Source organism: Streptomyces sp. MNU76 (genome assembly GCF_020982545.1).
In the GTDB taxonomy this organism is placed as follows: Bacteria; Actinomycetota; Actinomycetes; order Streptomycetales; family Streptomycetaceae; genus Streptomyces.
In genome coordinates, this window is the sequence record NZ_JAJKLK010000005.1 from 1 (window position 1) to 56,862 (window position 56,862).

A 56,862-nucleotide genomic window follows, 5' to 3' on the forward strand; every position below is an offset into this window, starting at 1 on the left:
GTTCAAGAACGCGGACATGGAGCGCGGGCACATCCGGGGAACCCGGCAGAAGCTGCCGTTCTACCAGGAGATCGAGTTCTACCCGCCGCAGCAGTACCACGGCCTGAACCAGGTGGAGCTGAGCTTCGTCGCGGACGAGCGCGAGATGGACGTCGTGCTGGAGATGGACAAGAAGCCCGGTCTGTTCAGCGAGGGCAGTGACTCGTTCCGCTCCTTCAGGGTGGGTCTGCACGACTACCAGGGCACGGACTGGGCGGCGTACCTCAACCAGTGGCTGTCCGAGGTCGGCAGCAAGCGCAGCTGGTTCTAGGCTCGGTACCACCGGAACCACACCCACCCCGGATCCATCAGGAGGTATCCAGGTGACCGAGCCGAAGAGGCCGCCGCTCCCCCACGATTTCCACCCGGTCGTGCCGTCCTTCACGGTCGCGAGCGAGGACGTCGAGGCGGGTTCCACGCTCAAGGACGCCCAGGTCTACGCGGAGGGGAACACCTCGCCGCAGCTGCGCTGGGAGGGCTTCCCGCCGGAGACCAAGAGCTTCGCCGTGACGTGCTACGACCCGGACGCCCCCACGGGGAGCGGGTTCTGGCACTGGGTCGTGTTCGACATCCCGGCGTCGGTGACGGAGTTGCCGACGGGTGCCGGCTCGGGGAAGTTCGAGGGACTGCCCGAGGGCGCCGTCCAGGCGCGCAACGACTACGGGACGAAGGACTTCGGCGGAGCCGCGCCGCCGCCCGGCGATCCGGCGCACCGGTACGTGTTCACGGTGTACGCCGTGGACCAGGAGAAGCTCGGTCCGGATTCGGATGCTTCTCCCGCGGTGGTCGGGTTCAACCTGCGGTTCCACACCCTGGCCCGCGCCCAACTCATCGGTGAGTACTCCGCTGTGGCGGGAAAGTAACGAAGCCGGACGTTCATTGAACGTTTGCCCGTCTCTGGTCTTGGAAGTGATCAGAGACGGGCATTTTTTATTGCGTTGTCCATCTCGGCGTGCCCGGCCAGAGTTGATCCAAGCCCGCCGGGGGGTGGGCTGGCACAGGAGGTGGGCTGGAATGCGGGACACGCTGGTACTGAACGCGAGCTTCGAGCCGCTGTCGACGGTGACGCTCAACCGAGCCGTCGTGCTGGTACTGCAGGACAAGGCCGTCGTCGAGCAGACCCACCCCGAGCTGCGCATGCGCGGAGCCGCGGTCGACATACCGGCGCCCCGGGTGATCAGGCTCTGCAGGTACGTGAGGGTGCCGTTCCGAAGACAAGCGCCGTGGTCGAGGCGGGGTGTGCTGGTACGGGACAGGCACCGGTGCGCGTACTGCGGTCGTCGGGCGACGACCGTGGATCATGTGGTGCCGCGTTCGCGGGGTGGTGGGGACACCTGGCTGAACACGGTGGCTTCTTGCGCCGAGGACAATCACCGCAAGGCGGACCGGACTCCGGAGCAGGCGGGGATGCCGCTGCTGCGGCAGCCGTTCGAGCCGACGCCGGCGGATGCGATGCTGCTGTCTCTGGGCCACGATGACTTCGATGCGCTGCCCGCCTGGCTCTCGCAGGGGGCCGCGTAACGCCATTGGGGTTCGTGTAGTTCGCGGGCCGCGGGTCCGTCGTGGCTGATCGCGCAGTTCCCCGCGCCCCTCAGAAGCAAAAGACTTGGGCCCGCCTTCTGCTTCGAAGGCGGGCCCATCGTCGTGTGCTCCGGTCAGTCGATCGCCGGCTTCTCGCGGCGTTCGCTGTTGCCGTCCGCCGGCCTGGGGACGCTCGGGCCGCCGCCGAGGTTGCCGAAGTTGCCCATGGCGCCGGAGAGGCCCTTGAGGGCGTCGCCGATCTCGCTGGGGACGATCCAGAGCTTGTTGGCGTCGCCCTCGGCGATCTTCGGGAGCATCTGGAGGTACTGGTAGGACAGGAGCTTCTGGTCCGGGTCGCCGGCGTGGATGGCCTCGAAGACCGTACGTACGGCCTGGGCCTCGCCCTCGGCGCGCAGGGCGGCGGCCTTGGCCTCACCTTCCGCGCGCAGGATCTGGGACTGCTTCTCACCCTCGGCGGTGAGGATGGCCGCCTGGCGCGTACCTTCGGCGGTGAGGATCGCGGCGCGCTTGTCACGGTCGGCGCGCATCTGCTTCTCCATCGAGTCCTGGATGGAGGTGGGCGGCTCGATCGCCTTCAGCTCGACGCGGTTGACGCGGATGCCCCACTTGCCGGTGGCCTCGTCGAGGACGCCGCGCAGGGCCGCGTTGATCTCCTCGCGGGAGGTCAGGGTCCGCTCCAGGTCCATGCCACCGATGATGTTGCGCAGGGTGGTGACGGTGAGCTGCTCGATCGCCTGGATGTAGCTGGCGACCTCGTAGGTCGCGGCGCGGGCGTCGGTGACCTGGTAGTAGATGACCGTGTCGATGTTCACGACCAGGTTGTCCTGGGTGATCACCGGCTGCGGCGGGAACGGCACGACCTGTTCGCGCAGGTCGATGCGGTTGCGGATGGAGTCGATGAAGGGGACCACGATGTTGAGGCCCGCGTTGAGTGTGCGCGTGTAGCGGCCGAACCGCTCGACGATGGCCGCGCTGGCCTGTGGGATCACCTGGATGGTCTTGATCAGGGCGATGAAGACCAACACCACCAGAATGATCAGGACGATGATGATCGGTTCCATCGATTGCTCCCCGAGCCCTTCTCCGCCGTGTCACTTCCTGAAGATCTTGAAGGTCCTCAAGATCCTGAAGATCCTATGCCTGACGAGGCCGTTGAGGATCTTGTGGTCGAGTCTGGCAGAACACCGCCTGCCCGGTGGGGCGTTCACGCCATAGCGTCATCGCCTCGTGACCACGTCGTGCGAGGTCACATGACGATCGCCGTGGCTCCCTCGATCTCGACGACGTCCACTTCCTGGCCCACTTCGAAAGCCTGGCCGGTGTCGAGCGCCCGGGCGGACCAGACCTCGCCACCCAGCTTGATGCGGCCGCCCGCGCCGTCGACCCGTTCCAGGACGACGGCGTGTTTGCCCTTCAACGCGTCGATCCCGGTGGCGAGTTCTGGCCGCTGCGATCTGTGCCGGGCCGCGATGGGCCGGACGACGGCGATGAGCGCGACGGACACGATCGCGAAGACGACGACCTGGAGTACGACCCCACCGCCCAGCCCCGCGACCACGGCTCCGGCGACCGCGCCCAGGGCGAGCATTCCCAACTCGGGCATCGCGGTCACGACGAGGGCGATCCCGAGCCCGGCCGCGCCGATCAGCCACCACACCCATGCGTCGATGCTGTCCACATCGGCAATGGTAGAACCGCGATCGGGCCGCCGAACAGAGTGCGCGGTCAAAGATCGCGTACAGAGGGCTTCCAAGTCGGGTGCGCCCGGGCCGGGTTGTGGCCCCGGCGCGTCCGACCGGCGGAAGTTCGGTGGGAGTTGGAGGTCAGGTGAGCGGCAGGCCGTGGGCGGTCCAGCGCTCGCCGAGCTGGTCGACGACGAGCGGGAGGCCGAAGCAGAGGGAGAGGTTGCGGGAGGTCAGCTCCAGCTCCAGGGGGCCCGCGGCGAGGACCTTGCCCTGACGGATCATCAGGACGTGGGTGAAGCCCGGGGGGATCTCCTCGACGTGGTGGGTGACCATGATCATGGAGGGGGCGATCGGGTCGCGGGCGAGGCGGCCGAGGCGGCGTACGAGGTCCTCGCGGCCGCCGAGGTCGAGGCCGGCGGCGGGCTCGTCGAGGAGGAGCAGCTCGGGGTCGGCCATCAGGGCACGGGCGATGAGGGTGCGCTTGCGCTCGCCCTCGGAGAGGGTGCCGAACTTGCGGTCGACGTACTCGCTCATGCCGAGGCGGTCGAGGAAGGCGCGGGCGCGCAGCTCGTCGACCTCCTCGTAGTCCTCGTTCCAGGTGGCCGTCATGCCGTACGCGGCGGTCAGCACGGTCTGCAGGACGGTCTGGCGCCGGGGGAGCTTCTCCGCCATGGCGATGCCGGCCATGCCGATGCGGGGGCGCAGCTCGAAGACGTCGACCTTGCCGAGGGTGTCGCCGAGGATCGTGGCGGTGCCCTTGCTGGGGTACAGGTAGCTGGACGCGATGTTCAGGAGGGTCGTCTTGCCCGCGCCGTTCGGTCCGAGGATGGCCCAGCGCTCGCCCTCCTTGACCGACCAGGAGACCTGGTCCACCAGAGCCCGGCCCTCGCGGACCACGGATACGTCCTCCAGCTCCAGAACATCGCTCATGAGCGCGCTGTCTCCCCTTGCAGTGTCGGCCTGTCTCGGCTGTCGCGTACGCCTGTGGTTGGAGCCACCGCCGGGTGGGCGCAGCCCATAGGGAAATCTACGCCACCGGTCGGGCCACCCATCGCCTCGGTCGTCCTTAGGGTGGGGGCATGCTCTCCGAACCACGCTCAGGACGTCTCACCTCATGGGGAAATGCCCTTCTTGCCGGACTTGTCTCGCCGGATGACGCCGTGCTCGCGATCGTCGGGGAGGACGCGGTGCACCGGGTGGCGGGGCTGCCCGGCGAGTCGGGGCCCGTCGGGCTGACGCTCGGGCTGGGACGGTTGCGGGCGCTCGGGGTGACCGGGTTGCGGGTCGCGCTGCCGGCGCCGGGGCATCCGCTGGGGCTGAGCGGTCCGCCGGAGTTCAACAAGCGGGCGTTGGAGGCGGAGGAGGCAGTCGTCTGCCACGGCAGTGCGCTCGGGCTGGTGCCGGAGGTCTCCTTGGTGGGGCCCGAGGACGACGAGCACGTCGAGGTCGTCTGGCACTGCCTGGAGGTGCGGGAGGCGCCTCCGGCCGATGTGCCCTCGCTCGGGGAGGCCGAACGGGAGCTGGCGGAGGCGCTGCGGGAGGCGACGGCGGTGCTGTCGCGGCTGGACGTGGCGGCCTCGGGGCCGGTGGCGGAGGCGGCGATCGACGCGTACCGGGCTCGTGCCGAGCGGGGGCGGGAGGTGTTGGCGCCCGGGTATCCACCGCGTGCGGTACGGGTGCTGGAGCTGGCGCAGCGCGTCGGGCTGCTGATCTCCGTGGCGTTCGAGAACGGGCACGGCGGGGCGGTGAGCGCGTCGGAGATGGCCTCGCGGACGGCGGCACTGCGGCCGGTGGAGCGGACGGCTCGGCGGGCGCAGGTGGCGGCGTACAACGCGTTCGTGGAGGAGCGGGAGCGGGAGCGGGGTCGGTAGTCGGGCGCGGGTCTCGGGGGCCTCGGCTGTGTGGTGCCCGGCAGTTGCGGCTGAGCCGGGGATCGGCTGCGCAACTCGGCGCTACGAGGTGCCGCTGCGCCCACCCCACTCTCGGCTTCGCTCGAGCGGGAGGTGCCCCCATCGCCCCAGCGGCACGATTGCCCGCAGTTGAGGCGGCTGGATAGGGCCAGCGCAGCGGTGGGTCAGTGGTTGGCGCTGACGTTGCCGAACGTCGGGTTGAGCGCGGCGATGAGATTGGCGCTGAGGCCCGTGACCGTGACAGGGACGTCGAGGGGGACCTGGACGTCGAGGCCGGAGCCGACACCGGGGGAATGCACGGCGGCGCTGTCCGCGGAGGAGTCGGCGACGGCGGCACCGGACGAGGCGCCCGCGGCGAGTCCGGCGGCGGTGACGGTCAGGGCGGCCTTCTTGGCGAAGTTCATGAGCTGCGTTCCTCCTGCGTCGTAAGGGGCCGGCCCGCTCGCGGGCCGTGCGCTGATCAACGCCTGGCGCGTCCGCGGTGGTACGCGTGAAAGACGGGAAGGGCGCCTTCGGCGCATTGAGGCGATGGAACGACTGCAGGACGAGACGACCGCAGGACGAGACTGTCCCGGGAGGAAAACGACTTCGGACAGACCTGACCGGCCTTCCAGGGAGTGCCTGGAAGGCCGGTGGTCACGAGTGTTCCGGGAAGGGAACGTCAGTGGTTGACACCCAGGTTGCCGAAGGCCGGGTTCAGGATGCCGACGACGTTGACGCTGTTGCCGACCGCGTTCACGGGGATGTGGACCGGGGCCTGGATGACGTTGCCCGAGACGACGCCCGGCGAGCCGATGGCCTTGCCGTCGGCGTGCGCCCCGCCGTCGGTGGCGGAGGCCATACCGGCACCGGCGGCGACGAGGCCACCGGCCACCATCGTGACAGCGGCGGCCTTCTTCAGGTTCTTCACTTTGAGCCCTTCCTTGCGATCACTGCGGCGGTCGCACGCAGCACGCACTGAAGAACGCCGGGGGTCCCGGCAGGATGCGCCACCCGGGGGACATACACCCGACAGTATGAATCTCAGCCCGGAGCGGAACCCTCCGCGTTGCCGGACAATCCGCACATCATCCGGTCACACCACGGCGTACCGCCCACAGTGCGGCCTGGGTCCGGTCCGCCAGGTCGAGCTTCATGAGGATGTTCGAGACGTGGGTCTTCACCGTCTTCTCGGACAGCACCAGCGCACGGGCTATCTCGCGGTTGGAGCGGCCGTCGGCGATCAGGCCCAGCACCTCGCGCTCCCGCTCGGTGAGTGAACCGCCTCTTCCCTGGCCGGAGTTGGCCTCCTCCTGGGACAGCAGGGCGTCGGCGACCTCCGGTTGCAGGAGGATGTGCCCGGCGTGGACCGAGCGGATGGCGCCGGCCAGGGCGTCGGGGTCGACGTCCTTGTAGACGTACCCGGCGGCCCCGGCCCGCAGGGCGGGGACGACCGTGCGCTGCTCGGTGAAGCTGGTGACGATGAGCACGCGCGCGGGGTTGTCGAGTTCGCGGAGTCTGCGCAGCGCCTCGACGCCGTCCATGCCGGGCATCTTGACGTCCATGAGGACGACGTCGGGCCTCAGCTCCTCGGCACGGGCGACCCCCTCGGCGCCGTCGGCGGCCTCGCCCACGACCTCGATGTCGTCCTGCACCTCCAGGAAGGTGCGCAGTCCGCGGCGTACCACCTGGTGGTCGTCGACGAGGAGCACCTTGATCGCGTCAGCCACCGGGGACCTCCATCTCGATGGTCGTGCCCTTGCCGGGCGCCGATTCCACGGCCAGCCTGCCGCCGACCCCGCTCGCCCGGTCACGCATGGAGACCAGGCCGAGGTGGCGTCCCGCGCGGCGTACGGCCTGGGGGTCGAAACCGTCACCGTCGTCGGTGACCCGCAGGACGGCTCCCCCTCCGTGCCGGTCCAGCGTGACGTCGACCCGCTTCGCCGCCGAGTGCCGCAGGGCGTTGTGCAGGGCCTCCTGGGCGACGCGCAGCATGGCCTCCTCCTGGGCGGCGGGCAGCGCGCGGGCACCGCGGCCGGAGAAGGTGACGCGGGCGCTGTGGGCGCGGTCCAGGACGTGGACCTGGGTGCGCAGGGTGGCGACCAGGCCGTCCTCGTCGAGCCCGGCGGGGCGGAGTTCGACGACGGCGGCGCGCAGCTCGTCCGCGGCTTCGGCGGCGAGGGCGGCGACCTGCTGGAGTTCGCCCTTGGCGCGGGAGGGGTCGCGGTCGACCAGAGTGGCGGCGGCCTGGGCGGTCAGGCGCAGGGAGAACAGCTTCTGGCTGACGGCGTCGTGGAGTTCGTGGGCGAGCCGGGAGCGTTCCTCGGCGATGGTCAGCTCGCGGCTGCGCTCGTAGAGGCGGGCGTTGGTCAGGGCGATGGCGGCGTGTTGGGCGAGGATCGACAGCAGTTCCTCGTCCTCCTCGGTGAAGCCGCAGCCCCCCTCGGGCTTGGGGCAGCGTTTGTTGGCGAGGAAGAGGGCGGCGATGACCTCGTCGCCGTCGCGGACGGGCAGGCCCAGGAAGTCGATCAGGTCGGGGTGGGCGCTGGGCCAGCCCTCGAAGCGGGGGTCCTTGCGGACGTCGGCCAGGCGCTCGGGGGTGGCCTGGTGGAGCATCGCGGCGAGGATGCCGTGCTGGCGCGGCAGCGGGCCGATGGCCTTCCACTGGGCGTCGCTGACGCCGTCGACGACGAACTGGGCGAAGCCTCCGTGGTCGTCGGGGACGCCGAGTGCGGCGTACTCCGCGTCCAGCAGCTCACGCGCGGAGGCGACGATCGTCTTGAGGACGTCGCGCACCTCCAGGTGCCTGCTCATGGCCAGCAGGGCACTGCTCACCGCGGCGAGGCCGGACCGGGGACCTTGACTCATGACCTCACCGTACCGGCGTGGTCCGACGGCGCGGATCGGACCGCCGGTGGCCTCAGCGGGGCCCTCGGACCTAGGCCCTGGGCCTACGACCGGACCTAGGTCCGGGGATGCGGGTCCGGCGGCCTGCGACCGGGACCAGGCCCCTGGGCCCGGCCCGGTGACCTAGGGCGAAGGGCCCCGGGGCTCTGCGGCCCGCGTACGAGGCGGTGGGAGCGGTGCGGTTCCTACGTTGGGATCACCGCCACCCGGTTCGGAGGCGGGCGAGGACGAGGGGACGGTTGTCATGCCGGTAGCGATCATCACGGGGGCGTCGAAGGGGCTGGGCCGGGCACTGGGCGCGGCGCTGGCTGAGCGCGGGTGGGATCTGGTGCTCGACGCCAGGACCGCCGGGCTCTTGAAGGAGACGGCGGCGGAGCTGTCTGCGTACGGGACGCGGGTGGAGGCCCTGGCGGGGGACGTCACGGACGCCGGGCACCGGGCGGAGCTGGTGGCGGCCGCGCGGGCGCTGGGCGGGGTGGACCTGCTGGTGAACAACGCGAGCGCGCTGGGCGCCGAGCCGCTCGTACGGCTGGAGGAGCTGCCCCTGGACGGGCTGAGGCGGGCGCTGGAGGTGAATGTGGTCGCGGCGCTGGGGCTGGTCCAGGAGGCGCTGCCGCTGCTGCGGGCCTCGGGTGCGGGCACGGTGATCGACGTCAGTTCGGACGCGGCGGCCGAGGCGTACGCGACGTGGGGCGGGTACGGGGCCTCGAAGGCGGCGCTGGACCAGTTGTCGGCGGTGCTGGCGGAGGAGGAGCCGGAACTGCGGGTGTGGGCCGTCGATCCCGGGGACATGGGCACGGACCTGTACGCGGCGGCCGTACCGGACGACGACGATCCGCGGCCGTCGCCGGCCGGTGTGGTGCCGGCCTTCCTTCGGTTGCTCGACGAGCGGCCGGTCAGTGGCCGTTACGCGGCGCCGTCGCTGCTGGAGGGGCGATGACGACGGCGACGGTGCGGGTGCCCGACGAACTGCACGCGCGCGTGCCCGCCGAGCAGCGCGGGCCGGGCCTCGACCGGGACGGCGTACGCCTGCTGGTGTCGCGGGGGACTCAGGTGTCGCACCACGCGTTCGCGGCGTTGCCGCGGCTGCTGACGGCGGGCGATCTGCTGGTGGTCAACACCTCGCCGACGCTGGCGGCGGCGGTGGACGGGAGGATCGGGCACGCGCGCGTGGTGGTGCACTTCTCCACGCGGGGCGACGACGGGCGGTGGGCGGTCGAGCTGCGGGATCCGGACGGGCGCGGCACCACGCGCGCGCGTGCGGGCGGTCCGGCGGGGACGGAGGTGCGGCTGGCCCGTGGCGTTCGGCTGGTCCTGGAGGAGCCCCTGAGCGAGCGGGGGGAACGGTTGTGGTGGGCCCGGGTGTCCTCGTCGGCCGTCGCCGGGCTGCTGCGGGAGCGCGGGCGGCCCATTCGTTACGCCTACACCGAGCGGGACCAGCCGCTGTCCGTGTACCAGACGGTGTTCGCGTTGCCGTCCGAGGACGGGGCGGGCAGTGCGGAGATGCCGAGCGCCGGGCGGCCGTTCACGGCCCGGCTGGTGGCGGAGCTGGTGAGCCGGGGTGTGCAGTTCGCGCCGGTCTCGCTGCACACCGGGGTCGCGTCGGCGGAGGCGCACGAGCCGCCGTATCCGGAGCGGTTCGCGGTGCCCGAGGCCTCTGCGCGGCTGATCAACGCGGCGCGGGCGGGCGAGGGGCGGGTCCTGGCGGTGGGGACGACGGCGGTGCGGGCCGTGGAGTCGGCGACCGGGTCCGACGGTGTCGTACGGGCCCGGGATGGCTGGACGGATCTGGTGGTGACGCCGGAGCGCGGGGCGCGGGCGGTCGACGGGCTGCTGACCGGGCTGCACGAGCCGGAGGCCTCGCACCTGCTGATGCTGGAGGCGGTCGCGGGGCGGGCGGCGATCGACCACGCGTACGAGGCCGCGGTCGCGGGGCGTTATCTGTGGCACGAGTTCGGGGACGTGCATCTGATCCTGCCGGAGACGGGCCTCACAGAGCGCATTGCGCCAGCAACGGAATGTGAAGACAGCGCCCGGGCCGTGTGAGGCCCCCCATAGGGCGCACATCACGTACGAAGGTGCCTAGGAGATACATACGGGCGGTATGAGCGGGAAGGACGGTGCGGTCTGTCCCATTTTGCCGGTTCCCGTACAACTAAGCAGCATCGTACGTCACACCTTTGCCACGCGATTTTGCGGCCGCTAAGAATGGCAACCGTCGCTCGACGCCGCGGGTCATTCCGCGGCGTTTGTGCTGGAACAGCTGTGTCCCCCACCTGGCACGCAGAGCGACCTCCGCGCTATTCGAAGAGGTCCATCACTCATGCTCAAGAACGCCAAGATCCCCGGCCACAGTCTCGCGCTGACCAAGACCCACAAGCTCTCGTTCGCCGGCGTGGCCGCCTTCGGTGCCGCCGCCCTCGCGTTCTCGCTGGTGCCGGCCGAGGCTCAGACCGCCACGCAGACGGTGTCCGCGGCTCCGGCGGCGTTCAGCCAGAACCCGGCCCCCGCCGCGAAGGCCAGCGTGACGAACCAGGCCGCCGACGCCGAGAAGAAGGCCGCCGCCGCTGCCGCGAAGAAGAAGGCCGAGCAGGAGCGCGCGAAGAAGGAGGCCGCGAGCCGGTCCGCCAAGCGCGCCGCCCAGGTCAAGGCCGCCGCCGCGAAGTCGTACCCGAACAACCTCGACGGCTGGATCCGCGAGGCCCTCGACATCATGAAGAAGCACAAGATCCCGGGCACCTACCACGGCCTGCACAAGAACATCATGCGCGAGTCCTCGGGCAACCCGAACGCCATCAACGACTGGGACATCAACGCCAAGAACGGCGTCCCGTCGATCGGTCTGCTGCAGGTCATCAAGCCGACCTTCGACGCCTACCACGTGCCGGGCACGAAGAAGAGCCAGTACGACCCGGTCGCCAACCTGACGGCCGCCGCGAACTACGCCGCCGACCGCTACGGCTCGATCGACAACGTCAACAGCGCGTACTGAGGCCCGCGCGGGACCTCTGATAACGCGGAAGGGCGGCACCCGGTGCGGGTGCCGCCCTTCGTACGTCACTGCCCGTGGACTACTTCCGCATGACCTCGGGCTCGTGGCGGCGCAGGAAGCGGGCCACGAGGAAGCCGCAGATCACCCCGAGCACGATGAGGGCGATCATGTCGAGGCTGTACGCGCCGACCGTGTGGTCCCACAGCGGGTCGGTGTCGCCGGCCTCCTTCGGCGGGCTGATGTTGTTGAAGTCCAGCGTGGCACCGGCGGCGGCGACCGCCCAGCGGGACGGCATCAGGTACGAGAACTCGTTGACGCCGGGGCTGCCGTGCAGGGCGAAGAGGCAGCCGGTGAAGACGACCTGGACGATCGCGAACATGACCAGCAGTGGCATGGTCTTCTCGGCGGTCTTCACCAGCGAGGAGATGACCAGGCCGAACATCATGGACGTGAAGCCGAGCCCCATGATCGGGATGGAGAGTTCGAGCATCACGGCGACCTTGCCCTCGCCGAAGATCAGCGCCTCGTCCGGGATCGTCCGGCTGGAGAACCCGATCGCGCCGACCATCGCGCCCTGGAACACGGTCACCGCGCCGAGGACGATCACCTTGGACATCAGGTACGCCGAGCGCGACAGACCGGTGGCCCGCTCCCGCTCGTAGATCACCCGTTCCTTGATCAGCTCTCGGACGGAGTTGGCGGCGCCCGCGAAACACGCGCCGACCGCGAGGATCAGCAGCACCGTGGTGGCCGTGCCGTTCGGGATGGGCAGATTCGTCGCCGGGTTGATCTTCCGGACCAGCAGGTCCTTGTCCGGGTCGATGAGCAGGCTCACCGCGCCGAGGACGGCCGGCAGGATCACCGTCAGCGCCAGGAAGCCCTTGTCGGACGCGATGACGGAGACATAGCGCCGGACCAGGGTGCCGAGCTGGGAGAACCAGCCCTGCGGCTTCGGCGGACGCATCGACTGCGGCGGCGGCATGTGCACCGACTGCGGGGCGACGGCGTCGATGTCCGCGGCGTACATCTGGTAGTGCTGCGAGCCCTTCCAGCGGCCCGCCCAGTCGTAGTCGCGGTAGTTCTCGAAGGCGGAGAAGACGTCGGCCCAGGTCTCGTAGCCGAAGAAGTTCAGGGCCTCCTCGGGCGGACCGAAGTACGCCACCGAACCGCCCGGGGCCATCACCAGGAGCTTGTCGCAGATCGCCAGCTCGGCCACCGAGTGGGTGACCACCAGGACCGTACGGCCGTCGTCGGCGAGGCCGCGCAGCAGCTGCATGACGTCGCGGTCCATGCCCGGGTCGAGGCCGGAGGTCGGCTCGTCCAGGAAGATCAGCGACGGCTTGGTCAGCAGCTCCAGGGCGACCGAGACACGCTTGCGCTGGCCGCCGGAGAGGGAGGTGACCTTCTTGTCCTTGTGGATGTCGAGCTTCAGCTCGCGCAGCACCTCGTCGATCCGGGCGTCGCGCTCGGCGGCCGTGGTGTCGGCCGGGAAGCGCAGCTTGGCCGCGTACTTGAGGGCCTTCTTGACGGTCAGCTCCTTGTGCAGGATGTCGTCCTGCGGGACCAGACCGATGCGCTGACGCAGCTCGGCGAACTGCTTGTACAGGTTCCGGTTGTCGTAGAGGACGTCGCCCTGGTTGGCCGGGCGGTAGCCCGTGAGCGCCTTCAGCAGGGTGGACTTGCCGGAACCGGACGGGCCGATGACCGCGATGAGCGACTTCTCCGGGACACCGAAGGAGACGTCCTTCAGGATCTGCTTGCCGCCGTCGACGGTGACCGTCAGATGGCGTGCGGAGAAGGAGACGTCACCGGTGTCGACGAACTCTTCGAGTCGGTCGCCGACGATACGGAACGTCGAGTGGCCGACGCCGACGATGTCGTTCGGGCCGAGGAGGGCCGAGCCGCCCTTGGCGATCGGCATACCGTTGACGAACGTGCCGTTGTGCGAGCCGAGGTCGCGGATCTCGAAGCGTCCGTCGGGCGTCGCGTGGAACTCGGCGTGGTGGCGCGAGACCTGGAGGTCGGAGACCACCAGTTCGTTCTCCAGGGCACGACCGATCCGCATCACCCGGCCGAGGGCCAGCTGGTGGAACGTGGTCGGGCTGCGGTCGCCGTAGACCGGCGGCGCCCCCGCGCCACCACCGGGGCCCTGCTGCGGGAAGCCCTGCTGCTGCGGGACCTGTGCCGCCGGCGGCTGCTGCCAGCCCGCCTGCGGCGCCTGCGGCTGCGGGGTCTGCTGACCGGCGTATCCGGCGCTCGCGCCCTGCGCCGCGTACGGCTGCTGCTGGGGCTGCGCGACGGACGCGGCGGTGCCCGAGAGGCTGAGTCTCGGTCCGTCGGTCGCGTTGCCGAGGTGCACGGCCGAGCCGGGGCCGATCTCCAGTTGGTGGATCCGCTGCCCCTGCACGAAGGTGCCGTTGGTGCTGCCGTGGTCCTCGATCACCCAACTACGGCCGCCGAAGCTGATCGTGGCGTGACGCCAGGACACCCTGGCGTCGTCGAACACGATGTCCCCCTGCGGATCACGTCCGAGGGTATATGCCCTGGACGGATCGAGCGTCCAGGTTTGTCCGTTCAATTCCAGTACGAGTTCCGGCACTCCATGCCCCACTGAGTTGTCCCCCGAATTACCCCCAACACAGGGAGTCTAGGGATGTCGAACATCGGGGGGAACTATTTCAGGCTCGACCCCCTGACCGAAAGTCGGGCCTTGTGAAGAGAACGTACGAGGGCGTCTCCCCGCCCCGTTGACGGGGTTGAAACCGGGCCGGAGAGTGGTAATCCCCCGCGAGGGGGACATCAGCGGTGCAACTCCGCGATGCGGATCGGGGGGTCCGACCATGAGCGACCGGTATGTTGACCATGGCAGGCGCGTGCCGTGGGGGGACGTGGTGTTCTCCGCGATCGCGGCCGTGAGCTGGGCGTTGATCGGCATGGCCGGGGCGGCGGCGCTCGGTCTGCATCTGCTGGAAGCCGACGCGGCGGGCCAACTCGGGCCCATGACCGCGGCGGTTGTGGCGCTCGGGGCGGGTGGGTCGGTGACCCCGTCCGGCGATGTGTCCGTGATGGGCCTGGAAGGGGCGCAGGCGACCACCGCCGTCGAGATCACGCCACTGGGTGTCAGCCTCGTGGGTGCGCTCCTGCTGTCCTGGTTCTTCCTACGTTCCTTGCGCGGCACGGGAGTTGTCGTCCCGGCCGGCGAACTCCTCGCGCGCGCGGGCGCGGTGCTCGCGCTGTTCGCGGCCCTGATGGGCGGGCTGGCCTGGGCCGGGAACGCGGTCATCACCCTCGACGGCAGCCGCCTCGGCATCGACGAACAACTGCCGGGCGGCGGCGACCTCGACAACGTCGAGATCCCCGGGCTCGGCGACCTGAGCGACCTGGGCGGCGGTCTGCTGCCGGACCGGCTGGGCGACCTCGCCTCGACCGACGCCAAGGTCGGTTTCACGGTCGACACCGTGCCGACCGTCCTCGGCGGCCTGACCTGGTGCCTCGGCGTGCTGCTCATCGCCCTGCTGGCCTCGCGCCGCACTCCGCTGCCGCCCGGACTCGACCGGATGCACCGGGTCGTACGGCCCGCCGTGTCCGCGATGGTCACGGTGCTCCTGGTGGCGGTCCTGGCCGGGCTCGCCGCGGCGGTGTACGCGGCGGTCGGCGACCCCCACCCGAAGCGGATCGCCGGCGCGGCCCTCCTCGGCGCTCCGAACGGGGTCTGGCTGGGCGTCCCTCTCGGCCTCCTCGTCCCCTGGGACGGCGGGGCGACCGGGGCACTGGCCGACCTCCTGCCCGTCCCGCTCGGGGAACTGCTGCGCGTCGACGCGAGCGAACCCGTCACCCTCGGCCGCCTCGCCGAACTGGACGGGCGACTGTGGCTGCTCGGTCTCGCGGCGGCGCTGATGATGTTGTACGCGGGGGTGCTGACCGCCGTGCGTACGCCGTTCGTACGGGGCCCGGCTGCCACTGCTGCCGGAGGTGTGTCCGGTGCGGATGCACGGGACGGGAGCGTGCTCGGCTTCATCGGGCGCTGCGCGCTTCGGCTAGGGGTCGCGACGGCGGTGGCACTGCCGCTGCTCGTGTGGTTGACGCAGGTGTCGGTGGACGCCTCGCTGGCTCTGTTCGGCATCGACGCGTTCGACGCGGGCGTGGAGCTGCGGGGGCGGACGGCGACGGCGGTGGTGCTGGGCGCGCTGTGGGGAGCCGGGGCGGGGCCGCCGGAGCGGTGCTGGCCTGCGCGACACGGGCAGCCGGGCTGCGGGCGTCGCCGTCGGCTCGTGGGGACGGGGTGCGGGCGGGCGGGGCGACCGCCGGGCCCCGGGGCCGGCACGCCGTCCGGACCGTACACGCCGGCTACGCCGTACCGCCCGCCGAACCCGGACACCAATCCGTACCTGCGGCTGCCGGAGGAGCTGCGGGGATGCCGGGGGCTCAGGGTTCGGGGCCAGGGGAGTACGGCGAGTACGGCGAGCGTCGCCGGTCCGGGCAGGGGTCGGCTGGGCGGGGCGACGATGGGTCGGGCGGGGAGGGCCGGGGCAGGCAGGGAGGGGGCGGGCGTGGCTCCGGGGCTCCGGGGCTCCGGGGGCTCCGGGCGCAGGCTGTGCCGGAGCCCCCGATGTGTACGGGCGCCCACGGTGGCCCGGCGGTTCACACCGCCATCCCGACGGCCGGGGCCGGGGTCGGGGTCCGGCGGGGGACCGGGACCTGGGTCGAGGCCGGGACCTGGGTCGGGTCCTGGGTCGGAGGCTGGGTCCGGGTCAGGCTCGCGATCAGGGTCGGGATCAGGATCAGGATCAGGGTCGGGATCAGGCATCTGGTAAGCACCGCCGCCTCCACCGGAGGAGGGCCGCCCCGCCTCCTCCCCGCCGCGAGGCCCACGCGGGCGGTGAGAGGCCCCGTGAGAGGCGGGAGTGCCTCCGGCGGGGTCGGGCCCCGGGGGCGAGCCTCCAGGCGGCCGGGGGGCAGCCAGGCGGCCCCTACAGCGGCTCGGGGCGGTGCCGCTGTAGGGCGAGGCTCCAGCTAGCCGGGCGGGAGCTGCCAGACGGCCCCTACAGCGGCGGAGTCACGCCAGGCAGGCCCTCCGCGGCGGCGGGTCGGCAGGACGAGCCCCCGCAGCGGCTGGGCCACCCGACCGGTCCCCCACAGCCGCTGGGTCGGCCCGAGTGGTCCCCCACAGCGGCTCGGCCGACCCGAGCGGCCCCCTACGGGTGGCACGGTCAGCCGGATGGGCCCCGGCCATGAACGGGGCCGCGCAAGGCGGGGCCCGAGGCACGTACGGGACCATGTCAGGCATGCGCTCCGGCCTGCGGCGACCGCGCGGCGGCGCCCCTGGGGGCCGGCAGCCGCATTCACACGGGAGCCGGCCTCCGAGGTGTCGTGCGGGATCCCGGTGCGCTTCAGCCGCCGGTAACCCAGTGTTTTCCGTCCGCTGGGCGGACCTCAGGGGCAAAAGGCACGGGACGCCGGATACGGTTGGCCCATCATGAGCGCTTCGCAGACCTCCTCTGACATCCCCACCCTCCTCGTCAAGATCTTCGGCAAGGACCGGCCGGGGATCACCGCCGGGCTGTTCGACACCCTCGCCGCGTACTCCGTCGACGTGGTCGACATCGAGCAGGTCGTCACCCGTGGCCGGATCGTGCTGTGCGCGCTCGTGACCGAGCCGCCCGCCGGGCAGGAGGGCGACCTGCGGGCGACCGTGCACAGCTGGGCGGAGTCGATGAAGATGCAGGCGGAGATCATCTCCGGCCTGGGCGACAACCGGCCCCGCGGTCTCGGCCGCTCCCACGTCACCGTGCTGGGCCACCCCCTGACCGCCGAGTCCACCGCCCGCATCGCCGCCCGGATCACGGCCACCGGCGGCAATATCGACCGTATCTTCCGGCTCGCCAAGTACCCGGTGACGGCAGTGGAGTTCGCGGTGTCCGGCACGGAGCCCGAGACGCTGCGGACCGCGCTGGTCACCGAGTCGGTGGCACTCGGCGTGGACGTCGCCGTGGTCGCGGCGGGGCTGCACCGCCGGGCCCAGCGGCTGGTGGTGATGGACGTCGACTCCACGCTCATCCAGGACGAGGTGATCGAGCTCTTCGCGGCGCACGCCGGCTGCGAGAAGGAGGTCGCCGAGGTCACGGAGAAGGCGATGCGCGGCGAACTGGACTTCGAGCAGTCGCTGCACGCGCGGGTGGCGCTGCTGGAGGGGCTGGACGCCTCGGTCGTGGAGAAGGTGCGCAGCGAGGTCCGGCTCACACCGGGCGCGCGCACACTGATCCGTACGCTGAAGCGGCTCGGCTTCCAAGTCGGTGTCGTGTCGGGCGGATTCACCCAGGTCACGGACGACCTGAAGGAGCGGCTGGGCCTCGACTTCGCTCAGGCCAACACCTTGGAGATCGTCGACGGCAGGCTCACCGGCAAGGTCGTGGGCGAGATCGTGGACCGGGCGGGCAAGGCACGGCTGCTGCGCCGGTTCGCCGCCGAGGCGGGGGTCCCGCTGGCCCAGACCGTGGCGATCGGCGACGGCGCGAACGACCTCGACATGCTCAACGCGGCCGGTCTGGGCGTCGCCTTCAACGCCAAGCCGGTGGTGCGCGAGGCCGCCCACACCGCGGTGAACTTCCCCTTCCTCGACACCGTGCTGTATCTCCTCGGGGTGACTCGTGAAGAGGTCGAGGCGGCGGACACGCACGACGAGTAGCCGAGGCGAGGCATACGACAGGGGCCCGACACCAGATGGTGCCGAGCCCCTGTCGTGCCGGGTCCCACGTGCCGGGGGTCGGCTGCGCGGCGGCGTTACTCGGTGGGCGCCCAGTAGTCGGCCAGGGTGGTCACGCCCGGCTCCAGGCTCTTCCACGCTCCCTCGAAGGTGAGCACAGCGAAGGCGGCGGCCGGGAACCCGTGGCGGTTCATGCGCTCGCGTGCGTCGCCCTCGGAACTGCCGGCGAGGATGTCGGCGAGGCCCTGGATTCCTGGGTTGTGGCCGATCAGCACGACGTTCTGCATGTCGTCCTGGGTTTCGTTGAGCAGGGCGATCAACTCGCCGGGCGAGGCCTCGTAGATCCGCTCCTCATAGACCGTTTTCGGCCGCTCGGGCAGTTCATGAACGGCCAGCTTCCAGGTGTCGCGGGTCCTGACGGCGGTGGAGCAGAGGGCAAGGTCGAAGGGGATTCCGGAGTCGGCCAACTTGCGGCCGGCGACGGCGGCGTCCATGCGGCCCCGGTCGGCGAGCGGCCGCTCGTGGTCGGAAACCTGGGGCCAGTCGGCCTTCGCATGCCGGAAGAGGACAATCCTGCGGGATTCTGCGACGCTCATGCGTCCCAGCTTCGCACGAAACAGGCCACGGGGCGCAGGGAGTTGAAGTGCGGATACCCGCCACCGGTACATGCGCTTCCGGTGGGCCGGACGCTCGTCACGGTGTGTGGCTCGCCAGGGCGTTCCGTATGCGCTCCAGGAGGTCGGCGATCACGGGGTCTCCGCCGGCGGCCTGGGCCTGCGCGGGGTCCGAGATCAGCAGCAGGAGCGTGACGAAGGCGAGGGCGGGCAGGGCGACCGCCCACCAGGGGAGCCGGACGCCGACGCCGCTCGTGGTCGCCGGGTGGGGCCGGGGGTGCGTACGGGCCGACATGCCGCCTCCGTGGTCTGCGAGTCCTCGTGGCCGGGTCCTCCGTGGGCCCTCGCGGGTCCCCTGCGGCCACATCTCGACGTTACGGAACGGGGGCGGTCCGCCCCATCCGGTGATCCACCCACTTCACCCTGAGACTCACCCCCTAGGGGATGGGGGGGTATCCCCACCACCGGACGACTTCCGAGCGGTCAGGGTGACGCGATGGCCGCGATGATCCCGATGACGACGAAGATGGCGAGGAACGAGCCGAAGACCAGGAGCATCTTCTTCTGGCCGTTCTGGGGGTTCGGGTCGAGCACTGGCATGCGCCCAGTCTCGCACCCCTGTCCCCGGGTGGGGCCGCCGGGTCGGCCTCAGCGGGCCGCCTCGTCCTCCACCACCCGGTCGCGGCCCGCCAGGACGCCCACGGCGATCTGCGGGAGCATCAGGGCGGCCATGAGGGCGAGGGGCAGGCCCCAGCCGCCGCTGTGCTGGTAGAGGACGCCGACGAGGAGCGGGCCGGGGATGGAGATCAGGTAGCCCGTGCTCTGCGCGAAGGCGGACAGCTGGGCGACGCCCGCGCCGGTCCTGGCCCGCATGCCGACCATGGTGAGCGCGAGCGGGAAGGAGCAGTTGGCGATGCCGATCAGCACCGCCCACGCCCAGGCGCCCTCCGCCGGGGCAAGGTGCAGGCCGCCGTACCCGAGGAGGCCGCAGACGCCCAGGGCGACCACGATCGGCCCCTGGTGGGGCAGGCGGGTGGCGAGCCGGGGGATCACGAAGGCCAGTGGCACGCCCATCACCATGGTGACGGCCAGCAGCAGCCCCGCCGTGCCGGCCGGGACCCCGGCGTCGCGGAAGATCTGCGCCATCCACCCCATCGCGATGTAGGCGGCGGTGGCCTGGAGGCCGAAGAAGACGGCGAGCGCCCAGGCGGTACGGCTCCGGGTGATCCGCAGGGCGGGCGCCGCTTCGCGCGCGGTGCGCGGTGCTCCCCCGGGGTGTTCCGCGGGGCGCGCGCCCCGGTGGCGGTCCCGGAGCGACGGGAGCCACGGCACCACGGCCGCTGTCGCGAGCAGCGCCCACACCGCCAGCCCGGTCCGCCAACTCCCGCCCAGCGCCTCGGTCATGGGCACGGTGATCGCGGCGGCGGCGGAGGTGCCGAGGGCCAGGGCCATGGAGTAGAGGCCCGTCATGGAGCCGACCCGGTCCGGGAACCAGCGCTTGACGATGACCGGCATCAGGACGTTGCTGACGGCGATGCCCATCAGGGCGAGGGCGCTCGCGGCCACGAATCCGGCCGTGCCGCCGGCGTACGGCCGTATCAGCAGGCCGGCGGCGATGGCGGCCATGCCCGCGCAGACGACGGTGGCCGGACCGAACCGGCGGGCGAGCCGGGGCGCCATGACGCCGAACAGGGCGAAGCAGAGCGGGGGCACGGAGGTGAGGAGCCCGGCGACGCTGCCGCTCATGCCGAGCCCGGCGCGCACCTCTTCGAGGAGGGCGCCGAGGCTGGTGATGGCGGGGCGGAGGTTGAGGGCCGTCAGGACGATGCCGACGACCACGAGGCGGGTCGTCCACGCGCGCGTGGGGGGCACCGGAGGTTCGGCCGGCTCCCGGTCGGACACGGGTGTTCCGGGCAGTGTCCGTTCCGGTGTGAAGGTCGTCGTCGAAGTCTCCTCGCTCACCATGCCGCCCATCATAGAATCATAGGATGATTGGTTGTCCATGGGTCGGCTGCTCCCCGCCGGTCACTTCGTGCGAAGGTGTGCCATGCCGCTGAGCCATCCCCGCCGATCGGTGCTGTCCGAGCAGGTCATCGCCGCGCTGCGGAACCAGATCACCTCGGGCGAGTGGCCGGTCGGCTCACGCATCCCCACCGAGCCCGAGCTGGTCGAGGAGTTGGGCGTCGCCCGGAACACCGTCCGTGAGGCCGTCCGGGCGCTCGCGCACAACGGCCTGCTGGACATCCGCCAGGGCTCCGGCACCTACGTCGTCGCGACCAGCGAGCTCGCGGGCGTGATGCACCGCCGCTTCGCGGACGCCGACCCGAGCCACATCGCCGAGCTGCGCTCCGCCCTGGAGTCGAGCGCGGCGAAGCTGGCGGCCGAGCGGCGCACCGACAAGGACCTCAGGCAGCTGGACGCGCTCCTGGCGCGCCGCGAGCAGGCATGGGCCTCGGGCGACGCGGAGGCCTTCGTGACCGCCGACGCGACCTTCCACATGGCGGTCGTGGCCGCGTCCCACAACGACGTCGTGACGACGGTCTACGCGGACCTGGGCGAGGTCCTGCGGGACTGGCTGCGCGGTGACGTGGGCGAGGAGCTGACGCCGGAGACGTACATGGACCACGCCCGGCTGGTGGACGCGATCCGCGCGGGTGACGCGCGGACCGCCGCGGCGGAGGCGGCCGGCTATCCGTTCCACTGCCGTCCCGGCCGGGTCGGCCCTCCGCCCCCTGTCAGCCCTCCCCCCGCTGGTGGCTGAACCACACCGAGCGGACCTCCTTCCAGCAGCGGCCGGTGAGCCGTACCGTCCGCGCGGGAGTGGTCTCGACCGCGGCGCTGTCGCTGTCGATGTCCCACCACCGCGCGCACTCGATGTGCAGACGGACGTGGTCGACGACCGAGTGGGGGTTGAAGCAGTACCCGACCACCTGGGAACCGGTGACGGTGCTGTAGCAGGCCGCCCCGAACGAATCGTGCTCTTCGGGCTTGTCGTCCGCCATTACGCGCGCGTGCCGCTGCCCGGCCTCCTCGCGCGCGTTCGGTGCCGATTCGGACGGGAGGGTGAGGACGAGAACCAGGGCGACGACAGCTGGGGCGATGCTGTGGGAGATGCGCACAAGGGTGACCTCCTCGGCCGAGTGGCTGAGCGGTGCACGTCCAGCGTGCGCGGTACCCGGCCCCGGGGGCCCGCCGGATGAGCCGAACGAGTGATGATCCCGGCGGACAGGAGTACGGCGAGGGCGCGCACCCGAATGGATGCGCGCCCTCGAACGGTGGTGGAGCCTGGAGCGGTGGTGGAGCCTGGAGCAGCGGTGTCGCTCAGGCGCCGATCGCGTGCAGCCCGCCGTCCACGTGGATGATCTCGCCGGTGGTCTTGGGGAACCAGTCGCTGAGCAGGGCGACCACACCGCGGCCGGCCGGCTCGGGGTCCTTGAGGTCCCACTCCAGCGGCGAACGGTCGTCCCACACGGCGGCCAGCTCGCCGAAGCCCGGGATGGACTTGGCGGCCATGGAACCGATGGGACCGGCGGAGATGAGGTTGCAGCGGATGTTCTGCTTGCCCAGGTCACGGGCCATGTAGCGGCTGGTGGCCTCCAGGGCGGCCTTGGCCGGGCCCATCCAGTCGTACTGCGGCCAGGCGTACTGCGCGTCGAAGGTGAGGCCGACGACCGAGCCGCCGTTCTGCATCAGCGGCAGGCAGGCCATGGTCAGCGACTTCAGGGAGTACGCCGAGACGTGCATCGCGGTGGCGACGGACTCGAAGGGCGTGTTCAGGAAGTTGCCGCCAAGGGCGTCCTGCGGGGCGAAGCCGATGGAGTGGACGACACCGTCGAGACCGCCCAGCTCCTCACCGACGATGTCGGCCAGGCGCCCGAGGTGCTCGTCGTTGGTGACATCGAGCTCGATGACCTTGGTGGGCTTGGGGAGCTTCTTGGCGATGCGCTCGGTCAGCGTGGGCCGGGGGAAGGCCGTGAGGATGATCTCGGCGCCCTGCTCCTGGGCCAGCTTGGCGGTGTGGAAGGCGATGGAGGACTCCATCAGCACACCGGTGATCAGGACGCGCTTGCCCTCGAGGATTCCGCTCATGGTGATCAGTGACCCATTCCCAGTCCGCCGTCTACGGGGATGACGGCTCCAGTGATGTACGAGGCGTCGTCCGAGGCGAGGAACCGCACCGTCGCGGCGATCTCCTCGGGCTGCGCGTACCGGCCGAGCGGCACCTGCTGCACGATGCCCGCCCGCTGCTCGTCGGTGAGCACCTTGGTCATGTCGGTGTCGACGAAGCCGGGGGCGACGACGTTGAAGGTGATGTTGCGCGAGCCCAGCTCACGGGCGAGGGAGCGCGCGAAGCCGACCAGGGCCGCCTTGGAGGCGGCGTAGTTGGCCTGACCGGGCGAGCCGTAGAGGCCCACGACCGAGGAAATGAGGACGACCCGGCCCTTCTTGGCGCGCAGCATGCCGCGGTTGGCGCGCTTGACGACGCGGAAGGTGCCGGTGAGGTTGGTGTCGATGACCGAGGTGAAGTCCTCCTCGGACATACGCATCAGGAGCTGGTCCTTGGTTACGCCGGCGTTGGCGATCAGGACCTCGACCGGGCCGTGTTCGGCCTCGATCTCCTTGTAGGCCTGCTCCACCTGCTCGGGGTCGGTGATGTCGCACTTGACGGCCAGGAAGCCGGCCGGCGGCTCCCCCGAGCGGTAGGTGACGGCGACCTTGTCGCCGGCGTCGGCGAACGCGCGGGCGATGGCGAGGCCGATGCCCCGGTTGCCTCCGGTGACGAGAACCGAGCGGCTCAACGGATCACCCTTTCCATAGGGGTCTGACACACCCGCCCGAAAACCTCGATGACAGGCGGCTTCTCCGAAAACCTATCGGTCCGTCCTCCGCGGAGGGCATTCGGGCACCGACAGTGGGAGACAGCCAGTGCTGTGGGATTCCTACAGGCCTGCCTTTAGCGGCGACCGGTGACGCGGTGCCACCCGTTTCTCACATGTCCCCGGTCCAGCGCTGATCCGCCCAGGCCAGTTCGTCGCACAGGATGTGCAGAGTGCGGTCGAACAACACCCCTCGGTGCGACAGCACGTTCCGGGCCAGGACGAGCTGCTCCAGCAGCCGTCGGTCCTCGACGGGGAGGTTGAGGTGGCCCTGGCGGCAGGCACGGAGCAAGGGTCCGACCTCGATGGTGCGGAACACCTCCTGCGCGCGGGTGCGGTATCCGGCCGGAGGCCGCTCGACATAGAGGTCGATCAGCTCGGCCACGGGTCTGGTCGCCGCGGACAGGGCGTGCAATGCCATACGCTGGCGAGCCTCCTCGATCCAGGGCAGCAGTACCCGCGCCTGGGCTTGGCTGACCAGGATCTTCAAGTGGTCCGAGCGACTCCGGTCGCCGCACCAGACCACCGGGTGGACGCGTGAGCGGCCGTCCCAGGCCTGCAGCAGCCCGCGCGCCCAGGCCGGGCGCAGCCCGGTCGCCGGCCGGTGCCCGGAGCCGACACCCGAAGGAACGGTCAAGGGCTCCTCCGGCGGGACCGCCCGCACGCCGTCCAGGCACGCCCGCAGGCTGTCCTCCAGCGTGGCTTGGCTGCCGTCCCAACGCCGGGCCAGTCGCCAGCCGAGCACGGGATCGGGCCCGCACACCTCGCTCACCACCTCGTCGCGGACAGCGCGCAGGATGCGGTCGCGAGGGATTTCGCCGCGCCGATGGGTGTCGCGGGAGACGTCGGCGGCCACAGCTGAGACGACCGTCGCGCTGTCGAGCCGGTCGACGGTCCCCCACCACCAGTGCACGGCCGAGGTGGCCAGGTCGAGTTCGAGTTCGTCGGGAAACCGGGGCGGAAGGTCGTCGACTCGGGCCGTCACCAGCAGCCGGGGACGGTTCTCGGGCTGCAGACCTGCCTGTTTCGCCGCCGCGTTGAGCGAGCGGATGAGACGGGCCACCTCCCGGCCGCGCTCCTGCTCCGGATCGCCGGAGGCCCCACTTGCCTCCGACTCCTCCCATGCCCGGACGCCGATCACCGGCCGCCATCGCCGGTCGGGGTCCACGAGGGTGTCGACGGCCTCCCTCGGGGGCACGGACAGTTCCTTGGCCAGCCGGGCGAGGAGTCCGGACTCCGGCGCTTCCGGTGCATCAGTGAGTCGCGGCACGCTGCGCTGGCGCGGGAAGACCGGCTCCCGTCCGAGGTCGAACCCGTCGTCGTAGTCCTCCAGGAGGGGCAGATCGTCGAGGGCCCAGCCTGTCTGCTCAGGAAGGATTCCCAGGGGCGGGACCGAGGACGTCTCCGACTCGGAGCGTGCCGGTATGGCGAGGCGATCGGGTGCGGCGCAGAGCGCCACATGGTGCAGTTCGTCGGCGTAGCCTCCCTCGACCAGGTCGTCCGGGAGCAGCCAGAGGCAATGTATGCCTGCCGCCAGATCGGCCGCGATCCTGTTGATCTGGCGCCGCACACCGGGCAGTTCGGACAGCGCTCGGGCGCTGAGCTCCACGCGTCACCCTCCGGCCGTACGAGCGCGGGCCGCGCGGAAGGTGACGGCGTCCACAGCGTGTCCTCCGGACAGGGAGTCCAGCACCCCGAGCAGATCGAGACGGCCCAGCCAGAGCCTGGCCTCCTCCAGGGGCTGCTCGATCGCCGCCGCTACGTCGTCCAGGGGCACCCCTTGCCCCTCGTCGACGTACGACGTCCACATGCCGAGGAGTTGCTCATCGCGAGTGTCGAGTCCGGTCTGCTTCCAGTGCGCGGCGAGGTTCCCCGGTTTGTGGATGGCGTGGCGCACGGCGTCCAGTGAGCTGTCCAGGGTCGCGCCGTTGACCGAGACCTCGGTGATGGCCAGCTCGACCCAGGGAGCCCATCCACCGGTCACCCGGATCAGACTGCTTCGCTCGGTCCTCGACACGAACGGACATTCGGGCCAGGCGCGGAGGCTGTCCACGGTCCACCGCTCGGGGTGCAGGAACCGTACCGGCAGTCGCGTCCCCTCGCGGGCCTCGTCCGCCAGTGCGCCCGTCGCGAGCGCGTCACCCAGCAGGAACACCGAGCGGTTGCCTGTGTGCTTGCGGACAGCCGAGCGCACCGGAACGTCGGCCGCGGGTCCAGCGTGTTCCGCACACAGGTGCACCGCGGTGGCCAGTTCCTGTTTGCTCAGGCTGGACAGGTCGGCCACGAGGACGTAGTTGCGTCGCAGCCGCGCGGCGTCCCGAAGCGCCAAGCGCAGGTCATCGGGTGCCTTGACCTTGCGCACCTCCACTCCGCGCGCCTCGGCGAAGGCCTCGGCCGCCCTGATCATCAAAGGCGGCCGATAGGACTCGGTCACTCCGATGAGGGTCACGCCGGGCTGGGCCGCCTCGTGCAGTTGTCCCTCGGTCAGAGGGCTGTATCGCTGGATACGGTCCTTGGGGTCCCGTCCCAGGAGTCGGCGCGCGGCGCGCGGGTCGTAGTCGTAGGGAAGGCTGAACTCCGTCTCCTTGAGCTCCAGTTCCAGTTCCTCGCGGGTTCCCAGCATGTTGACCACATTGGGGCTGCGCACCGCGAACCGGGACCGGTCGCCGAGTTGGACGAGCAGACCCAGGCCCACCATTTCGGTGAGGTAGATCTCGACACGCTTCACCCCCAGGCCGTCGAAGCCCTGCGGCCAGGCCTCCCGAGCCAGGTCGAGCAGTTGCTCGGCGGTGTAGTCGCCCCGGTACTTGTCGGCGAGGCTGCGCAGGGCGATCACCAGGGTGAGGACCCGGTAGCGGTCCTCCAGGTTGATGGTGAAGCGCAGCCGCTCCGCCAGACGCCGCCGGACCGTCTCGGAAGCGGCGACGCCCTGGACGTCCTCCTCCGTGATCCGCATGGGCCGCTCGGGCTCCGGGTGCGCGCGCCCCTGGAGGGTCCGGATGAGCTCGCTGCAGAAGATCTGCACCAGATTGGCCTGGTAGTTGGTGATGGCGAGGATCCGCCACACCAGCTCGGGCCGGTCGAAGACGAAGCCCAGGGCGGCCATCGGCTCGGTCACCAGCCTGACCGCGGCGTGCGGCTTGAGTGGCCCCACCAGGACGTCGGGGCCACCGTGGGCGGTGGAGACGTTCGACAGGTCGCCGAACCGCTGCACCTGGTGGAGGCCGGCGAACACCACCTTCAGGCGCCGGTTGGTCTGTTCCATGAGCTGCTGGAACCGCTTGACGTTCTGGAACGTCGACTCGCCGCCGCTGCGGAAGACACGGCGCGAGTCAGCGGTGAGGAAGGCGTCGGCCTCGTCCGCGAGGATCAGCAGTCGTCGGGACTCGTCCGCGTCCAGCCAGTCACGGATCCGCTTGGCCACCACGTCGGGGCCGCCACGTTCGGACATCTTCGCGTCGAAGACCCCACGCCTCTTGAGCCCTTCGGCCAGCAGCGACCAGATCTGCTCCGGCGGCTCGGCCTGGCCGATCTCGGCCTTGAGCAGGTCGAGATAGACGGCGACATTGGATTCCGACCGGCTGGGGAACAGCTCGGCCACCCGCTGGAGCAGTGCGGACTTGCCCAACTGCCGCCCGCCGTAGAGAAAGAGCCCCCCGTTGGGGTCCATGACCTCCCGGAGCTCGTCGTCGCGCCCGTAGAAGACCTCCGGCGGTACCAATCCGGCGACGAAGGGGGTGTACGGGTTGAACGACGTCCACGGCAGGGTGATCCGCTGCAGGGATCGGAACGAGCGGGGAGCCCGGGCCACCATCCAGCCGAAGACGGCCGGGTCGATGACCAGTGCCTGCTGAGCACGTCCGGAGGCCGCCTCGACGAGCGCCTGCCGGCCGGCCAGGCCCAGCGGATGGAGGTACAGCACGATGTTCGCGTCGACATCGGCGTCCTCCAGGTGCGTCAGCGGACCGCCCGCACGCTGTTCCTCCCACACGAGCAGAATCGTGTACGACGTGGCACGGGATCCGAGGGCCGCGACGTAACCGGCGTCCTCCGCGACGGTCGCGCGGACCTTGAGCCGGCGGACGCCCTGGCCAGGGCGGTCGGAGTGGAGCTGCCCGGCGGGTTCCAGACCCAGCAGGCGCAGTACGCGCGGAATGTGCTGCTGCCATTCACTGCTGCGGCCCTTCTTGGTGCACAGCGCCTGCCAGGATTCGAGTGCCTGCGCCGCCGCGGCCGTGAGCCGCTCGCCGGAATCATAGTTGTGGACCCACCACGAGGCATGGACGCCCTCGCCGCCGGGCCGGGGCATGCCGGGGCCTGTGAGCCCCGACACGAAATCGACGAGTTCGGTCGCATCGTGCTCGGGACGATCGGGGAGGCTGTGCCCCCCGATCGCCAGGGCCAGGAACTCCTGGGCGGTGACCGTGTCCCCCTCGTCGATGAGCGCCCGGATGCGGTCGTGGTCGTTCTCCGTCAGAACACGTTCCCGATCGAGGCGCAGGCGCTCCAGGTCCTGGCGCAGTCGCCCGGTCGAGTCCTTGACCAGACCCGCGAGTTCCTGCACCAACCGGGCCAGCTGTTCGCGTGCGTACCGGTAGCGTCCGGCCTCGTCCCCGTCGGCGAACTCCTGGAGCCGGCCGGTCAGGTCACGTTCGACGTCCGGTGCCATCAGGTTGAGGGTGCGGATCTGGGCAAGGTGTCCGGCGGCCCGGCGGTGGTACTCGGCGGTGCGGTCGCGCCAGCCCTTCTCCGCCTCACGGCAGCGACGGGTCGCCTCATCGGCCCAGTCCTCCGGCAAGGACGCCAGGAGGGACGGGTTGCGCTCCACCCACGCGATCAGCCCTTTGGCGAGGTGCAGGTCTCCGGTTTCCACGTAGGTGCTCAGGGCGGCATCCGGTGACGCGGGCGCGAGGAGCGCGGCCATCGCCCGCGGGGTGCGCGGGTCGGCGAGGTCGGGTCGTCCCTCGATGTCCCTGGGAAGGTCCGGGGCGAGCAGCAGGCAGTCCGCGGACAGGGCGTGGTGGGACGGGGTGCGTTCCGCCGACGCCCCGGTGTCAGCGACGTACTGACCGACGAGCCACTCTCGCAGCAGGCCCAGCGTGGCTCCGCCCACGCCGGGCGGCGGACCGTACGACTCCAGCTGGTTGATGGCAGTGGCCAGCTGGGGCAGGTCGCTCCCGTGCGCGGCGCCACGGCTACGCATTGCTGTGGCCACCGCGTCGGCCTTGGCCAGCAGTTCACTCACGGACCGCACTGCGGCGTGGAGCTGACGCAGTGCACCGGAATGGATGGCCTCCTTCGACTGCTTCGGCGTACGGAAGCGGCTGTCGGCCTCCTCGATGAGCCGATCCACGTACTCCGGTCGCCGCATGTTCTCGCTCAGTACCGCCAGCGGGGCAGCGTCGCCGCCCTGGGACCAGTCGACCACCGCCTTGAGCGCCTTGTGGGGCGCGCCCGACGGGCCAGTCAGGTACTGCAGCACCCGGGAGGCCCGCTGGTACTTGATCTTCCGGCGGGGCAGGTCCTCCAGCAGAACGCGCGCCTCCTCACCAAGATCGCCCAGGGTGACGGTGTCCCCTGGGCCCGCCAGGTCACCGATGGCGCCGGGGACGAAGGTCCGGCAGTCCCGCACCGCCGTGACCAGCACGGTGAGCAGTTGCTGCCAAGGCTCGGACAGTCCGGAAGGCGTAGCGAAGTCGCTGACCAGGACATGCGGCCAGCCTGCGGTGAGGCCGGCCCTCAGCGCGGCGACCGTGGCCACGATCGCCGCCTCCCTGTCCTCGGCGACGCGCTCCGGCGTGATGTCGTAGTCGATCTGCACCTGGGTGGCCTCGTCGCTGCCGACACAGCCGAAGGCCGCGGCGGCGAAGGCCAGCGCCTGGGCGCGTGGTTCCGGCTCCTGGGACGCGGCCGTCATCCAGTACGCGTGCGACAGCTGCCCTGTACTGATCAACCGCGCCACCGGCGAGTCCTGGCTGGTCTCCCAGGGAGCCGCAGGATCCCAGTCCGCGTGGTCCATGCCGACAGGCCACGGCACATCCGCGGTCTGCGGGCCGGGCGGAGCGACGTCCGCAGCCGTCGACGGGGCGTCCTCCGGGGCCGCAGGCGGCTGCGGGGAGGTGTCCTCCGCGGCAGTCTCCGGTGAGGACGGGACGGCGGGGGCTGCCGCGGAGGACACCTGCGGCACGGCCTCCGGCGTGGCCGCGGGCTCCACGGCCACAGTCGGGCTCGCGTCGGTCGGGCCGGTGTCGGTCTCCCCGGCGACGGTCACCTCGTCCGGACCGAGGGCATCGGGCTCCTCGGCGGCGGCTTCATCGCTGGGCGCCTCACCGGATTCAGCGGCCGGAGCGCCGGGCCCGTCGGGCGCGGAGATCTGGGAGGGAGCTGCCACAAGGACTGCGTCCGCCGACGTGTCCGGTCTCGTCACCGGGCGGGCTTCGGCCTCCCCATCAGCCGGCTCCGCGACCGAGGCTTTCTCCTCGCCCCGACCGCTCTCCAAGTCGGCGATCTGCACCGCGAGTTGCTCCAGCGCCTGCTCCAGATGCGCGGCGACAGCGGCGTCCGACACGGCGACCATCGTCTGCAGCTGGGCCTCTCGCTGACGCAGTTCGTCCAGCCGACGCTCGCGCGCCTGCGAGGCCTCGACCTGCAGACGGTCGAACTCGGCCTCCAGCTCTTCATGTCCGGAGTCCGAGCCCCAGGCCCCACCCACCTCAGCCACACTCCCTGCCAGCAGCGCGCGCAACCGCCGCCAGTCGGCCACCGCGTCGGCCGTCCACGCCTGCGTCGCCAGGTGGCGCCCCTCGCTCATCAGCTGGGCCGTCTCGCGCAGCGCTCGCGCCAACTCTGTACCGAGGGAGCGCAGTTGGGCGGCGGAGTCCCGAAGCGCACGCAACTGCCCGTCATCAGGGATCCGGGAGTCCTGTTGCTCTGGCGACGTCATCGTGGCAGTTTCCGCTTTCTGGTCGGACTCGGCGGGCGGGGCGGGAACGCTCAGCGCGGGACCGATGTCCCGGGCATCGGGCGGCGGCTCACTGTCCGCCGCTCTGAAGTACACCTGCGGACGGCGCGTGACGAGAACGGCGGCAGGCAGGTTCTTGAACACCGGGTTCGACAGGCCGAGCACGACGCAGTGCGCGAACTCCGGTTCAAGCACGGTCAGCATCGTGAACAGTTGTTCCTCGGACGGCTCGGCCACCACCTCTTCAGGGAAGCCGTACTCCGCCCGCAGCGCCCTGGCCGCGGTGACCAGCGCACACTGTGCGGTGTCAGTCAGCTGGGATTCCCGCGCCCTGGTCAGCCACACTCGCGCCGACTGGGCCTCCTTGCGTGTGACCGGCGGCCCCGCCCCCACGGTCTTTCCGTGCACACACCTTCGCTGGCGCAGGCACGCGTGTCGCGTCAGTAATCGCCGCATGCGGACGTCGTCCAGGGACAACGACCACGTGCGGAACCCAAGTCCCCACCCCTCCATGCCCAGATATTGCCATGAGCATCTGACAGTCCGTGAGGCAACCGCGCATCAGATATGACCGACGCGCGCCAGAGGGCGCGAGATCACCGGCCGATCGGGAAACAGACGCGGTCATCCGCCGAAGTGGCGCATCATTGCACTTCGGTGCGCCCGCTTCGGCGCGGGTGTGCCTGCCCAACGGGGTCGAAGAGGAGGAGGGCCATCGTGCCCCATGAGATTGACGCGACGTTTCTCGCACTGCCCCTGCGCGCCCTCGCCGACGCCGCGCTCGCCCGCGCCCGTGCCCTCGGCGCCGATCACGCCGACTTCCGGTTCGAGCGGGTGCGCAGCGCGTCCTGGCGGCTCAGGGACGCGAAGCCGGCCGGGTCGTCGGACACGACCGACCTCGGGTACGCGGTGCGGGTGGTGCACGGCGGGACCTGGGGGTTCGCGTCCGGGGTGGACCTGACGATGGACGCCGCCGCCAAGGTCGCCTCGCAGGCCGTGGCCATGGCCAAGCTCTCCGCGCAGGTCATCAAGGCCGCCGGGTCCGACGAGCGGGTGGAACTCGCCGACGAGCCGGTGCACGCGGACAAGACCTGGATCTCCTCCTACGAGATCGACCCGTTCACCGTCCCCGACGAGGAGAAGACCGCGCTGCTCACGCAGTGGAGCACGCGGCTGCTGGCGGCCGACGGGGTCAACCACGTCGACGCCTCGCTGCTCACCGTCCACGAGAACAAGTTCTACGCGGACACCGCCGGGACCGTCACCACCCAGCAGCGGGTACGGCTGCACCCGTCGCTGACCGCCGTGTCGGTGGACGAGTCCAGCGGTGAGTTCGACTCGATGCGGACGCTGGCACCGCCGGTCGGGCGCGGCTGGGAGTACCTCACGGGCACCGGCTGGGACTGGGACGACGAGCTGGCGCGCATCCCGGAGCTGCTGGCCGAGAAGATGCGGGCACCGAGCGTCGAGGCGGGCGTGTACGACCTGGTCGTCGATCCGTCGAACCTGTGGCTGACCATCCACGAGTCCATCGGCCACGCCACCGAGCTGGACCGCGCGCTCGGCTACGAGGCCGCGTACGCCGGCACGTCCTTCGCCACCTTCGACAAGCTCGACAAGCTCCGGTACGGCTCCGAGCTGATGAACGTCACCGGTGACCGCACCGCCGAGCACGGTCTGGCGACCATCGGGTACGACGACGAGGGCGTGGCGGGCCAGAGCTGGGACCTCGTCCGCGACGGCACCCTGGTCGGCTACCAACTCGACCGCCGCATCGCGAAGTTGACGGGCCTCGGCCGCTCCAACGGCTGTGCGTACGCCGACTCCCCCGGGCACGTTCCGGTGCAGCGCATGGCCAATGTGTCGCTGAAGCCCGATCCGGCCGGGATGTCGACGGAGGATCTGATCGGCGGGGTCGACCGGGGCGTGTACGTCGTCGGGGACCGGTCGTGGTCCATCGACATGCAGCGGTACAACTTCCAGTTCACCGGGCAGCGGTTCTTCAAGATCGAGAACGGGCGGATCACCGGGCAGCTGCGGGACGTCGCCTACCAGGCGACGACGACCGACTTCTGGGGATCCATGGCGGCCGTCGGCGGGCCGGGGACCTATGTCCTGGGCGGCGCGTTCAACTGCGGGAAGGCCCAGCCGGGTCAGGTCGCCGCGGTGTCCCACGGCTGCCCGTCGGCCCTCTTCAAGGGCGTCAACATTCTGAACACCACGCAGGAGGCCGGTCGATGAGCGCGCACCACGGGATCTGCCGGGGGTCCGGGGGTCGTCCCCCGGGCGAGCACAGCCTGAACACCACGCAGGAGGCCGGTCGATGAGCGCGCGCAACGGCAAGGCGCACAAGCCGCACGAGATCGTCGAGCGGGCCCTGGGCCTCTCCCGGGCCGACGGCTGTGTGGTGATCGCCGACGAGTACTCGACGGCGAACCTCCGCTGGGCCGGCAACGCGCTGACCACGAACGGGGTCACCCGGGGCCGGTCGGTGACCGTCGTCGCCACCGTCGACGGCAAGGAGGGCACCGCCTCCGGCGTCGTGTCGCGGGCCGCCGTCACCGCCGAGGAGCTGGAGCCGCTGGTGCGGGCCGCCGAGGCCGCCGCACGCGGCGCCGGTCCGGCCGAGGACGCCCAGCCGCTGGTCACGGGGGTGCCGCACTCCCCCGACTTCACCGACGCGCCCGCCGAGACCTCCTCCGCCGTGTTCGCCGACTTCGCGCCGGCCCTCGGCGAGTCCTTCGCACGCGCGCGGGCGGGCGGGCGTGAGCTGTACGGCTTCGCCAACCACGAGCTGGTGTCGAGCTATCTCGGCACGTCCACCGGGCTGCGGCTGCGCCACGACCAGCCGAACGGGACGCTGGAGCTGAACGCCAAGTCCCCGGACCGCAAGCGTTCCGCCTGGGCGGGGCGTTCCACCCGGGACTTCAAGGACGTCGACCCGGCGGCCCTGGACGCGGAGCTGGCCGTACGCCTGGGCTGGGCCGAGCGGCGGGTGCCGCTGCCCGCCGGACGGTACGAGACGCTGCTGCCGCCGACCGCCGTGGCCGACCTGCTGATCTACCAGATGTGGTCGGCGTCGGCGCGGGACGCGGCGGAGGGCCGGACGGTGTTCAGCAAGCACGGCGGCGGCACCCGGATCGGCGAGCGGCTGACCGAACTGCCGCTGACCCTGCGCAGCGACCCCGACGAGCCGGGCCTGGAGACCGCGCCCTTCGTACTGGCCCACTCCTCCGGCGGCGACAGCTCGGTGTTCGACAACGGGCTGCCGCTGAAGGCGACCGAGTGGATCAGCGGCGGCGAGATCGCGCACCTGCCGACGACCCGGCACAGCGCGGGTCTGACGGGGCTGCCGGTGGTGCCGACGATCGGCAACCTGATCCTGGACGGCGGCGCGGACCGCTCCCTGGAGGAGATGGTCGCGGACACCGAGCGCGGGCTGCTGCTGACCTGCCTCTGGTACATCCGCGAGGTCGACCCGGCCACGCTGCTGCTGACCGGGCTGACCCGGGACGGCGTCTACCTCGTGGAGAACGGCGAGGTCACGGGCGAGGTCAACAACTTCCGGTTCAACGAGTCGCCGGTGGACCTGCTCGGCCGGGCCACGGAGGCCGGGCGCACGGAGAAGACGCTGCCGCGCGAGTGGAGCGACTACTTCACCAGGGCCGCGATGCCCGCCCTGCGGGTGCCGGATTTCAATATGAGTTCTGTCAGCCAGGGCGTATAACCTCGTACCTGATCCACCTGGTGCGACCCACTCGAGGAGACACGAGAACCGTGACGGACATCGTCGACGAGCTGAAGTGGCGGGGCCTGTTCGCCCTGTCCACCGACGAGGACGCCTTGCGCAAGGCGCTCGCGGACGGTCCCGTCACGTTCTATTGCGGTTTCGACCCGACCGCGCCGTCCCTGCACGTCGGACATCTGGTGCAGGTGCTCACCGTGCGTCGGCTCCAGCAGGCCGGTCACCGGCCGCTGGCGCTGGTCGGCGGTGCGACGGGCCTGATCGGCGACCCCCGCCCGACGGCGGAGCGCACGCTGAACGACCCGGAGACCGTCGCCGGCTGGGTCGGAAAGCTGCGCGGCCAGATCGAACCGTTCCTGTCCTTCGAGGGCGAGAACGCGGCCGTCATGGTCAACAACCTCGACTGGACCGAGGGCCTGTCCGCCATCGAGTTCCTGCGGGACATCGGCAAGCACTTCCGCGTCAACAAGATGCTGACGAAGGACTCCGTCGCCCGTCGTCTGGAGTCCGACCAGGGCATCAGCTACACCGAGTTCAGCTACCAGATCCTCCAGGGCATGGACTTCCTCCAGCTCTACCGGAGGTACGGCTGCACCCTCCAGCAGGGCGGCAGCGACCAGTGGGGCAACCTCACGGCCGGTCTGGACCTGATCCACCGGCTGGAGCCCGGCGTGGAGGCGCACGCGCTGGCCACCCCGCTGATGACCAAGGCGGACGGCACCAAGTTCGGCAAGACCGAGGGCGGCGCCGTCTGGCTCGACCCGGAGATGACCACGCCGTACGCGTTCTACCAGTTCTGGCTGAACGTGGACGACCGGGACATCAGCCGGTACATGCGGATCCTGTCCTTCAAGTCCCGTGCGGAGCTTGAGGAGTTGGAGAAGCAGACGGAGGAGCGGCCGCAGGCGCGGGCCGCGCAGCGGGCGCTGGCTGAGGAGCTGACGACGCTGGTGCACGGGGAGCGACAGACGGCCGCCGTGATCGCCGCGTCCCGGGCCCTGTTCGGTCAGGGCGAGCTGGCGGAGCTGGACGAGAAGACGCTGGCCGCGGCGCTCTCCGAGCTGCCGCACGCGAGGGTGACCGAGCTGGCGCCGGTCGTGGACCTCTTCGCGGAGGTCGGGCTGGTGCCGAGCAAGTCCGCGGGGCGGCGGACCGTGAAGGAGGGCGGGGCGTACGTGAACAACGTGAAGGTCACCGCCGAAGACGCGGTGCCCTCCCGGGAAGAGCTGATCCATGGGCGGTGGCTGGTGCTGCGGCGGGGGAAGAAGAACCTGGCCGCGGTCGAGGTGACTGGGGCCTAGGGGCGTGGGTGAGCTGCCGAGTGCCGCTTCGTTGTGGTCGCTCGCGCAGTTGCCCGCGCCCCTTACGGGGCTCAGACCCGTCGTTGTTTTCTCTTGCCCAGGGTCGCCATGTACGCCATGTCGCCCAGGGCCACGATGGCGATCGCTGCGACGAGCTGGAAGATGTGGCGGCTCCAGTCGATGCCGGCGGTCTCCTCGACGCCGAAACCGCGTGCGATCGCGTTGCCGAGGACGGCGCCCAGCATGCCGAAGATCGTCGTCAGCCAGAGCGGGCTGTGCTGCTTGCCCGGGAGGATCGCCTTGGCCAGCAGGCCCAGTACGAATCCCACGATGATCGCCCACAACCAGCCCATGGCTGCCTCCTCGTACGGCTCGACGCGAGCATTACGCCCAGTGTCGGCCCGGCTGCGGTACGCCGCATGTCGGGCACCGCTGTACGCGCTACGGCGCATGTCCCGCACTCTCCGTGGAAGGTGACCCGGTCTCGTGGGCGGCGCAGACGCGGCGTAACGTTGAGCTCGTCCGGACCGCGTTCCCTGGAGCGGACACGGGCGGGAACGGGCCGGGTGCCTCCGATACAGGCAGGTGGTGGAACGCGATGCGGAAGCATGGCAACGTCGAGGTCTTCCGGATCACGGGTGCCCGGCAGGGCCTCGCCGACGACGTCCGCGGCCGACAGCGTCGCTACATCATCTCGATGTCCGTGCGCACCCTCGCGGTGATCGCCGCCGCGGTCCTCTGGAACGTCGAACGGCACGTCGCGGTCGTGGCGCTGGTGCTCGGCGCGGTGCTGCCGTACATCGCCGTGGTGATCGCCAACGCGGGCCGGGAGAACGCGCCCTCGCTGCCGTCCACGTTCGTGCGGGCGCCCATGCGACCGATGATCACGCCGCCCGCGGAATCCGTCCCGGAGGACTCCGCGGCCGACCCTGCGGCCGACAGCGCGGCGGGCCGGCGGAGCGAGCCGCGCGAGCGGGCCTGAGCTCCGGCCCCGAGACCGTCCGTACGAAGCGGAATCCGGCCACCCGCCAAGCTCAAGAAGAGCTCAGATCAATCATGTAGTTCCTGTGCCGGGCAGAGGCCTACCCGTGACATACTTCGTACGCGCTCCGCATCCCCCGTCGGAGCGACAGACCGACGCCGGGCAGCTCCCCCCGTGGCTGCTCGGCGTCGCCTTTTCTACGGCCGGATCCCTGCGGCTAGGGTCGACGTGTGAACATCCTCAACGTCCCCGGCTCCGATCCGTCCTCCCCCATCTGTTCGGCCAAGGGCTGCCGGGCCGACGCGGTCTGGGTGCTCGCCTGGAACAACCCCAAGCTGCACACGCCTGAGCGGCGCAAGACGTGGCTCGCGTGCGACGAGCATCGGGAGCATCTGTCGCAGTTCCTGGGCGTGCGGGGCTTCTTGAAGGATGTCGTCGAGCTGGAGAAGTGGGAAGCGCCCGAGGGGTAGGGGCCTGGGGCGCGGCTGTCAGCCCCCGATCGCCGACATCGGGCGGTCGGGCTGGACGAACGACGGGTCGTCGAGGCCCGCGCCCGCCTTCTTGCCCCACATCGCCAGGCGCCAGATGCGGGCTATCTCCTCGTCCGGGGCGCCGGAGCGCAGCGCGGCGCGCAGATCGGTCTCCTCGCGGGCGAAGAGGCAGGTGCGGACCTGGCCGTCGGCGGTGAGGCGGGTGCGGTCGCAGGCGGAGCAGAAGGGGCGGGTGACGGAGGCGATGACGCCCACGCGGTGGGGGCCGCCGTCGACCAGCCAGCGTTCCGCCGGGGCCGAGCCGCGTTCGTCCTGGCCCTCGGGGGTGAGGTCGAAGCGGGCACGCAGGGAGGTCAGGATGTCGCCGGCGGTCACCATGCCGTCGCGCTTCCAGCCGTGCTGGGCGTCCAGGGGCATCTGCTCGATGAAGCGCAGCTCGTACTCGTGCTCCACGGCCCAGGCCAGGAGGTCGGGGGCCTCGTTGTCGTTCAGGCCCGGCATCAGGACCGAGTTGACCTTGACGGGGGTCAGGCCGGCGTCGCGGGCGGCCTGCAGGCCCTCCAGGACGTCCTTGAGGCGGTCGCGGCGGGTGAGGGTCTTGAAGACGTCCGGGCGGAGGGTGTCCAGGGAGACGTTCACCCGGTCCAGGCCCGCCGCCTTCAGGGCCGTCGCCGTGCGCCTGAGGCCGATGCCGTTGGTGGTCAGGGACATCTGGGGGCGGGGGGCGAGGGCCGCCACGCGCTCCACGATGCCGACCAGGCCGGGGCGCAGGAGCGGCTCACCGCCGGTGAAGCGGACCTCCTCGACGCCCAGGACGCGGACGGCTATGTCGATGAGACGGACGATCTCGTCGTCGTCGAGCAGGTCGGGCTTGGCCAGCCACTGCAGGCCCTCCTCGGGCATGCAGTACGTACAGCGCAGATTGCACCGGTCGGTCAGCGAAACCCTCAGGTCGGTGGCCACTCGGCCGTAGGTGTCGATGAGCACGTGGGCCCCCTCCCTCGCGGCGGATCACAATCGTTCGACATCTGCGAGCCTACGTGACCGCGCTGACAACATCACCGGCCCGATCGCACGAGACGCGGCGAGTAATCGCCGTAGGTCCCTACGACCCGGGCAGCACGCGGGGCCGCCGTAGGGATCTACGGCGGCCCCGTGCGCGGTGGGCCGGATCAGTGCGCGCCGGTACCCGTGAGGGAGCGGACCTCCAGCTCGGCGTACTTGGCCTCGTCCGGCTTCTCCTTGGACAGGACGGTGCCGAGGAAGCCCATGAGGAAGCCGAACGGGATGGAGATGATGCCCGGGTTCTTCAGCGGGAACCAGGCGAAGTCGACGTCCGGGAACATCGCCTTCGGGTCGCCGGAGACCACCGGCGAGAACAGCACCAGGCCGACGGCGACGATCAGACCGCCGTAGATCGACCACAGCGCGCCCTGGGTGGTGAACTTCTTCCAGAAGAGGCTGTAGAGGATGGTCGGCAGGTTGGCGGAGGCCGCGACCGCGAAGGCGAGCGCGACCAGACCGGCCACGTTCAGGTCGCGGGCGAGGGCGCCCAGGCCGATGGAGACGATGCCGATGAAGACGGTCGCCCAGCGGGCGGCGCGGACCTCCTCGGCACCGGAGGCCTTCCCCTTGCGGATGACGTTGGCGTAGATGTCGTGCGCGAAGGAGGACGACGAGGCGAGGGTGAGGCCGGCGACCACGGCGAGGATGGTCGCGAAGGCCACCGCCGAGATCGTGGCGAGCAGGATCGCGCCCCAGGCCGAGTCGACACCGCCGAGGTGCAGGGCGAGCAGCGGGGCCGCCGTGTTCCCCGATGGGTTGGAGGCGATGATCTCGTCCTGGGAGATCAGCGCGGCGGCGCCGAAGCCGAGGGCGATGGTCATCAGGTAGAAGCCGCCGATGATGCCGATGGCCCAGTTCACGGACTTACGGGCGGCCTTGGCGTTGGGCACCGTGTAGAAGCGGATCAGGATGTGCGGCAGACCGGCGGTGCCGAGGACCAGGGCGATGCCGAGGGAGATGAAGTCCAGCTTGGATGTGCCGGTGGCGCCGTACTGGAGGCCGGGCTCCAGGAAGGCGGCGCCCTTGCCGCTGTTCTCGGCGGCGGTGCCGAGCAGATCGGAGATGTTGAAGTTGAACTTCAGCAGCACCAGGAACGTAATGAGGAGCGTGCCGCCGATGAGCAGCACGGCCTTCACCATCTGGACCCAGGTGGTGCCCTTCATACCGCCGATGGAGACATAGACGATCATCAGGATGCCGACGAGGGCGACGATGAGGATCTTGCCCGCGTCGGAGGTGATGCCGAGGAGCAGCGAGACGAGGACGCCCGCGCCCGCCATCTGGGCCAGCAGGTAGAAGATCGACACGACGATCGTGGAAGTGCCGGCGGCGGTGCGCACGGGGCGCTGGCGCATGCGGTACGCGAGCACGTCGCCCATGGTGTAGCGGCCGGAGTTCCGCAGCGGTTCGGCGACCAGGAGCAGGGCGACCAGCCAGGCGACCAGGAAGCCGATGGAGTAGAGGAAGCCGTCGTAGCCGAAGAGCGCGATCGCGCCGGCGATGCCGAGGAACGACGCGGCGGACATGTAGTCGCCGGAGACGGCGAGGCCGTTCTGGAAGGCGCTGAACTGGCGGCCGCCCGCGTAGAAGTCGGCGGCGTCCTTGGTCTGGCGGCCGGCCCAGACGGTGATGCCGAGGGTCGCCAGGACGAACAGCGCGAACAGGGTGATGATGAGCGGCCGGTGCTCGCTGGCCTCGTTGGCCGCGAGGAACGTCTGCTGTACGGGGCTCATGCGCCGCCCTCCATCCGGGACTTGATCGCCTCGGCCTTGGGGTCGAGCTTCGCGGCGGCGTGCTTCGAGTACCACCAGGCGATGAGGAATGTGGTGACGAACTGTGCGACGCCGAGGATGAAGGCGACGTTGATGTTGCCGAAGAGCTTGGTGCCCATGAAGTCGCCCGCGTAGTTGGAGAGCAGGACGTACAGCAGGTACCAGGCGATGAAGCCCACGGTCAGCGGGAAGGCGAACGAGCGGTAGGAGTGGCGCAGTTCGGCGAACTCGGCGCTCTCATGGACCGCGGCGAACTCCTCAGGTGAGGGGAGGTGATGCTCTGCCTTCGCTGGGGGCGGTGCGTCGGTTGCCACGGAGTCTCCTCGCGTCTGAGCCGCCTTCTCGACGGTGGGCGGTGACGTTTTCGCCGTCGGATCGGGGGACGGACTGGGTTCGGACATGGGGTCGGCTCTGTTCCTTCGGTGACGGGTGCGCGATCGTGCTCGCGCTCCCTGCTCAACGTCACGGCGGCACACGAGGACCGGTTCAACCGTGCGTGTTTCTTTCGAAAACCGATTCGGAAAGCGCCGCGGGAGCCGTACACGTTCGACACGCGGCCGTGGGGAAACGGCCGGGAGGTGCGGTGACTTCGAGGGTTACCCCTCTACTTCGGCCTCCCGCCCGTGAAGTCATTGCTGGCCGGCGACGACCAGGGATAGCTTCGGGCTGCACCACCAACGTCATGTACCTGCCCGGGCACCCGTGTGTCTCGGGCCGGTTTCTTTGAGGATGATGTGGAGATCCCATGGCTCATCTGCGCTCCAGACGACAGCTCGCACTCGCCGTGCCGGTCGTCCTGTCGCTGACCGCCTCGCTCGGTTTCCTGCCGGGTGTCGCCTCGGCGGCCCCGGTCACGGAGTCCACCGCCGCGACCGCGGAGGGCCCGAACCTGTCGTACGTCGTGAACACGAAGACGGACAAGCGCACGATCGCCTCCGTGCAGAAGGCGATAACCAAGGCCGGCGGCAAGATAGTGGTCACCTACGCCAAGATCGGCGTGATCGTGGTCCACTCGACCGACCCCGCGTTCGGTGCGACGATCCGCGCGGCGCGTGGGGTGCAGTCCGCCGGTGCCACCCGGACCTCGCCGCTGACCCCTGCCGGCACGACGGACGTGGGTGCCGTCGACATGCTGACGGACGCGGAGGCCGCGAAGGTGAAGGCCGCCTCGGCGGACATCCCCGACGCCGAGCCCCTCGAGGCCGACCAGTGGGACCTGCGCTCGATCGGCGCCGACCAGGCCGCGAAGATCGACGACGGCAGCAAGAAGGTCACCGTCGCGGTCATCGACACGGGCGTCGACGACACCCACCCGGACCTCGCGCCGAACTTCTCCAAGTCCCAGTCCGCCAACTGCAACGGCGGTGTCGCGGACACCAGCGAGGGCTCCTGGCGGCCGTACACCCCGCAGGACTACCACGGCACCCATGTGGCCGGTGAGATAGCCGCGGCCCGCAACGGCGTCGGTGTCGCCGGTGTCGCGCCGGGTGTGAAGGTCTCCAGCATCAACGTGACCGACCGCGCCAGCGGCCTCTTCTACGCGGAGTCCGTCGTCTGCGCGTTCGTCTTCGCCGCCGACCGCGGCGTGGAGATCACGAACAACAGCTACTACGTGGACCCGTGGCTCTACAACTGCGTGGACGACCCGGACCAGGAAGCCATAGTCGACGCGGTGAACCGGGCGCAGAAGTACGCCACCCGGAAGGGCACCCTGCACCTGGCCTCGGCCGGCAACTCCAACCACGACCTGGCCTCCGACGCGATCCTGGACGCGTCCAGCCCGAACGACACCACACCGGTCGAGCGCACCATCGACCCGAGCGAGTGCTTCGACGTGCCGACCCAGCTGCCGGGCATCGTCACGGTCAGCGCGACGGGTGTGAAGAACGAGAAGTCGTTCTACTCCACGTACGGCAACGGCGTCGTCGACATCGCGGCCCCGGGTGGTGACAGCCGCTACCAGATCCCGGACACGCCGTCGAAGAACGGCCGCATCCTGTCCACGATGCCGAACGGCGAGTACGGCTACCTCCAGGGCACCTCGATGGCGTCGCCGCACGCCGCCGGTGTCGCCGCGCTGCTGAAGTCCACGCACCCGTGGGCCTCCCCGAAGCAGCTGCAGTGGCTGCTGAAGGCCCAGGCGGACGAGCAGGCCTGCCCGACGTCGTACGACCAGAACGGCGACGGCGTCCAGGACGCGGTTTGCGAAGGCAGCCCCAGCGTGAACGGTTTCTACGGGTTCGGCATCGTCAACGCCCTGAAGGCCGTCAAGTAACCACAGCGGCGAGCAGCCACGGCGAACTGGAGACAGCATGGCAGCGCCTCTCAAGCGCTCCCGTCGTCCGACCGCGATCCCGCTGGGGACGGCCATGGCGACCGCGCTGCTCGTCGTACCTGACATCACGGCCTCGGCGGCCGAGTCGGCCGGATCGGCCGCCTCGGCCGGTCAGTCCGACGCGCCCGGGCTCAGCCATGTCGTCAACGTGCGCGCCGGGCACGGGCCTCCGCGCACGTGAAGAAGGCGATCGCGGAGGCCGGCGGCACGATCGTGACGTCGTACGACCGGACCGGGGTCGTGGTCGTCCACTCCGCGAACCCCGGCTTCGCCGCGGAGATCCGTGAGGTGCGGGGGGTCCAGTCGGCCGGTGCCACCCGCACCGCGCCGCTGCCCGCCCAGTCGACCACCGACGTGGGCACCCCGAAGGTGCTGACCGCCGAGGAGGTCGCCGACGTCGAGGCGGCGGACGGGCAGGACCCGCTGGAGCCGTTGCAGTGGGACCTGCCGGCCATCAAGGCCGACAAGGCCCACGAGGTGTCGCTCGGCAGCCGGGACGTCACGGTCGCCGTCATCGACACCGGTGTCGACGACACGCACCCGGACATCGCGCCGAACTTCGACCGCGACGCCTCCGTCAACTGTGTGACGGGCAAGCCCGACACCAGCGACGGGGCCTGGCGGCCGGGGCCCACGGAGAGCGCGCACGGCACCCATGTGGCCGGTGAGATCGCCGCCGCGAAGAACGGCGTCGGTGTCACGGGTGTGGCGCCCGGGGTGAAGGTGTCCGGCATCAAGGTGTCGACCACCGCCGGCTACTTCTACACGGAGGCCGTTGTCTGCGGCTTCATGTGGGCGGCCGAGCACGGTGTGGACGTCACCAACAACAGCTATTACACCGATCCCTGGTACTTCAACTGCAAGAACGACCCGGACCAGAAGGCACTGGTGGAGGCCCTCGGCCGGGCGACGAAGTACGCGGAGAAGAGGGGCGCGGTCAATGTCGCCGCGGCCGGCAACGAGAACTACGACCTCGCGGCCGACGAGATCACCGACCCGGTCTCCCCCAACGACTCGACGCCGTCGGACCGGGTGATCGACCCGTCCGAGTGCCTCGACATCCCGACCCAGCTGCCGGGTGTCGTCACGGTCGCCTCGACCGGCGCCAAGGGCATCAAGTCGTCCTTCTCCAACCACGGTCTGGGCGTGATCGACATCGCCGCACCCGGCGGCGACTCGACCCGCTTCCAGACCCCGGCCCCGCCCGCCACCAGCGGACTGATCCTGGGTCCGCTGCCCGGCGGCAGGTGGGGCTACATGGCCGGTACGTCGATGGCGTCGCCGCACGTCGCGGGCGTCGCGGCCCTGATCAAGTCGACCCATCCGCACGCTCCGGCCGCCCTGGTCAAGGCCCTGCTGTACGCCCAGGCCGACGCCACGCCCTGCACCGACCCGTACGACATCGACGAGGACGGCAAGGTCGACGCGGTCTGCGAGGGGCCGAGGAACTACAACGGCTTCTACGGTTTCGGCACCACGGACGCGCTGGACGCGGTGACCAGGTAGGGATCTCTCCACGGACGTCGGGCCGGGCGGTGGTACACCGCCCGGCCCTTCCGTTGCGTAGGTTCGGATCATGACTGACATGGATGGTGTGTGGGCGGCCCTGGGCGGCGATCCCGCTGTGCTGCCGAGGGTCTCGACCGTCGTACGGAGCGGGGTGCTCGACGCCCGGCTGCCCGTACGGGAGCTGGCGCGGACCTGCGTCGGGGTGTGCGCGCTGGCGGCGGCCGAGTTGGGCGCGCGCCGGGCCGGGCTCGCCGAGGTCCCCCGGGTGCGGGTGGACGACGGGGCGGTCGGTACGGCCTTCGTGAGTGAACGTCATCTGCTGATCGACGGGCGGGCGCCGGTCAACTTCGCGCCACTGTCGCGGTTCTGGCGGACGGCGGACGGGTGGGTGCGGACGCACGCGAACTATCCGCATCACCGGGAGCGGCTGCTGTCCGCGCTGGGCGTGCCTGTCGGTGAGCTGCCTGATGAGGGAGTGCCCGCCGTCGGCTCGGCGCTCGCCGAACGGTCGTCCCTGGAGGTCGAGGAGGCCGTGTGCGCGGCCGGGGGTCTGGCGTTCGCCCTGCGGACGCCGAAGGAGTGGGCGGCGCACGAGCAGGCGGCGGCCGTGCGGGAGCGTCCGCTGGTCGAGTGGCGGCGGTGGGACGGCGCCGGCGCCTCACGCGCGCGTGTGTTCGGTACCGGGGCGGAGGTGTCCGCACCGGCCGCCGGGGTGCGTGTCCTGGACCTGACCCGGGTCATAGCGGGACCGGTGGCCACGCGGACGCTCGCGCTGCTGGGCGCGGACGTGCTGCGGATCGACCCGCCGGGGATGCCCGAGATCCTCGACCAGCACGCCGACACGGGTTTCGGGAAGCGGTCGGCGACGCTCGATCTGGCCGCGGACCCCAAGGCCTTCGAAGCACTGCTCGCGCAGGCGGACGTCGTCGTCACCGGATACCGGCCCGGCGCGCTGGACCGCCTCGGACTGTCGCCCGAGGCGCTGGTCGAGCGGCGGCCCGGGCTGGTCGTGGCCCAGCTCTCGGCGTGGGGCACGTACGGGCCGTGGGCGGGGCGGCGGGGCTTCGACAGCCTGGTGCAGGTGCCCACGGGCATCGCGGCGGTCGAGGGTTCCCTGGAGCGGCCGGGCGCGCTGCCCGCGCAGGCGCTGGACCACGGGACGGGGTATCTGCTGGCGGCGGCCGTACTGCGGGCGCTCACCGAGCGGGTCGACGGGGGCGGCGGTCGCGTCGTCCGGCTGGCGCTCGCGCGTACGGCGGCCTGGTTGACGGACGGCGTCGAGCCCGACCCGGACAGCCCCGGAAGCGGTGACGGGCGCGCGGACTACGACGGCCCGGAGGCGTGGCTCGCCGAGCGGGACAGCCCGCTGGGACGGCTCCGGTACGCACGGTCACCGGTCTCCTTCGAGGGCGGGCCGGAGGACTGGACACGGCCGCCCGGGGTCTGGGGAGCGGACGAGGCGCGCTGGGGTCGCGTCGAGTCGAGTCGGCATTGAGTCACCCGCAGCCCGGAACCGCACACATGGGCGAAATATCGAACTGACGATTGTTTTCCGGCACTTGCCCGGTTCTGGTACGGCTGGTGAACTTTCCGGGGTGAACCTGACGAGACGCACGGCGGCGGCGACGGAAGCGGAGACGGCGGGGCCTGAGCGGCGGACCGGCCTGACCGGGAGAGGGATCCGGCGGGCCGTCGTCATGCTCCTCCTGGTCACCGTGGGGGCGCTGATACCCCTGTTGGGGCCCCGGATGGCGCTGGACGGCACCGGTGAGGCCGGGGCACCCGGGGCCGGTGGGATCGCCCTGCTGCGGACCGTACTGCTGGTGGCGTTGTGCGTGCCGGCGGGTGAGCTGTTCGTGGCGCTGCTGGTGCGGCGGGTGCCCGGCGCGCCCGGGCAGGCGCCGCGCAGTTGGGCACCCTGGGCCGCCGGGGCCGGTCTCCTGGCCTCGCTGGGGCTCGCCTCGGTCGTGGCCACCGGCAATCTGGTACCGGACTCCCCCGCCGACATCGACGTGGGCGGCCTCTACGAGACCCGGGACGGCAAGCTCGCCCTCCTGGAGGTCAACGCCTTCGCGGCGGCCGGTCTGCTGGCGCTGTCCCGTCGGCCGGCCGCCCAGGCACTCCCCCTGGCCGCCGTCGTCGTCGCGGAGGCACTGCGCGCCCACCCGACCACGGACTACCACGACCCGCTGGTCGGCACCGCCCTGACCGTGGTTCACCTGACGTGCGCGGCGCTGTGGGCCGGCGGACTGCCGCACGTGCTGCGGACTCTGCGCACGCGCACGTGGCGCTCGTCGGGGCCGGGCACCGCGCTGCTGGGGCTCTACGCGCGCGCGGCCGCCGTTCTGCTCGCCGCGGTCACCGCCACCGGGGTGTGGAGCACGCTGCGCCGGATGCCGCCGGGCACGGTCCTCGACCAGATGACGGAGACGGCGTACGGGCGCGCCCTGTTCGCCAAGGTCCTGCTCGTGGCCGGCGTCGCCGTGCTGGCCCTCTGGGCGCGGCTGCGGCTGCGCCGCACGACCGACGATCCCCTCGACGCCTGCGCTCCCGCACGCGCGGAGGTGGTGGTGCTGGGCGCGGTCGTCGCGGTGTCGGCGCTGTTGACGGCGTTGCCGCTGCCGATCCGCTGGTGAGGGCGACGTGCGGCGGGGGTGCGCCGCGCGGGCCGGTCACACGGCGGGCCGGGCCACCTCCCCCTCCGCCGGGGTGCCCTCGGGGCGCGCGCCGGGGGTGCCCAGGACGCCCCGGGTCAGCAGGTACTGCGCCGCCAGATAGGTGAGCATGATCCACAGGTCGGGGCGGGGCGGCTGCGGCCACTCGGCGACGCCGGTCGCGATGAGCATGTCCGACACCACGAAGAGAGCGCCGCCGAGCCCCGCGACGAGCCCGAGCCGGGTGGCGGCCCACGCCATCGTGGTCAGCAGGGCGCTGTACCCGGCGACGGGGAGACGTAGCTCGGCCGGCAGAACGGGCCACAGACTCGCGACGGCGACGACCAGGGCGAGGCCGTACGCGACACCGAAGGCCGCACCGTACGCGCGCCGCCCGGGCTTGCCGAGTCCGGCGAACAGCACGAGGTAACAGACGTGCCCCGCCGCGAAGGAGGCCATCCCGGCGAGGAAGGCCGGTTCGGCGTCGGAGAGGAGCAGTACGTCGCCGCCCCAGCCGAACAGCAGGGCGACGATCAGCGGGCGGGGCGCGCCGCGCGTGTACGCGTACACCGCGAGCAGGGGCATCAGCAGGGATTTGGCGACGAGGTGCCCCACGTCGAAGCCGGCGGCCAGGGACCCGAGGTCGACGCCGACGACGACCCCGAAGGCGATGAGGAGGACGGACTCCCTGCCCCGCCTCACGCGACGGTCTTCGAGGACGAAGATGACGGCGTCGGGGTCGGGGTCGTGGCCTGGGCCGGGCTCGGGGACGGTGTGAGGGCCGGGATCGGCTGTGCGGGCTTCCAGCCGGGCCCCCCGAAGACCCGGCCCGCCCGCTCACCCCAACCGCTCGCCCGTCTCAGGTCCTTGGCGATGGCGACGTACTCGTGCGTGGCGACCCGCAGCGGGTTGTACGTGTCGATGTTCTTCGTCAGGCCGTACACCGGCCGCTCGGTCTCCTCGACGAACGAGCCGAAGAGCCGGTCCCAGACGATGAGGATGCCGCCGAAGTTGCGGTCCAGATAGCCGCCCTGGGAGGCGTGGTGGACCCGGTGGTGCGAGGGCGTGTTGAAGACGAACTCGAAGGCGCGGGGCAGCTTCCCGATGCGCTCGGTGTGGATCCAGAACTGGTAGACGAGGTTGACGGAGGAGCAGAAGGCGAGCGCGGCCGGGTGCACACCGAGGGCGATGAGCGGGACGTAGAAGGGCCAGACCGTCCAGGTCGTCCAGGGCTGCCGGAGGGCGGTGGTGAGGTTGAACTTCCGACTGGAGTGGTGGACGACGTGACAGGCCCAGAGGATCCGGATCACGTGGTGGCCGCGGTGGGACCAGTAGTAGAAGAAGTCCTGCGCGAGCAGCATCAGCGGGATGGTCCACCACAGGACCGGGACGCGCAGCGGGGTCAGTTCGTGGATCACGGTGTAGATCGCGACGATCGGGATCTTCCAGAGGAAGTCGAAGGCGAGGCTCCCGAGCCCCATACCCACGCTCGTCGCGGCGTCCTTCGCCTCGTACCCCGCGGCGTCCTCGTCCGGATGGATCCGGACGCTGATCACCTCGATCACGGTGAGCAGCACGAAGGCGGGTATCGACCAGAGCACGACATCGGGCAGGTTCGGCATGGGGGCACGGTAGAACCGCTGGTGGACGGGGGCTAGACGTTGTTACTGACAAGTATTTCCGGCGGTACGCGCTTGCTTCTTGGTGCTCTCCACCAAACCGGGGGACGGTGCGGCAGCTGTCACTCCGTCACTTGGGCCGCTCCGGCGCCGGGTAACGAGCTGTCAGTCGGGGCCCGTATCCTCAGGGACCATGCTCGAAGACCACACGACCGCAGCGTCGCAAGCGCCTTGGCCGACCGCGTACCCACAGGGGTACGCGGTCGTGGACGTGGAGACGACCGGGCTGGCCCGGGACGACCGGATAATTTCCGCGGCTGTGTACAGACTGGACGCGCGGGGCGAGGTCGAGGACCACTGGTACACGTTGGTGAACCCGGAGCGGGACCCGGGGCCGGTGTGGATCCACGGGCTGACGAGCGATGTGCTCGAAGGGGCACCGCTGTTCAAGGAGATCGCGGAGGAGTTCTCCGCGCGGCTCGCGGACCGTGTGCTCGTCGCGCACAACGCGGTGTTCGACTGGTCGATGATCGCCCGGGAGTACGCGCGCGCGGAGACCGAGGCACCGGTGCGCCAACGGCTGTGCACCATCGCGCTGTCGAAGGAGCTGGGGCTGCCGCTGCCCAACCACAAGCTGGAGTCGCTGGCGGCACACTTCGGGGTCGTGCAGCAGCGGGCGCACCACGCGCTGGACGACGCCCGGGTGCTGGCGGAGGCGTTCCGGCCGAGTCTGCGGGTCGCCGCCGCGAGCGGTGTACGGCTGCCGCTGCACGAGTGCCGGCCGCTGACCGAGTGGCGAGACAGCCCCGCCGCGCCCCGCATCGGACAGCAGGCGGGCCCCGGAGGCGGCTACGGCGGTTACCGGCCCACCAGTTGGCGGCCCGCGCGGAAGCGACCCGCGTGCCCCTACCCCAACCCCGGGCGTTTCGAGGACGGCAAACCGCTCAAACAGGGCATGCGGGTCGCCTTCTCCGGGGACACCTCGGTCGAACGCGATCTGCTGGAGGACCGTGCGATCGAGGCGGGGCTGCATGTGGCGACGAGCCTGTCCCGGGTGACCAGTCTGCTCGTGACCAACGACCCCGATTCGAACACGTCGAAGGTGGTCAAGGCCCGGCAGTACGGGACGCCGGTGGTGGACGAGGCCGCGTTCGGGCAGTTGCTCCGCGACGTCGCGCCCGCCGACGAGTGACCCGTACGGACGGGTGATTGCCGGGCGACTCGCCCGGCATCCGCTCGCCCACGCGGTGACGACGGCTCACCCTGTGGCGCATGGCGAGATGCGAAGTTTGCGGCAATGACTACGGAATGACCTTCGAGGTCCACGCCCAGGGCGCGGTGCACGTCTTCGACTGCTTCTCCTGCGCGATCCACCGCATGGCCCCCATCTGCGAGCACTGCCGGGTGCAGATCATCGGCCAGGGCGTCGACGTCGACGGCCACTGGTACTGCGGCGCCCACTGCGCGCGGGCCGAGGGGAAGGCGGGCATCGTCGACAAAGTCTGAGCACCTGCGAGTGCGCACCCGCCCGAACACGCCCCACGACCGAGTTGTACGGTCGTGGGGTGTACCGCTTCCTGTTGTCCCGGCAGTGGGTGATCCTCGCGCTGGTCGCCCTCGTCCTGATCCCGACCATGGTCAGGCTGGGTTTCTGGCAGATGGATCGCTACGAGGAGCGCAGCGCGCGCAACCAGCTCGTCGCCGACGCGCTGGCCGCGAAGCCGGTGCCCGTGGAACGGCTGACCTCACCCGGGCACACCGTCACCAGCGCCGAGCGCTACCGCACGGTGACCGCGAAGGGCCGGTTCGACACCGATGACGAGGTCGTCGTCCGCCGCCGGGTCAACGCCGACGACGAGGTCGGCTTCCACGTCCTGACCCCGTTCGTGCTCGACGACGGCAAGGTGCTGCTCGTCAACCGGGGCTGGATCCCCGCGAACGGTCCGAGCCAGACCGCGTTCCCCGAGATCCCCGCACCGCCCGCCGGCGAGGTCACCGTCACCGGGCGCCTGATGCCCGACGAGACGACCGAGGCGAGCGGCATCAAGGACCTCAAGGGCCTGCCGGACCGGCAGATCATGCTGATCGACAGCGAGCGGGAGGCGAAGCGCCTCGGGGTCCAGGTGCTCGGCGGCTATCTCGCGCAGACCGAGCCCGAGCCCAAGGGCGACACCCCGCAACAGCTGGGCAGCCCCGGTGACGAGAACGCCGCGCTGAACTACGCCTACGCCCTGCAGTGGTGGCTCTTCGCCCTCGGCGTTCCCGTCGGCTACGTCGTCCTCGCCCGCCGGGAGCGCCGCGACCGCGCGGAGGCGGCGGCCGCGGCGGAGGCCGAGGCCGAGAAGGAGAGCGCGCCGACCCCGGTGTAGGTGTGGTTGCCCACGCCGGTGCCGGCGCCCGTGCCGGTCAGGCGTGGGTCGAGCGCTCCCGCCAGTACGTGAACGCGCGTTGCGGCTCGGGGAGCAGGTCCCACGGGTGGCGGGTCATATGGCGGCCCAGGCGTACGAAGACGGGGGCGGCCTCGGCCGGGCGGTGGGCGCGGGTGAGGGCGAAGGCGAGGGTGTTGAGGTCGGTGACGGCCTCGGCGTGGGGGGCGATGCCGACGTCGAACCAGCCCTTGAGGGCCAGGTCGATCTCGTGGACGGACCGGGGCTCGTTCCAGTTGCCGCCGCCCGAGCCGAGGGCGTCGACGGGTGTCGATCCCTGACGGTGGGCCATGAGTTCGACGCGGGCCGCCACCGGGAGCAGGGCCAGCGGTGAGCCGTGGGGTGCGCGGGCGGCGGCCTGCCAGGCGAAGTCCATCATGTCGGGGACCGTGCCGTGTGCGCGCGGGGACAGATAGCGCAGCAGCCGGTGGTAGGACGTCCGGAGCCAAGGGGCCCGGTCGACGGCTTCCGTCCATACGGGCACGGCGTCCTTGACCGGTACGGCGCAGGTGTCCATCAGGGACAGCAGCGCCAGCCAGGGGGTGGGGTCCTCGGGGCAGGCCTCGGCGGCGCGGAGGCAGGCGTGTTCGGCGCGGCGGACGGCGGCCCGGTCGGTGGCGGCGGTGCGGTGCGACTCGACGAAGGCGCGCAGGGTGAGGGCGTCGCCGTCGTCCGGGCGGTCGGCCGTCCAGCGCTGGGGACGGCGGCGGGGAGGCGTCGGGCCAGTACGGCGAGGCGGTGGGCTCGGCGGTCCCAGTCCCGGCCGGTGGTGCGGAGGAGGTCGGCCACGGGTTCCCACGGGGCGGGCGGGCCGGCGCCGAGGCCGTGGAGTTGAGGGGTGGGGCGAAGTTCGGTCAGGGTCCTGTGCAGGGGTCGTCGTCGAGTTCGGGGCGGATCAGGAGGGAGGGTCGGCGTCTCAGCATCTCTGGATCCGGGGGTCGGAGGGGGTGGGTTCGGGTGGGTTCGGGTGGGTTCGGGTGGGTTGTCGAAGGTGCGGGTGCGTGGGGCTGGTCGCGCGCGCCCCTGAAAAGCAGGGGCTACGCCCGTGCTTTTCAGGCCCGCAGGGCCTGGCCTTTTGGGGGCGCGGGGAACTGCGCGACCAGCCCCCACGCACCCGCACCCGACAACGCGCCGCCACGCACCCGCACGCACCCTGGGCCGGCTCAGCAGGCCGTCGCTCTCAGCAGCAGCGGCCCTCCGGGTGTTCCTCTCTCCGCCGGGTCCGCAGGACGTCGTACTCCCTGCGGGTCGGAAGCGGCGCCTTCGGGTGGTGTCGGCGGTGCCGCTCGCAGTAGCGGTCGTACTCGGCCTCGCCGGTCAGCTCCCGCAGGTACCAGCGGACTCCGCGCACCCAGCTCCGGGCGGTCACCGGCCCGCCCCCACCAACTCCTTCTCGGAGCCCTCCTCGTCGATGCGGGACTCGACGTACGGGGCCTCGGTCGACGGCAGGGGCACCGGCGACCGTACGGCGCGGACGCAGACCACGGCGCAGTTGACCAGGACCGTGAGGACCAGCAGCAGGAAGATCGCCATGATCACGCCGTCGACCGTGTTGTTGGTGACGATCGTGTGCATGTCGTCCATGGTCGTGGCACCCGGCAGGAGTTCACCCTTGTCGATGGCCGCCGCGTACTTGTCGCGGAGGGCGAAGAAGCCGATGGCCGGGTTGTCGGAGAAGATCTTCTGCCAGCCCGCCGTGAACGTGACGGCCACGTCCCAGGCCAGCGGGATGCCGGTGACCCAGGCCCAGCGCAGCTTGCCGGACTTGATGAGGACGGTCGTGGTCACGGCCAGCGCGACCGCGGCGAGCAACTGGTTGGCGATGCCGAAGAGCGGGAAGAGCTGCTTGATTCCGCCGAGGGGGTCGGTGACCCCGGCGTAGAGGAAGTACCCCCAGGCGCCGACGACCAGGGCGCTGGTGATCCAGATGCCCGGCTTCCAGGTCACGCGGCCGATCGGCTTCCAGACGTTGCCGAGCATGTCCTGGAGCATGAAGCGCCCGACGCGGGTGCCGGCGTCCACCGTGGTGAGGATGAACAGCGCCTCGAACATGATCGCGAAGTGGTACCAGAAGGCCTTCATCCCGGCGCCGCCGAAGACCGCGGCGAAGATCTCCGACATACCCACGGCCAGGGTGGGCGCGCCGCCGGTGCGGCCGACCAGGGTCTCCTCCTCGACGGCCTTGGCCGCCGCGGTGAGCTGCTCGGGTGTGATGGTGAAGCCGAGGTTCTTGACCGCCTCGGCGGCCGTGTCGACGGTCGGGCCGAGCAGCGCGGCCGGGGAGTTCATGGCGTAGAAGAGGCCCGGCTCCAGGACGCACGCGGCGATCAGGGCCATCACGGCGACGAAGGACTCCGTGAGCATGGAGCCGTAGCCGATCATGCGGACCTGGGACTCCTTCTGGATCAGCTTCGGCGTGGTGCCGGAGGAGACCAGAGCGTGGAATCCGGACAGGGCGCCGCAGGCGATCGTGATGAAGAGGAAGGGGAAGAGGGAGCCGGCGAAGACCGGTCCGGCGCCCGTGTGCGCGAACTCGGTGACCGACTCGGCGCGGAGGTTCGGGGCGGCGACCACGACACCGACGGCCATCAGGGCGATGGTGCCGACCTTCATGAAGGTGGAGAGGTAGTCGCGCGGGGCCAGCAGCATCCACACGGGGAGCACGGAGGCGACGAAACCGTAGCCGACCAGGCAGAAGACCAGGGTCTCGGGGCTCCAGACGAAGTACTCGGCGAGCGAGGAGTCCTGGATCCAGCCGCCGCCGAGGATGGCGAGCAGGAGGAGGGCGACGCCGATGAAGCTGGTCTCCACGACCCGGCCCGGGCGCAGATAGCGCAGGTAGAAGCCCATGAAGAGGGCGATCGGGATGGTCATGGTGACCGAGAAGGTGCCCCAGGCGGACTCGGCGAGGGCGTTGACGACGACCATCGCCAGCACCGCGAGCAGGATGATCATGATGGCGAAGACACCGATCAGCGCGGCGGCGCCGCCGACCCTGCCGATCTCGTCCCGGGCCATCTGTCCGAGGCTCTTGCCGTCCCGGCGCATGGACAGGAACAGGACGATCATGTCCTGGACCGCGCCGGCGAAGATCACGCCCGCGATGATCCAGATGGTACCCGGCAAATAGCCCATCTGGGCCGCGAGCACCGGTCCGACCAGCGGGCCCGCGCCGGCGATGGCCGCGAAGTGGTGGCCGAACAGCACCCGCTTGTCGGTCGGGTGGTAGTCGACGCCGTCCTCCAGCCGCTCGGCCGGGGTGGCCCGGGTGTCGTCGACCTGGAGGACCCGGCGGGCGATGAACCGGGAGTAGAAGCGGTAGCCGATCGCATACGAACCGAGGGCCGCCATGAGCAGCCAGACGGCCGAGATCTCCTCGCCCCGGGAGAGGGCGAGCACGGCCCAGCCGACCGCCCCGACGAGAGCGACGGCTATCCAGAGCGCGATCGATTTCGGCGACATTCGGGATCTTTCCGGCGCCCCGGGACCGGATTCGGGCATGGCTGACGTAGACATGGCGGCTCCTAACTTCAACGGATGTGCTGCGAGAGAGGCAGAACGAAGGAAGGAAGAGGGGGTGGTGCGCGTGTGCGGCTCAGCGATGTCGGTCCGGACGCGGCCCGTCCGGGTGGCGGCGGTCCGGGCGATGGCGGTCCGTCAGCGCGTACGCGGCGAGCAGGCAGAGGCCGCATCCCGGGACCCAGGCGAGCTGGTACCAGTAGAAGAACGGCGTTCCCGCGAGCCGTGGCTGCGCACCGGCGTACCAGGGGACCCACAGCAGTCCCGCGGCGGGGGCGAGCAGCAGGACGGCGGTCGCGACGCGCCGTAGTCGCTGGTGAGCGTGGTGTGCCATGGGCAATGCTCCTCTCCCGATCGCTGTGGGTCTGTGCAAGAGTTGCCCACCCGGCGGATCCGGTTGACAGCGAGTTTCAGAAAGAATCCCCGAAGATTTCCCGCCGATTCGTGTCATCCGAACCCGCCGTCCACGCAACCAACACGCGAGGGCCGAGGTACAGCCGGGGCCCAGGCACACCAAGGACGGTGACCCATGGCGGACGCTGCCATGACCGCGACGTTCCTCGCCGTGATCGGCGGAGCGTCGCTGCTCACCGTCACCGCGCGCCGGCTGCGCCCCACCGACCGGCTGCCCTCGCTGGAGGGCTGGGCGCTGGCCGACCGGGGCCTCGGCCCCGTGTGGACCTGGCTGCTGCTCGGCGGCACGATCTTCACCGCGTACACCTTCACCGCCGTACCGGGGCTGGCGTACGGCAACGGGGCGCCCGCGTTCTTCGCGGTGCCGTACACGGTGATCGTCTGCCCGCTGGCCTTCGTCCTGCTGACCCGGCTGTGGGAGGTGGCCCGGCGGCACGGGTACGTGACCGCCGGGGACTTCGTGCGCGGCCGGTACGGGTCGGCGCCGCTCGCCCTGGTGGTGGCGCTGACGGGGATCCTGGCGACGATGCCGTACCTGGCCTTGCAGTTGCTCGGTATAAGGGCGGTGCTGACGGCCGGGGGGCTGTATCCGAAGGGCGCGGCCGGTGATCTGGTGATGGTCGCGCTGTTCGCGGGGCTCGCCATGGCCACGTACCGGCACGGACTGCGGGCGCCCGCCGTGATCTCGGCGCTGAAGGCGGTGGCCGTGTTCGTGTCGCTGACCGCCGTGTGCTGGCTGGTGCTGGAACGGTTCGGCGGTCCGGGCGCGGTCTTCGAGGGTGCGGCACGACGGCTCGGTGGCACGAGCGTCGAGGACTCCGCGCTCCTGCTGTCCCCCGGACAGCAGCCCGCCTACGCCACCCTCGCGCTCGGCTCGGCGCTGGCCCTGCTGATGTACCCGCACGTGCTGACCGCCGGGTTCGCCGCCGACAGCCCGCGCACGGTCCGCAAGGTCGCCGTGGCGCTGCCCGCCTGGACGGGGCTGCTGGCCCTCTTCGGCTTCCTCGGGGTCGCGGCGCTCGCGTCGGGGGTCCGGGCGCCCGAGGGCGGTGCCGAGGCGGCCGTACCGATGCTGGTGGACCGGTTGATGCCGGGCCCGCTGGCCGGACTGGTGTTCGGCGCGATCGCCGTGGGCGCGCTGGTCCCGGCGGCGGTGATGTCGATCGCGGCGGCCACCGGCTTCGTCCGCAACGTGTACGTCGAGTACTTCCAGCCCACCGCCACACCCAAGCGTCAGGTGCGCATCGCCAAGGTGGTGTCGCTGACCGCGAAGGTGGGGGCGGTGGCGTTCGTGTTCGGACTGCGCGACCAGGACGCCATCAACCTCCAGCTGCTGGGCGGGGTGTGGATCCTGCAGATCTTCCCGGCGGTGGCGGTCGGCCTGTTCACCGGGCGACTGCACCCCCGGGCGCTGCTCGCGGGGTGGGGCGTCGGCATGGTGACCGGCACCTTCCTGGTGGTGCGCGAGGGATTCTCCTCCATCGTCCTGCTGGGCGGCGGCTCGCTGGAGATCTACGCCGGCCTGCTCGCCCTCCTCCTCAATCTGACCGTGTCCGTGCTCGGCACCACGGTCCTCGAACGGCTCGGTGTCCCGCGTGGCGCCGACGCGACCGACCTACCGTCCCGCCTGACCGTCAGGCGGCGCCCCGAGACGGGAGCGAGCAACCCGTGAGACGCAGACCGCACATGCGTATGCCGGTCACCCCGGCGGCCTCCGCACCGCTGACCTCCGCCGAGCCGCTGGGGCAGGTACCGGCTCCGGCCGCCGCCGAACCCCCGGCCCCCCGTGCCGAGGCCCTGTTCCCCCGTCCGGCGCCGGGCCCGGACTCGCCGGTCGCGAACCCCGCGCTGCCACCGGGTGCGCTCGGGGACCCCTCCGACGTGGAGCGCGAGGCAGGTGTCGCCCGGCTGTTCGAGCTGCACTACTCCTCGATGCTGCGGCTCGCGGTGCTGCTGGGCGCCGACGACCCCGAGAACGTGGTGGCCGAGGCGTACTACCAGATCTACCGCAAGTGGCGGCGCCTGCGGGACGCCGAGGCTGCGGAGGCCTACCTCCGCTCCACGGTCTGCAACCTGACCCGGATGCGGATACGGCACCTCCAGGTCGCCCGCAGACATGTGGAGACGCCGACGGTGGAGGAGCCGGTCGCCTCCGCCGAGAGCACCGCGCTGCTCCACGACGACCAGCGGGTGCTGATCGGCGCGCTCCAGCAGCTGCCCGCCCGGCAGCGGGAGGCGCTGGTGCTGCGCCACTGGCTCGGGCTGAAGGAGAGCGAGATCGCGGCCGCGATGGGTATCTCCTGCGGCTCGGTCAAGACCCACACCGCACGCGGCCTCGCCGCCCTCACCCAGGCGATGGAGGCCCGGCGATGAACGACACCACCGGCAATGACACCACCGGTCACGACACCGGTCAGGACCGCACCGAGCGGGAACTGGCCGCGGCGCTCGCCGCGCTGGCGGGCGGGGTGCACGCCGCGCCCGACGCCTACCGCACGGCCCGCGGGGACTGGCTCCGGCGGGAGCGCCGCCGGCGGCTGATCCTGGCCGTCCTCGTCCTGGTCGTCTTCGCCCTGGCCACGCTGCTCGGCCTCTGGGTGCTCAACCAGGCCCCTTCCGGCTCCGGGGTGATCTTTTCGGGGTGGGAGGGACGACGGCGGGCACCGGGCCCGGGTGACAGGGGCGCGTCATCGCAGGGGGTGCCATCACCGTGCGCGTCCGCGGGTCGTGTGTGGCTGGTCGCGCCCACGCGGCGGAGCCGCATATCGACACAGCCCCGCGCCCCTGGAAGTCGGGCTTCGCCCTCTTTCCTGCGGGACTG

50 protein-coding genes and 2 pseudogenes are annotated in these 56,862 nt (G+C 71.0%); 25 read left to right on the forward strand and 27 right to left on the reverse strand.

Going from position 1 to position 56,862, the window contains the following annotated elements; genetic code table 11:
* From E4N62_RS13335 to E4N62_RS13345, 3 genes are all read left to right on the forward strand, one after another.
* On the forward strand, positions 1–310 hold a 310-nt coding region (locus tag E4N62_RS13335; protein WP_230214193.1), incomplete at its 5' end, for a sporulation protein.
* 52 nt (positions 311–362) lie between these two features.
* On the forward strand, positions 363–902 hold the full coding sequence (locus tag E4N62_RS13340) for a YbhB/YbcL family Raf kinase inhibitor-like protein (protein WP_230214195.1): 540 nt from the start codon (positions 363–365) through the stop codon (positions 900–902).
* Between the two features lie 151 nt (positions 903–1,053).
* A complete protein-coding gene (locus tag E4N62_RS13345) occupies positions 1,054–1,560 on the forward strand; it encodes an HNH endonuclease (protein WP_033529234.1) in 507 nt (168 codons plus the stop codon).
* 134 nt (positions 1,561–1,694) lie between these two features.
* On the opposite strand, the gene E4N62_RS13350 is transcribed toward E4N62_RS13345, so the two are convergent.
* The 3 genes from E4N62_RS13350 to E4N62_RS13360 form a co-directional block, all read right to left on the reverse strand.
* Positions 1,695–2,642 (reverse strand): SPFH domain-containing protein, encoded by a 948-nt coding sequence (locus tag E4N62_RS13350; RefSeq protein WP_230214197.1) that lies wholly within the window; start codon positions 2,640–2,642, stop codon positions 1,695–1,697.
* 185 nt (positions 2,643–2,827) lie between these two features.
* Positions 2,828–3,259 (reverse strand): NfeD family protein, encoded by a 432-nt coding sequence (locus tag E4N62_RS13355; protein ID WP_230214200.1) that lies wholly within the window; start codon positions 3,257–3,259, stop codon positions 2,828–2,830.
* Between the two features lie 145 nt (positions 3,260–3,404).
* Positions 3,405–4,196, reverse strand: a complete 792-nt coding sequence (locus tag E4N62_RS13360) for an ABC transporter ATP-binding protein (RefSeq protein ID WP_230214202.1) — start codon at positions 4,194–4,196, stop codon at positions 3,405–3,407.
* 149 nt (positions 4,197–4,345) lie between these two features.
* Here E4N62_RS13360 and E4N62_RS13365 point away from each other — a divergent pair, with 149 nt between their 5' ends.
* Positions 4,346–5,137 carry a hypothetical protein gene (locus tag E4N62_RS13365; RefSeq protein ID WP_230214205.1) on the forward strand — a complete coding sequence of 264 codons (792 nt, stop codon included), beginning with the start codon at positions 4,346–4,348 and terminating at the stop codon, positions 5,135–5,137.
* A 203-nt stretch (positions 5,138–5,340) separates the two neighbouring features.
* Here E4N62_RS13365 and E4N62_RS13370 read toward each other — a convergent pair whose 3' ends face one another.
* The 4 genes from E4N62_RS13370 to E4N62_RS13385 all read right to left on the reverse strand — a co-directional run bounded on the left by E4N62_RS13370 (position 5,341) and on the right by E4N62_RS13385 (position 8,023).
* Entirely contained in the window at positions 5,341–5,580 is a 240-nt protein-coding gene (locus E4N62_RS13370) for a chaplin (protein WP_230214206.1), read from the reverse strand.
* Between the two features lie 257 nt (positions 5,581–5,837).
* A complete protein-coding gene (gene chpE / locus E4N62_RS13375; protein WP_033529228.1) occupies positions 5,838–6,086 on the reverse strand; it encodes a chaplin ChpE in 249 nt (82 codons plus the stop codon).
* Between the two features lie 157 nt (positions 6,087–6,243).
* The gene (locus E4N62_RS13380) at positions 6,244–6,885 is read right to left on the reverse strand and encodes a response regulator transcription factor (protein ID WP_184895820.1); all 642 of its coding nucleotides are present in this window, start codon (positions 6,883–6,885) and stop codon (positions 6,244–6,246) included.
* Complete coding sequence (locus tag E4N62_RS13385; protein WP_230214208.1) at positions 6,878–8,023, reverse strand: GAF domain-containing sensor histidine kinase; 1,146 nt, start codon at positions 8,021–8,023, stop codon at positions 6,878–6,880. The genes E4N62_RS13380 and E4N62_RS13385 overlap by 8 nt, the downstream gene beginning before the upstream one ends.
* 283 nt (positions 8,024–8,306) lie before the next feature.
* Here E4N62_RS13385 and E4N62_RS13390 point away from each other — a divergent pair, with 283 nt between their 5' ends.
* The 3 genes from E4N62_RS13390 (at position 8,307) to E4N62_RS13400 (ending at position 11,054) form a co-directional block, all read left to right on the forward strand.
* Positions 8,307–9,002: an SDR family oxidoreductase gene (locus E4N62_RS13390; RefSeq protein ID WP_230214210.1), complete on the forward strand. Its 696-nt coding sequence runs from the start codon at positions 8,307–8,309 to the stop codon at positions 9,000–9,002.
* Entirely contained in the window at positions 8,999–10,108 is a 1,110-nt protein-coding gene (locus E4N62_RS13395; RefSeq protein WP_230214212.1) for an S-adenosylmethionine:tRNA ribosyltransferase-isomerase, read from the forward strand. The genes E4N62_RS13390 and E4N62_RS13395 overlap by 4 nt, the downstream gene beginning before the upstream one ends.
* Before the next feature lie 277 nt (positions 10,109–10,385).
* Positions 10,386–11,054 (forward strand): transglycosylase SLT domain-containing protein, encoded by a 669-nt coding sequence (locus E4N62_RS13400; RefSeq protein WP_230214227.1) that lies wholly within the window; start codon positions 10,386–10,388, stop codon positions 11,052–11,054.
* Positions 11,055–11,133: 79 nt separating this feature from the next.
* On the opposite strand, the gene E4N62_RS13405 is transcribed toward E4N62_RS13400, so the two are convergent.
* The gene (locus tag E4N62_RS13405; protein ID WP_230214235.1) at positions 11,134–13,653 is read right to left on the reverse strand and encodes an FHA domain-containing protein; all 2,520 of its coding nucleotides are present in this window, start codon (positions 13,651–13,653) and stop codon (positions 11,134–11,136) included.
* 274 nt (positions 13,654–13,927) lie between these two features.
* On the opposite strand from E4N62_RS13405, the gene E4N62_RS13410 reads away from it, so the two are divergent.
* Complete coding sequence (locus E4N62_RS13410) at positions 13,928–15,868, forward strand: streptophobe family protein (protein ID WP_230214241.1); 1,941 nt, start codon at positions 13,928–13,930, stop codon at positions 15,866–15,868.
* Between the two features lie 662 nt (positions 15,869–16,530).
* Positions 16,531–17,739: a phosphoserine phosphatase SerB gene (serB, locus tag E4N62_RS13415; RefSeq protein WP_184895806.1), complete on the forward strand. Its 1,209-nt coding sequence runs from the start codon at positions 16,531–16,533 to the stop codon at positions 17,737–17,739.
* Between the two features lie 95 nt (positions 17,740–17,834).
* Here the strand turns inward: serB and E4N62_RS13420 are convergent, their stop codons facing one another.
* From E4N62_RS13420 to E4N62_RS13430, 4 genes are all read right to left on the reverse strand, one after another.
* Positions 17,835–18,353 (reverse strand): histidine phosphatase family protein, encoded by a 519-nt coding sequence (locus E4N62_RS13420; protein WP_230214243.1) that lies wholly within the window; start codon positions 18,351–18,353, stop codon positions 17,835–17,837.
* 97 nt (positions 18,354–18,450) lie between these two features.
* On the reverse strand, positions 18,451–18,666 hold the full coding sequence (locus tag E4N62_RS13425; RefSeq protein ID WP_184895803.1) for a hypothetical protein: 216 nt from the start codon (positions 18,664–18,666) through the stop codon (positions 18,451–18,453).
* Between the two features lie 188 nt (positions 18,667–18,854).
* On the reverse strand, positions 18,855–18,971 hold the full coding sequence (locus tag E4N62_RS47955; protein ID WP_005477623.1) for an SGM_5486 family transporter-associated protein: 117 nt from the start codon (positions 18,969–18,971) through the stop codon (positions 18,855–18,857).
* 48 nt (positions 18,972–19,019) lie between these two features.
* Positions 19,020–20,348, reverse strand: a complete 1,329-nt coding sequence (locus E4N62_RS13430; protein WP_230214245.1) for an MFS transporter — start codon at positions 20,346–20,348, stop codon at positions 19,020–19,022.
* 70 nt (positions 20,349–20,418) lie between these two features.
* Between E4N62_RS13430 and E4N62_RS13435 the strand changes: the two genes are divergently transcribed.
* Complete coding sequence (locus tag E4N62_RS13435; RefSeq protein WP_230214247.1) at positions 20,419–21,132, forward strand: FadR/GntR family transcriptional regulator; 714 nt, start codon at positions 20,419–20,421, stop codon at positions 21,130–21,132.
* On the opposite strand, the gene E4N62_RS13440 is transcribed toward E4N62_RS13435, so the two are convergent.
* From E4N62_RS13440 to E4N62_RS13460, 5 genes are all read right to left on the reverse strand, one after another.
* Entirely contained in the window at positions 21,107–21,490 is a 384-nt protein-coding gene (locus tag E4N62_RS13440; protein ID WP_230214250.1) for a hypothetical protein, read from the reverse strand. The genes E4N62_RS13435 and E4N62_RS13440 overlap by 26 nt on opposite strands.
* Before the next feature lie 202 nt (positions 21,491–21,692).
* Entirely contained in the window at positions 21,693–22,460 is a 768-nt protein-coding gene (gene fabI / locus E4N62_RS13445) for an enoyl-ACP reductase FabI (RefSeq protein WP_059079452.1), read from the reverse strand.
* A 5-nt stretch (positions 22,461–22,465) separates the two neighbouring features.
* The gene (gene fabG / locus E4N62_RS13450; RefSeq protein WP_230214253.1) at positions 22,466–23,170 is read right to left on the reverse strand and encodes a 3-oxoacyl-[acyl-carrier-protein] reductase; all 705 of its coding nucleotides are present in this window, start codon (positions 23,168–23,170) and stop codon (positions 22,466–22,468) included.
* 190 nt (positions 23,171–23,360) lie between these two features.
* The gene (locus tag E4N62_RS13455) at positions 23,361–24,857 is read right to left on the reverse strand and encodes a hypothetical protein (RefSeq protein ID WP_230214255.1); all 1,497 of its coding nucleotides are present in this window, start codon (positions 24,855–24,857) and stop codon (positions 23,361–23,363) included.
* Between the two features lie 3 nt (positions 24,858–24,860).
* Complete coding sequence (locus E4N62_RS13460) at positions 24,861–30,617, reverse strand: hypothetical protein (protein WP_230214257.1); 5,757 nt, start codon at positions 30,615–30,617, stop codon at positions 24,861–24,863.
* Positions 30,618–30,926: 309 nt separating this feature from the next.
* Here E4N62_RS13460 and E4N62_RS13465 point away from each other — a divergent pair, with 309 nt between their 5' ends.
* The 3 genes from E4N62_RS13465 (at position 30,927) to tyrS (ending at position 35,255) form a co-directional block, all read left to right on the forward strand.
* Complete coding sequence (locus E4N62_RS13465) at positions 30,927–32,450, forward strand: TldD/PmbA family protein (protein ID WP_230214259.1); 1,524 nt, start codon at positions 30,927–30,929, stop codon at positions 32,448–32,450.
* A gap of 82 nt (positions 32,451–32,532) precedes the next feature.
* Positions 32,533–33,936 carry a metallopeptidase TldD-related protein gene (locus E4N62_RS13470; RefSeq protein ID WP_230214266.1) on the forward strand — a complete coding sequence of 468 codons (1,404 nt, stop codon included), beginning with the start codon at positions 32,533–32,535 and terminating at the stop codon, positions 33,934–33,936.
* Between the two features lie 50 nt (positions 33,937–33,986).
* Entirely contained in the window at positions 33,987–35,255 is a 1,269-nt protein-coding gene (gene tyrS / locus E4N62_RS13475) for a tyrosine--tRNA ligase (RefSeq protein ID WP_230214268.1), read from the forward strand.
* 71 nt (positions 35,256–35,326) lie between these two features.
* Here tyrS and E4N62_RS13480 read toward each other — a convergent pair whose 3' ends face one another.
* Positions 35,327–35,608: a GlsB/YeaQ/YmgE family stress response membrane protein gene (locus E4N62_RS13480; RefSeq protein ID WP_184895760.1), complete on the reverse strand. Its 282-nt coding sequence runs from the start codon at positions 35,606–35,608 to the stop codon at positions 35,327–35,329.
* A 245-nt stretch (positions 35,609–35,853) separates the two neighbouring features.
* Between E4N62_RS13480 and E4N62_RS13485 the strand changes: the two genes are divergently transcribed.
* Both E4N62_RS13485 and E4N62_RS13490 read left to right on the forward strand, forming a co-directional pair.
* Positions 35,854–36,237, forward strand: a complete 384-nt coding sequence (locus E4N62_RS13485) for a DUF3099 domain-containing protein (protein WP_230214271.1) — start codon at positions 35,854–35,856, stop codon at positions 36,235–36,237.
* A gap of 230 nt (positions 36,238–36,467) precedes the next feature.
* Complete coding sequence (locus tag E4N62_RS13490) at positions 36,468–36,707, forward strand: hypothetical protein (protein ID WP_230214273.1); 240 nt, start codon at positions 36,468–36,470, stop codon at positions 36,705–36,707.
* An 18-nt stretch (positions 36,708–36,725) separates the two neighbouring features.
* On the opposite strand, the gene moaA is transcribed toward E4N62_RS13490, so the two are convergent.
* The 3 genes from moaA to E4N62_RS13505 form a co-directional block, all read right to left on the reverse strand.
* Positions 36,726–37,715: a GTP 3',8-cyclase MoaA gene (gene moaA / locus E4N62_RS13495; RefSeq protein WP_230214274.1), complete on the reverse strand. Its 990-nt coding sequence runs from the start codon at positions 37,713–37,715 to the stop codon at positions 36,726–36,728.
* Positions 37,716–37,900: 185 nt separating this feature from the next.
* On the reverse strand, positions 37,901–39,526 hold the full coding sequence (locus tag E4N62_RS13500) for a cation acetate symporter (RefSeq protein WP_230214275.1): 1,626 nt from the start codon (positions 39,524–39,526) through the stop codon (positions 37,901–37,903).
* Positions 39,523–39,879 carry a DUF485 domain-containing protein gene (locus tag E4N62_RS13505; protein WP_230214276.1) on the reverse strand — a complete coding sequence of 119 codons (357 nt, stop codon included), beginning with the start codon at positions 39,877–39,879 and terminating at the stop codon, positions 39,523–39,525. The genes E4N62_RS13500 and E4N62_RS13505 overlap by 4 nt, the downstream gene beginning before the upstream one ends.
* Before the next feature lie 431 nt (positions 39,880–40,310).
* Between E4N62_RS13505 and E4N62_RS13510 the strand changes: the two genes are divergently transcribed.
* The 4 genes and pseudogenes from E4N62_RS13510 to E4N62_RS13525 all read left to right on the forward strand — a co-directional run bounded on the left by E4N62_RS13510 (position 40,311) and on the right by E4N62_RS13525 (position 46,045).
* A complete protein-coding gene (locus tag E4N62_RS13510; protein ID WP_230214277.1) occupies positions 40,311–41,840 on the forward strand; it encodes a S8 family serine peptidase in 1,530 nt (509 codons plus the stop codon).
* A gap of 37 nt (positions 41,841–41,877) precedes the next feature.
* A pseudogene (locus tag E4N62_RS13515) lies at positions 41,878–43,406 on the forward strand (S8 family serine peptidase).
* A gap of 70 nt (positions 43,407–43,476) precedes the next feature.
* Positions 43,477–44,904, forward strand: a complete 1,428-nt coding sequence (locus tag E4N62_RS13520) for a CoA transferase (protein WP_230214278.1) — start codon at positions 43,477–43,479, stop codon at positions 44,902–44,904.
* Positions 44,905–45,004: 100 nt separating this feature from the next.
* Positions 45,005–46,045 (forward strand): CopD family protein, encoded by a 1,041-nt coding sequence (locus tag E4N62_RS13525; RefSeq protein WP_230214279.1) that lies wholly within the window; start codon positions 45,005–45,007, stop codon positions 46,043–46,045.
* 36 nt (positions 46,046–46,081) lie between these two features.
* Here the strand turns inward: E4N62_RS13525 and E4N62_RS13530 are convergent, their stop codons facing one another.
* Both E4N62_RS13530 and E4N62_RS13535 read right to left on the reverse strand, forming a co-directional pair.
* A complete protein-coding gene (locus E4N62_RS13530; RefSeq protein WP_230214280.1) occupies positions 46,082–46,765 on the reverse strand; it encodes a lysoplasmalogenase in 684 nt (227 codons plus the stop codon).
* Entirely contained in the window at positions 46,762–47,685 is a 924-nt protein-coding gene (locus E4N62_RS13535; protein ID WP_230214281.1) for a sterol desaturase family protein, read from the reverse strand. The genes E4N62_RS13530 and E4N62_RS13535 overlap by 4 nt, the downstream gene beginning before the upstream one ends.
* Before the next feature lie 190 nt (positions 47,686–47,875).
* Here E4N62_RS13535 and E4N62_RS13540 point away from each other — a divergent pair, with 190 nt between their 5' ends.
* The 3 genes from E4N62_RS13540 (at position 47,876) to E4N62_RS13550 (ending at position 50,051) form a co-directional block, all read left to right on the forward strand.
* Positions 47,876–48,874 carry a DEDDh family exonuclease gene (locus tag E4N62_RS13540; RefSeq protein ID WP_230214282.1) on the forward strand — a complete coding sequence of 333 codons (999 nt, stop codon included), beginning with the start codon at positions 47,876–47,878 and terminating at the stop codon, positions 48,872–48,874.
* An 80-nt stretch (positions 48,875–48,954) separates the two neighbouring features.
* Complete coding sequence (locus E4N62_RS13545) at positions 48,955–49,188, forward strand: hypothetical protein (RefSeq protein WP_078853751.1); 234 nt, start codon at positions 48,955–48,957, stop codon at positions 49,186–49,188.
* A 59-nt stretch (positions 49,189–49,247) separates the two neighbouring features.
* The gene (locus tag E4N62_RS13550) at positions 49,248–50,051 is read left to right on the forward strand and encodes an SURF1 family protein (RefSeq protein ID WP_230214283.1); all 804 of its coding nucleotides are present in this window, start codon (positions 49,248–49,250) and stop codon (positions 50,049–50,051) included.
* 37 nt (positions 50,052–50,088) lie between these two features.
* On the opposite strand, the gene E4N62_RS13555 is transcribed toward E4N62_RS13550, so the two are convergent.
* The 4 genes from E4N62_RS13555 to E4N62_RS13570 all read right to left on the reverse strand — a co-directional run bounded on the left by E4N62_RS13555 (position 50,089) and on the right by E4N62_RS13570 (position 53,961).
* Positions 50,089–50,907, reverse strand: coding sequence for a hypothetical protein (locus E4N62_RS13555; RefSeq protein WP_230214284.1), 819 nt, complete (start codon positions 50,905–50,907; stop codon positions 50,089–50,091).
* Between the two features lie 381 nt (positions 50,908–51,288).
* On the reverse strand, positions 51,289–51,477 hold the full coding sequence (locus E4N62_RS13560) for a YbdD/YjiX family protein (RefSeq protein ID WP_184895736.1): 189 nt from the start codon (positions 51,475–51,477) through the stop codon (positions 51,289–51,291).
* Positions 51,474–53,624: a carbon starvation CstA family protein gene (locus E4N62_RS13565; protein ID WP_230214286.1), complete on the reverse strand. Its 2,151-nt coding sequence runs from the start codon at positions 53,622–53,624 to the stop codon at positions 51,474–51,476. Before E4N62_RS13565 ends, E4N62_RS13560 begins: the two co-directional genes overlap by 4 nt.
* Positions 53,625–53,703: 79 nt before the next feature.
* A complete protein-coding gene (locus E4N62_RS13570) occupies positions 53,704–53,961 on the reverse strand; it encodes a DUF3311 domain-containing protein (protein WP_230214288.1) in 258 nt (85 codons plus the stop codon).
* A gap of 195 nt (positions 53,962–54,156) precedes the next feature.
* On the opposite strand from E4N62_RS13570, the gene E4N62_RS13575 reads away from it, so the two are divergent.
* The 3 genes and pseudogenes from E4N62_RS13575 to E4N62_RS13585 all read left to right on the forward strand — a co-directional run.
* Positions 54,157–55,713, forward strand: coding sequence for a sodium:solute symporter (locus E4N62_RS13575; RefSeq protein ID WP_230214290.1), 1,557 nt, complete (start codon positions 54,157–54,159; stop codon positions 55,711–55,713).
* Positions 55,710–56,414 carry a SigE family RNA polymerase sigma factor gene (locus E4N62_RS13580; RefSeq protein WP_184895732.1) on the forward strand — a complete coding sequence of 235 codons (705 nt, stop codon included), beginning with the start codon at positions 55,710–55,712 and terminating at the stop codon, positions 56,412–56,414. The genes E4N62_RS13575 and E4N62_RS13580 overlap by 4 nt, the downstream gene beginning before the upstream one ends.
* Positions 56,411–56,683: pseudogene (locus E4N62_RS13585) on the forward strand (hypothetical protein); the annotation flags it as partial. The gene E4N62_RS13580 and the pseudogene E4N62_RS13585, both read left to right, overlap by 4 nt.
* Between the last annotated feature and the right edge of the window lie 179 nt (positions 56,684–56,862).

Coding starts and splice junctions, on each gene's coding strand:
- E4N62_RS13565 (WP_230214286.1), bottom strand. CDS start 53,624: ATGTCTACGTCAGCCATGCCCGAATCCGGTCCCGGGGCGCCGGAAAGA.
- E4N62_RS13430 (WP_230214245.1), bottom strand. CDS start 20,348: ATGATGGGCGGCATGGTGAGCGAGGAGACTTCGACGACGACCTTCACA.
- E4N62_RS13350 (WP_230214197.1), bottom strand. CDS start 2,642: ATGGAACCGATCATCATCGTCCTGATCATTCTGGTGGTGTTGGTCTTC.
- E4N62_RS13485 (WP_230214271.1), top strand. CDS start 35,854: ATGCGGAAGCATGGCAACGTCGAGGTCTTCCGGATCACGGGTGCCCGG.
- E4N62_RS13470 (WP_230214266.1), top strand. CDS start 32,533: ATGAGCGCGCGCAACGGCAAGGCGCACAAGCCGCACGAGATCGTCGAG.
- E4N62_RS13370 (WP_230214206.1), bottom strand. CDS start 5,580: ATGAACTTCGCCAAGAAGGCCGCCCTGACCGTCACCGCCGCCGGACTC.
- E4N62_RS13480 (WP_184895760.1), bottom strand. CDS start 35,608: ATGGGCTGGTTGTGGGCGATCATCGTGGGATTCGTACTGGGCCTGCTG.
- E4N62_RS13400 (WP_230214227.1), top strand. CDS start 10,386: ATGCTCAAGAACGCCAAGATCCCCGGCCACAGTCTCGCGCTGACCAAG.
- E4N62_RS13345 (WP_033529234.1), top strand. CDS start 1,054: ATGCGGGACACGCTGGTACTGAACGCGAGCTTCGAGCCGCTGTCGACG.
- E4N62_RS47955 (WP_005477623.1), bottom strand. CDS start 18,971: ATGCCAGTGCTCGACCCGAACCCCCAGAACGGCCAGAAGAAGATGCTC.
- E4N62_RS13360 (WP_230214202.1), bottom strand. CDS start 4,196: ATGAGCGATGTTCTGGAGCTGGAGGACGTATCCGTGGTCCGCGAGGGC.
- E4N62_RS13575 (WP_230214290.1), top strand. CDS start 54,157: ATGGCGGACGCTGCCATGACCGCGACGTTCCTCGCCGTGATCGGCGGA.
- E4N62_RS13420 (WP_230214243.1), bottom strand. CDS start 18,353: ATGAGCGTCGCAGAATCCCGCAGGATTGTCCTCTTCCGGCATGCGAAG.
- serB (WP_184895806.1), top strand. CDS start 16,531: ATGAGCGCTTCGCAGACCTCCTCTGACATCCCCACCCTCCTCGTCAAG.
- E4N62_RS13425 (WP_184895803.1), bottom strand. CDS start 18,666: ATGTCGGCCCGTACGCACCCCCGGCCCCACCCGGCGACCACGAGCGGC.
- E4N62_RS13365 (WP_230214205.1), top strand. CDS start 4,346: ATGCTCTCCGAACCACGCTCAGGACGTCTCACCTCATGGGGAAATGCC.
- E4N62_RS13570 (WP_230214288.1), bottom strand. CDS start 53,961: ATGGCACACCACGCTCACCAGCGACTACGGCGCGTCGCGACCGCCGTC.
- E4N62_RS13535 (WP_230214281.1), bottom strand. CDS start 47,685: ATGCCGAACCTGCCCGATGTCGTGCTCTGGTCGATACCCGCCTTCGTG.
- E4N62_RS13500 (WP_230214275.1), bottom strand. CDS start 39,526: ATGAGCCCCGTACAGCAGACGTTCCTCGCGGCCAACGAGGCCAGCGAG.
- E4N62_RS13540 (WP_230214282.1), top strand. CDS start 47,876: ATGCTCGAAGACCACACGACCGCAGCGTCGCAAGCGCCTTGGCCGACC.
- E4N62_RS13395 (WP_230214212.1), top strand. CDS start 8,999: ATGACGACGGCGACGGTGCGGGTGCCCGACGAACTGCACGCGCGCGTG.
- E4N62_RS13390 (WP_230214210.1), top strand. CDS start 8,307: ATGCCGGTAGCGATCATCACGGGGGCGTCGAAGGGGCTGGGCCGGGCA.
- E4N62_RS13510 (WP_230214277.1), top strand. CDS start 40,311: ATGGCTCATCTGCGCTCCAGACGACAGCTCGCACTCGCCGTGCCGGTC.
- E4N62_RS13435 (WP_230214247.1), top strand. CDS start 20,419: ATGCCGCTGAGCCATCCCCGCCGATCGGTGCTGTCCGAGCAGGTCATC.
- E4N62_RS13520 (WP_230214278.1), top strand. CDS start 43,477: ATGACTGACATGGATGGTGTGTGGGCGGCCCTGGGCGGCGATCCCGCT.
- E4N62_RS13545 (WP_078853751.1), top strand. CDS start 48,955: ATGGCGAGATGCGAAGTTTGCGGCAATGACTACGGAATGACCTTCGAG.
- fabI (WP_059079452.1), bottom strand. CDS start 22,460: ATGAGCGGAATCCTCGAGGGCAAGCGCGTCCTGATCACCGGTGTGCTG.
- E4N62_RS13385 (WP_230214208.1), bottom strand. CDS start 8,023: ATGAGTCAAGGTCCCCGGTCCGGCCTCGCCGCGGTGAGCAGTGCCCTG.